Raw genomic sequence first — 56,871 nt, 5'->3', positions numbered from 1 at the left:
GGCGCCGGGATCGGTGACGCGTCCCTGTTCCGCGCCCACCCGAACGTTCGCGGCCACGGTCAGCGACGGGAAAACCGCCAGTTGCTGGAAGGTGCGGGCGATGCCGAGCCGTGTGCGCGCGTGAGCGGCCAGCCGTGTGACGTCCCGCCCGCCGAGCAGTACCTGCCCGTGGGAGGGGCGGTGTGTCCCGGCGAGGCAGTGGAAGAGCGTGCTCTTCCCGGCGCCGTTGGGTCCCACGACGGCGGTGATCCGCCCGTGGGGGACGTCGAGGTCGACGCCGTCGAGGGCGGTGAAGCCGTCGTAGCGGGCGTGGAGGTGGTGGGCGCTGAGGAGGGGAGAGGGCGGGGGAGCGGTGCGGGTGAGCGAGCGAGTCGACGGGGCCACGGGTCGGGGTCGGGTCGCGGTCGAACCCGACGTGATCCTGGGCCGATCCCCGCGGACCTGCGTCGGCCGCAGCCGCTCGCGCATCCGCGCCCCCAACGGCGTCAACACCGCCCCCCGCCGCAACCGCAGCCGTCCCGCCGCCGTCCGCAGCGCCTCGTACGGCCCGCCGGGGAAGCGCCCGACCAGCACCGCCAGCACCCCGATCAGCGCCGCCGCCACCCCGCCCCGGGCGCCCGCGTCCAGGCCCACCAGCAACGCCGCCGCGGCCAGGGCGCCCAGAGTGCTGTCGGCGCCCAGCACGACGACCGCGGCGAACCAGAGCAGGCCGCGGACGGGGTCGTAGGCGCCGGGGTCGAAGGCGCGCAGGCCCATGCCGAGCAGGCCGCCGCCCAGGGCCGCCAGAGCGGCGCCCGCGACGAAGGCGAGGAGCTTCAGGGACGGAACCCGGACGCCCGCCGCCGAGGCGCCCGCCTCGTGGTCACGCATGGCCGCGAGGGCACGGCCCGTCCGGCCCCTGCGCAGGGCGTGCGTCGCCAGCAGTGCGGCCGCCAGCAGGAACAGTTCCAGGACGTAGTACGCGCGGTCGCCGTCGAAACCGGCCGGGCGGCCCAGCGACAGCCCGGAGACGGCGTACGGCTGGGCGAAGACGAAGCGGCTCACCCCGACGCCCACCGCGAAGGTCGCGAGCGCGAGGGCCAGGCCTCGGCGACTGATCGCCGGCCAGCCCGTCAACAGGCCCAAGGGAGCCACCAGAACGACCGCCACGGCCAGCGCGGCCAGTTCGGGGAGTCGGGGCAGCCCCGGGAAGCGTCCGGCCGCCAGCAGGGCCGTGAAGAGCGCACCCAGGCCCGCGTACGCCGCCTGCCCCAGGGAGATCTGGCCGCCGCGGCCCGTCACCACCACCAGGGACAGCAGCACGACGCCCAGCGCCGGCACCTGGACCGCCGTATGCAGGTCCGAGCCCGCGAAGCCGAGGGGCAGCAGGAACAGCACGGCGGCCACGATCCAGGCGCCCGGCGGCGTCGGCACGCGCGCGGTGGCCGTGCGCGGCAACGCGTCGCGCGTGCCGATGCGGGGGAGCGCCAGCGCCGCGACCAGCAGGGCCACGACGAAGAGGTTGGCGCCGACCGCCTGGAGCAGCGGCTCGGCCCAGCCCGACGGGTGCAGTCTCGTCAGCTGGCTCTGCGCCACCCCGATGCCCAGCGCCACCACCACGGCCACCGGCAGACTGCGCATCCGCGCGGCCACCGCGACCGCCACCACCTCCATGACCAGCAGCGGCAGACCGTAAGGGTCCAGGCGCACGTACGGCGCCAGCAGCACCCCCGTCAGACCCGCCGTGAACGAGCCGAACGCCCAGCCCGCCGCGGCCACCCGGTCGGCGTCGATCCCGCCGAGCACGGCGAGCTGCCGGTCGTCCACCACGGCCCGCAGCTCCCGCCCGAAGCGCGTCCAGCGGATCACCGTACCGACCCCCACGGCCAGTACGAGAACCACCGCCAGCTGCCCCCACGGGTCCGCCGACACCAGCTCCGGAGCGTCGTCCCGAGCGCCCTGTCCCCACACCAGGGCGGCCCCGCCCACCAGCAGTACGAACACGCCGATGGACGCGACCAGGGTCTGTGCCGGGTCACTCCCCAGCACCGACAACGGCCGGAAGACGAAACGTTCCAACACCATGCCCAGGCCGGGCGCCAGTACCAGCAGCGTGACCGCCGCCCCCGCCCACAGGGGCCAGCCCCACTCGACCACGCACTGCCGCAGCACATACGCGCACACCATCGCGATCGCGCCGTGCGCGAAGTTGAGCACGCCGGTCGCGCGGTACGTGACGATCAGGCCGATCCCGGTGAGGGCGGCGGCCCCGCCGACCGACAGACCGGCGAGCGTGAGGTCGTACGTCAGGGAGGACATCAGTCGGTTTCTTCGGCGGGCTCGCAGATGGGGCAGGGGCCCAGTTCGCCGCTCGCCACCAGCTTGGAGTCCACCGGCACGGCCTCCACCTTCCCCGAGACCAGCGGGCAGTCCGCGCGGTGCCACAGCGTGCCGCCGGGCACCATCAGGAGGTCCCCGCTGACCGCCAGGGGCGCGGACGCGGACTGCCCGGGTGCCGCCCCTGCGTCGGCGGGCTCGGCGGCCACCAGGAGGCCGTACAGCTCCTCCACGCGGGCGGCGGCCAGTGCGTTGCGGCCGTGGGTGAGGAGGACCGCCCCCGCGATGATCAGCGAGGCTCCGGGGGCCGTGCAGGAGGCGAGGTAGGGCAGCTGGCGTTCGGCGAAACGCTCGCCCGAGACGCCGTACCAGCCGATGACACACAGCACCGCGCCCGCGGCGAGCGCGGCCCAGCCGGCCCACAGGACGGGGTGCACGGTCCGCAGTCGGGCTGTCCGCATCTCTGGCTCCCACACGTCATGTGTCCGGCTGCCTGTTCAAGTCCGCCGATGGCTTGCACTATGCCTCCTGCAAGCTGACCCTGAAAGCACCGGGCGCCCATGGCCCGGACCGACACCCGGTGGTGAGCCAGATGGTTCTCGGGAGCGACCTCAGGCGGGGGAACGGACGGCGGACACGCGGCTCCAGGGGTACGGCGCTGGCGGCCACCCTGGTCCTTCTCCTCGCCCCGGCCCTCGCAGCCTGCAGTGACGACAGCGGCGGCGGGAGTGACAGCACTCCCCCCACCCCCTCGGTCGAGCAGACGGAGCAGACGACGAGCGCACCGGCGGCGACCGCGCCCGCCGACCCCGTCGCGGCGGAGAAGGAGATCAAGGAGAACTGGCAGAAGTTCTTCGACCCGAAGACCGCCCTCAAGGACAAGCAGGCCGTCCTGGAGAACGGCGACAAGATGTCCGCGGTTCTCGCGGGCTTCAGCGGCGACGCGCGCGGGGGGCAGGTGGAGGCCGAGGTCACCAAGGTCGCGTTCACCTCGCCGACCGCGGCGGACGTGACGTACACGCTGACCCTGAAGGGTGCCACGGCGCTGCCGGACGCCTCCGGGACCGCGGTCGAGGAGGACGGCACCTGGAAGGTGTCGGTCAACACCCTGTGCGCGCTGGTCCAGCTGAGCGGCAATGCTTCGCAGTCGCCGGCCGCGGGCTGCTGAGGCCGTCGCGGCCGTGCTGCTGCTCGCGCTGGGCACGGCCTGCGGCAGCCGCCTCCCGGAGAGCGACTTCGAGCACGGCGACCGGACGTCGGCGCCCGCGCAGAGGGACGGCGCCCCTCTCCGCGTCGGCATCATCACCAGCGCCACCAGCCCGGTCGGCGGCAACGCCTTCACCGGCCCCCGCGACGGCGCCAAGGCGTACTTCGACCGCCTCAACGCGCGCGGGGGCATCGACGGCCGCCCGGTCGAGGTGCGGCTGTGCGACGACGGCGGCAGCGGCGTCGGCAACAACACCTGTGTGCACAAGCTGATCGACGAGGACGAGGTCGTCGCCCTGGTCGCCACCACCGCCCTCGACTACGCGGGCGCCTCCCGCGTCGCACACGCGCGCGTGCCCGACATCGGGGGCCAGCCCATCGGCGCCGCCTACGACACCTGGCCGCACCTGTACGGCATCTACGGCAGCCTCGCGCCCCGCAACGGCTCGACCGGCTGGGACGGCAAGCAGTACGGCGGCACGGAGGTCTACCGCTACTTCAAGCGCGAGCACGGCGCCCGTACGGCCGCCGTCGTCTCCTACAACCAGGCCGCGTCCGCCGCCTACGCCTCGCTGGTCGAGCGAGGGCTGAAGGCCGAGGGCTACAAGGTGGTCACCGAGCAGGTCGACTTCGCGCTGCCCAACTTCCGTGCCGTGGCGGCCGACTTGAAGGAGCAGGGTGCCGACCTCGTGTTCGACGCCATCGACAGTCACGGCAACGCCCGGCTGTGCGAGGCGATGGACGAGGCAGGCGTCGAGGTCACCGCAAAGGTCACGAACGTGCAGAACTGGACGTCCACCGTCCCCGACGACTACAAGGACGCTCCGCGCTGCCGCAACGCCCTGTGGGCGACCGCGTCCAGCCGCAACCACGAGGACACCGGCCATGAGGCGGTGCGGGAGTTCCGGGACGCCACCAAGGGGTTGAAGACGCACTCCCAGTGGCAGTTGGAGGGCTGGGCGGCCGCGATGTGGTTCACGGACGCGGCACGGTCCTGCCCGGAAACCGGCGTCACGCGCGCGTGCGTGGACGCCTTCATGAACCGCAGCGAGGCGTACACCGCGGACGGGTTGCTCGTCCCGGTCGTGTTCGCGCGGCACGCCGAACCGCCGAAGACCCGCAGGACCTGTCTGTCGGTGGCCCGCTGGGAGGACGGCCGGGGATGGGTCTCCCAAGGGGACATGAACAGCACCTGCTTCGACGTACCACAGCTGTCGTATCGGCCCTGACGGCAAGGGCACACGGTCGTTCAGGCAACCAGACGGCGCTGTCGGCGGTCTAACCGGGCAGCACAGATCCAAGGGAGGATCCCCGTCGCATGACGATGCCCGCTCCGCGGGTCGCACCGCTGCGCGCCGACTGCGTCGCCGACTCCGCGGGCGGACTGACGTTCGACGTCGCCGCGAGCGGGGCGACCGACGTGGCGCACCTGGTGCTGCGCCGGCGCGACGGGGACGAGGAGGTCGGTCTCCCGCTCAGCCCGGCCGCGGACGGCCGGCTGCGGGCCGCCCTGCCCAGCACCGTCGCCCTCCCCGAGGGCCGCTGGGACGCCTACGCCTGCGTGTCCGGGCGGGAGCCGCAGCGCCTCGCCCCCGGCGCAACCGACCTGCGCTCGCTCGCCGCCCGCACCCCCAGCGGCTCCCGCGGCCACGTCGCCGTCCGTATCCCCTACGCCACCCGGCAGGGCAACCTCACGGTCCGCAGCTGGCTGCGCGCCCCGCACGCCGAGGCGGGCGAACTGCGCCTCGGCGGCGCCGGGTTGACCGTGCGGGGGCGGGTGTACGGCACGGGCTTCGCCCCGGACGCGTACGCCGAACTGCGCGGCCGGCACGGCCCGGACCCCGCCCGGCGCACCGAAGTGGCCGTCGACCGGACGGAGTTCGGTTTCTCCGTGGCGTACGCGCTTCTGGAGCCCGGCATCTGGGACCTGTGGCTCAGGCCCGGCGGGGAGGCCGGGCCGCGGGTACGGATCGCCCGGCTGCTCGACGACGTAGCCGACAAGAAGCCCGTGTTCACCTATCCACGCGCGCGCGTGCAGACACCGGACGGGCCGGTGGAGGCGGGACCGTACTACACACGGGACAACGACCTGTCGGTGTCCGTGACCCGAACCAGCGCCTGAAGCCCATTGCGGACAGTGGCTGTCCGCGATCGCTGGCAGACTCGGCCCCATGTTGGAGACCTCGGCACGTCTGCTGCGCCTGCTCTCGCTCCTGCAGGCCCACCGCGAATGGTCCGGCGCCGACCTGGCCGACCGTCTCGGCGTCACCCCGCGCACGGTCCGCCGGGACGTGGACCGGCTGCGCGAGCTGGGCTACCCCGTCAACGCCAGCCCCGGCACCGGCGGCGGCTACCAGCTGGGCGCGGGCGCCGAGCTGCCGCCGTTGCTCCTGGACGACGACGAGGCCGTGGCGGTGGCCGTGGGGCTGCGCACGGCCGCCGGACAGGGCATCGACGGCATCGGCGAGACCTCGGTGCGGGCCCTCGCCAAGCTGGAGCAGGTCCTGCCGGGCCCGCTGCGCCGCCGGGTGAGCGCCCTGAACGCCTTCACCGTGCCGATGCTGCGCGGCCCGCTGCCCTCGTCCGTCGACCCCGGGGTCCTCACCGAGCTCGCCAACCTCTGCCGGGACACCGAGCGGCTGCGCTTCGAGTACCGCGACCGCCCCCACTCTCGAACAACCTCGAGCGGGGGGACCCCCATCGGCGCCCCCACCCGCCGCAGCGTCGAACCGCACCGCCTGGTGTGCAGCGAGCGCCGCTGGTACCTGGTCGCCTGGGACCTCGACCGCGACGACTGGCGTACGTTCCGCGTCGACCGCATCACGCCCAAGCCGCCGCACGGCCCGCGCTTCGAGCCGCGCAGGCCGCCTGCCGACGACCTCGCCGCGTACGTCTCCAAGGGCGTCTCCACGCGCGCGTACGCCTCACACGCGGTCATCCGGCTGCTCGTGCCCCTGGAGGAGGCCGCGGAGCGCATCTCACCCTCCGCCGGCACTCTGGAAGCCTCCGGCAAGGACAGCTGCATCCTGCGCACCGGAGCCGCGAGCCTCGACGTGATGGTGATCCACGTGATGATGCTGGGCTTCGAGTTCGAGGTACTGGAACCGGCCGAGCTGACCGAGGCGATCAGGACGGCTCGCGACCGGCTTGCTCGCTCTTTGGCTCGGGCTGGGGAATCTGGGCCGCGTACTCGGGATGGTGCAGATCGAACGCCGGGGACTCGGAGCGGACCCGGGGCAGCGTGTTGAAGTTGTGCCGGGGCGGCGGGCAGGAGGTCGCCCACTCCAGGGAGCGGCCGAAGCCCCAGGGATCGTCGACGTCGACCTTCTTGCCGTACTTGGCGGTCTTCCAGACGTTGTAGAGGAACGGCAGCGTGGAGATGCCGAGCAGGAACGCGCCGATCGTCGAGAGGGTGTTGAGCGCGGTGAATCCGTCGGCGGCGAGATAGTCGGCATACCGGCGGGGCATGCCCTCCGCGCCCAGCCAGTGCTGCACCAGGAACGTGGTGTGGAAGCCCACGAACAGCGTCCAGAACTGGATCTTGCCGAGCCTCTCGTCGAGCATCTTGCCGGTGAACTTCGGCCACCAGAAGTAGAAGCCGGCGAAGGTCGCGAAGACGACCGTGCCGAAGACGACGTAGTGGAAGTGCGCGACCACGAAGTACGAGTCCGTGACGTGGAAGTCCATAGGCGGCGACGCCAGGATCACCCCGGTCAGGCCGCCGAACAGGAACGACACCAGGAAGCCGGTCGCCCACAGCATCGGCGTCTCGAAGGACAGCGAGCCCTTGAGCATGGTGCCGGTCCAGTTGAAGAACTTCACGCCGGTCGGCACCGCGATCAGGAAGCTCATGAGCGAGAAGTACGGCAGCAACACCGCGCCAGTGGCGAACATGTGGTGCGCCCACACCACCATCGACAGACCGGTGATCGACATCGTGGCCGCGACCAGCGTCAGATAGCCGAACATCGGTTTGCGGCTGAAGACCGGGATGATCTCCGTGATGATGCCGAAGAACGGCAGCGCGATGATGTACACCTCGGGATGCCCGAAGAACCAGAACAGGTGCTGCCACAGGAGCGCACCGCCGTTGGCCGCGTCGAAGACCTGCGAGCCGAAACGCCGGTCCGCCTCCAGGACCAGCAGGGCCGCCGCGAGCACCGGGAACGCCATCAGGATCAGGATCGACGTGAAGAGCGTGTTCCAGACGAAGATCGGCATCCGGAACATCGTCATGCCCGGGGCGCGCATCCCGATGATCGTGGTGACGAAGTTGACCGCGCCGAGGATCGTGCCGAAACCGGCCAGGGCAAGGCCCATGATCCACAGGTCGGCGCCGATGCCGGGGGAGCGCACGGAGCCGTTGAGCGGCGCGTAGGCGAACCAGCCGAACGCGGGCGGACCGGACGGCACGAGCAGCGAGCCGAGCACGATCAGGCCGCCGAAGAGGAACAGCCAGTACGACAGCATGTTCAGCCGCGGAAACGCGACGTCGGGCGCGCCGATCTGCAACGGCATCAGCTCGTTGGCGAAGCCCGCGAAGCTCGGGGTCGCGAACAGCAGCAGCATGATCGTGCCGTGCATCGTGAAGAGCTGGTTGAACTGCTGGTTGTCCACGATCTGCAGACCGGGCCGGGCGAGTTCGGCGCGCATCAGCAGCGCCATCACACCGGCGATCAGAAAGAACGCGAACGACGTGATCAGGTAGAGATGGCCGATCTTCTTGTGGTCGGTGGTGGTCAGCCAGTCGACGACCAGCCGGCCGTGCGGCTCGGTCCGCACGGGTCGTGGCGTCGCCTGCACGGTCTGCGTCCCCATCGCTCGCTCGCCCCTTCGCTCGCCCTGCCCCGGGCCCGCTGAAGCCCGCGCCACGCGGACCCGCGAGCTCACGCCATGATGCTCGCGCCGTCACGTGCTCCGACAGGGGGCATGCGGGGGTTATGTGCCGGAACCGTGTATTTCCTATGTGGTGTCGGCACTCGCGGGCCCCCGCGGAATCGGGGCGGGGAAAGGGGTCGGGAACGGTACTCCCGGAACTTTCCGCCGGTCTTTTCTTGCAGCCCTTGCGACACGCGGGAATTGCGTTCGATTACCTGCGGAAGGGCTAGAAAACCGCTCGTACGTGTGACGGCCCGGTGCGGCAGCGGCTATGTCGCGACGGGCGATACGGGTGTCGTGATTCTGTGACAGAAGCGTGACAGGAGAGGGACGTGTGACGCTGGGTGCGGGTCCCGGACTTCCCCGGCCGTCGGACAGGGCCTAGCGTGGCCGTATGGCACCCATTCCGACTCCTCCCGCTGAACCCCAGGACAGCCCGGACGCCTATGTCGGCCTGGACGCCGACGGGGCCGAACGGCTCGCGCGTGAGCGGGGGTGGTCGACGGTGCGCTCGCTGCCGCCGGGGGCGATCATCACCATGGAGTACCGCGTGGGTCGGCTCAACTTCGAGGTGAAGGACGGGCGGGTGGCCCGGGCCTGGAAGGGCTGAACGGGCTGGAAGGGCTGAATCAACGACGACGGCGACGGCCCCGGCTCCTCGGAAGGAGCCGGGGCCGTCGCCGTGCGGGCTGGGATGGTCCGTGCGGGGTGGGACGGTGCGTACCGGCCCCGCACCGCGTCGGGTCAGCCGCCTGTCAGGGGACGGGCCGTCGAGGTCGTACCACGCACGATGCGGTCCGTCTGGGGCGGCCGGCGGCTGCCGACCGGGGTGACCGGTGTGCGTTCCGAGCGGGCCGTGTGCGGGCCCGGTGCCAGGTAGACGGGCGCGCGGGGCGCCGCGGCGCGGGCCGCGGTCTCGTTCTGGGAGGCCGGGCGAGGCTTGAGCCGCACGGGGGTCTCGACGGGCGACAGGGGCGCCGGTGCCGTCATGCCGTCGCGGGCGCGCCAGCGGTCGCGCAGGTCGAAGATCCCGACCTCGGCACGGGCGATCAGCGGCTCGAACCACGGCAGCGCCAGCAGGACCAGCAGGCCTGCGACCCAGCCGAGGAGCACGTCGCTCAGCCAGTGCGTACCGAGGTAGACCGTGGCCATGCCGACGCCGAGCGAGGTCACCGCGGACACGGCGGACAGCCAGCGGCGGGCCCTCGGGGTGGAGGCCAGATAAGCCAGGATTCCCCAGGTCACCACGGCATTGGCGGTGTGGCCGCTGGGAAATATATCGCCGCCCAGGCCCATCTCGTTCGAGCCGATCGCGGTCGCGTAGTGCGGCCCGAGTCTGCCCATGCCGATCTTGGCGGCGCCGACCGTGATGTTCAGCAGCAGCAGCGAGGCGCCCAGGGTCAGCAGCGGGCGCAGCGTGTGCTGCCGCCAGGAACGCCAGCCCAGCCAGGCCGCGACCATCACCGCGGTCGGGCCGCGCTGGCCGAGCACCACGTAGTAGTCGACGAACCAGTGGATCCCGGCCCACTGCTGGTAGGGGCGGAAGAACATGACCTGCCAGTCGAGACGGACCAGCCAGGAGGTGATCACGACGAGCCACACGATCGCCAGGTAGAAGGCCAGGGTTCCGGCGAGCAGCGCGACCCGGTGACGGCTCATCTTCGGCACGTCGATGTGGGCCGGCCGCTCCGGCTCCCGGTCCAGCCTCGCGAACACCCGGTCCAGACGGGTGAGGTTTAGTTCGGTACGCACTCAATCGACGTTACAGCGAGTGAGCTCTGTTCCCGGGCGATTCCACGGCTTTGTGATGACGATGTGATGTGGGATTCCTCTCAGAGGGAGGTTTATTTCCAACGATTCCGTAATGTCGGCAGCCGGTGTCCTTCAATTCCTTTGATCGTTCTGGGGTTGCGGTTTTATCCCGCTTATGAATTCGTTCACCGAATCATGGGGTGGAATTATCCGGGCGCTCATCACGGCCCGGAGCCGATCACGGCGGACCGGAGCCGTTCAGCCAGAACGCCCCGTACAGGGCCGACACCACGGCGACCGTGCCGAGCACCAGGGCTGACCTGGGCGCACGCAGCCGGGCCGACGCCAGGGCGAGCGGCAGCAGCAGGGGGAAGGCCGGCATCAGCAGGCGGGGTTTCGAGCCGAAGTAGCTCGACGCGCACAGGGCGAGGGCGGTGACGACACCCGCGTACACCAGGAGCGGGAGCGGTTGGCGCTGCCGCACACAGACGACGTACAGCCAGACGACCAGTCCGACCCCGACGATCAGTCCCACGCCCGCCAGGGCCGACGGAAACGACGTGAACTTGTCGGCGACGAAGCGGGCGAAGGCCTGGCCGCCGTCGAAGCCGTTGCGCCAGCCGGCCTGGACGTCGAGGTAGCCGAGCGGGCCCTTGCCGGTGTGATGGCCGACCCACAGGACGTAGCCGGCGGCGCCGAGGGGGGCGAGGAGCATGCCGAGGGCGCGGCGGGCGCCGGGAGCGCGTTCTTCGGCGGGTGCGCCGTCCGGTCGCGCCGGGCTTCGGTCCCGCACGAACGAGGCAATGGCCGCCGCCCACACCGCCGCGACGACGGCGAGGCCCACCGGGCGGGTCAGGCCCGCCAGCAGGGCCAGGGTGCCGGCCGTCACCCAGCGGCCGGTCACGACCGCGTACAGCGACCAGGCGGCCAGGGCCGTGAACAGTGACTCGCTGTACGCCATCGACTGCACGACCCCGACGGGGAGGACGGCCCACAGCAGCACCGCGCAGACGCCCGCCCGGCGGCCGTGGACGTGATCGGTCACCGCGAAGATCCCCCAGGCCGCCGCAACCGAGGCGAGCAGGGCGACGACGAAGCCCGCGTCGGCGTACGACAGCGGGGTCGCCGCGGCGAGCAGCCGTTCCAGCCACGGCAGCAGCGGGAAGAACGCGAGGTTCGAGTGCACGTCGCCGTTCGGCAGGCGCACCTCGTAGCCGTACCCCAGCTCGGCGACCCTCGTGTACCAGAGGGCGTCCCAGCGGGCCGTCAGCAGCGTGTACGCGCTCTTGTCGCGCGCCGCGCTCCACAGGGCCAGCGCGAGCAGCCCCAGGCCGCGTACGGCCGCGTACCCGAGGAGGGCCGGGGCCGCCCGGCGCAGGCTCGGGGTGCCGGGCGGAGCCGCGCGCGTTCCAAGATCGGTCACGGGCTCGATTATCGACGGCGCACGGAACCGGGCGGCCGGCCGGGGCGTGGTCGCAGGCAGGGAAAGTGGTGTACGCCACACGCTTTCCGTGCAACCTCTGAGAGGTCCGCCACTTGGTACCGGCGCGGACTCGCGTACGCTGACGTGTCACTCGCCATCGTTGCGCGGGCCGGAGACCACCGCTCCTCTCCGGCCGAGTCACGGGGAGCCCCCACCCCGTGAGCCCGCCGAATGCGAGGGAACATCTGGGAGGTACGTACATGTCCGGGACGACCACGGCCGCCGCTGTGCTGCGCCGTCGGGCGGCCGGGGCCGGTGCCAACCGCTGGGTCGTCCTCGTCGTCCTCTGTGCCAGCCTGCTCCTGGTCGCCCTCGACGCGACCGTGCTGCACGTGGCGGTCCCCGCCGTCACCGAGGACCTCAAGCCCGGCGCGATAGAGCTGCTCTGGATCGTCGACGTCTACCCGCTCGTCTGCGCCTCGCTGCTGATCCTCTTCGGCACGCTCGGCGACCGTGTCGGCCGCAGGCGGGTTCTGTTGCTGGGATACGGACTTTTCGGCGTCGCCTCGGCCATGGCCGCCCTCGCCGACACCGCGCAGGTGCTGATCGTGGCGCGGGCGCTGCTCGGCGTCGGCGGCGCGATGATCATGCCCGCGACGCTGTCGATCCTCCGCCAGGTCTTCCCGGACCGGCAGGAGCGGGCGCTCGCCATCGGCATCTGGAGTGCGGTGGCGGCGGTCGGCGCGGCGGTCGGTCCGCTGCTCGGCGGCTTCCTCCTGGAGCACTTCTGGTGGGGCTCCGTGTTCCTCGTCAACATCCCGTTGATGCTGGTCAGTCTGCCGATCGGGCGGTTGCTGCTGCCCGAGTCGAAGGGCGACGGGCGCGGGCCCTGGGACGTGGTCGGCGCGCTGACGGCCGCGGCCGGACTGTTCTGCCTGGTGCTGGGTGTGAAGCGGCTCGGGGGCGGGGAGCTGGGCCCGTTCACGGTGGTGCCGCTGGTGGTGGGAGCCGGACTGATCGTTCTTTTCGTACGGCGTCAGCGGCGCCGGGCGCATCCGCTGGTGGACCTGCGGATGTTCGCGCGGCCCGCGTTCAGCACGTCGGTGGGCTGCATCGTGCTGGCGATGCTCGCGCTGGTCGGCCTCGAGCTGATCGCGGCGCAGTATCTGCAGCTGGTGCTGGGGCTGTCCCCGCTGGAGACGGGTCTACGGCTGCTGCCGCTGACCATCGCCGCCATGGCGGCGGGGCTGGCGGGTGCCCGGATGCTACGGCGGTTCGGGCCGCGGCGGATGGTGAGCTGCGGTTTCTGTCTGACGGCGGTGGCTGTTGTGCTGCTGACGGCGATGGGCGGCGAGGACAACACGGGCCTGATGCTGTTCGGGTTCGTGCTGCTGGGCTTCGGCCTGGAGACGACGCTGTTCGGGGCGTACGAGTCGATGCTGAGCGAGGCTCCGCCGGAGCAGGCGGGTGGGGCGGCGGCGATCGGGGAGACCTCGTACCAGCTGGGTGCCGGCATAGGTATCGCGCTGCTCGGCAGTGTGATGAACGCGGCGTACGCGCCCGGGGTGTCGTCCGTGCCGGGTGTTCCGGCGTCGGCTTCGGCGTCGGCGGGGCATTCGCTGGGCGAGGCGTACGAGGTGGCCGGGCGGCTCGGGGGGTCGGCCGGGGTGGCCCTGCGTCGGACGGCTCGCGACTGTTTCGTGCACGGGCTGCATGTGACGTTGCTGGTGAGTGCGGGGTTGTTGCTGCTGGGGGCGGTGATGGCATTGAGGTTGCCGCGGGTGATGCAGTGCGGGGAGGTCGAGGCCGGGGCTGTGGAGGTACCTGCGCCTCGGGAGGTCGCGGAGTCCCGCGTCTCCGCCTGACGCAGGACGTCTCCCACCCACGCACCGCCCGTGACTGCCGGTCGAGAGGTGAGCTCTCCGGTGGGGGTGGACCGCCGTCGGCGGCTGTGGGTCTCCGGTCGGTACGGCGGGCCGGCGCCGTCGTCGCGGGCGGTGTGTGGGTGGGAGAGCGCCTGGACGTGCGGGACAGTGCGTCGTAACGTCAGCCTCGGAATCGTAACTAGCGGTGCTAGTTTTGAGAGGACGTGCTCATGGCTTCGTTCGACCCCGCCGACCCCCTCGGTATCGACGACCTGCTGGAGCCGGAGGACCTCGCCGTCAGGGAAACCGTGCGGGCGTGGGCCGGTGACCGGGTGTTGCCGTATGTCGCCGAGTGGTACGAGAGCGGGGAGTTGCCCGGGATCCGGGAGCTCGCCCGGGAACTCGGCGGAATCGGGGCGCTCGGAATGTCGCTCGAGGGGTACGGGTGTGCCGGTGCGAGCGCCGTGCAGTACGGGCTGGCCTGTCTGGAGCTGGAGGCCGCCGATTCCGGGATCCGGTCGCTGGTGTCGGTGCAGGGGTCCCTTGCCATGTATGCCATTCATCGGTTCGGGAGCGAAGAGCAGAAGCAGAGCTGGCTCCCGCGCATGGCCGCCGGTGACGTCATCGGGTGCTTCGGGCTGACCGAGCCGGACCACGGGTCCGACCCCGCCTCCATGCGGACGTACGCCAAGCGCGACGGTGGCGACTGGGTGCTCAACGGCCGGAAGATGTGGATCACCAACGGGTCCGTCGCCGGGGTGGCCGTGGTGTGGGCGCAGACCGAGGACGGAATCCGGGGGTTCGTCGTCCCGACCGGCAGTCCCGGGTTCTCCGCCCCGGAGATCAAGCACAAGTGGTCGCTGCGCGCCTCCGTCACCAGCGAGCTCGTGCTCGACGACGTACGGCTGCCCGCCGATGCCGTGCTGCCGGAGGTGGCAGGGCTCAAGGGTCCGCTCAGCTGTCTGTCCCACGCCCGTTACGGCATCGTCTGGGGGGCCATGGGCGCGGCCCGCACCTGCTTCGAGGCCGCGGTCGACTACGCGAAGACGCGGGAGCAGTTCGGGCGGCCGATCGGCGGGTTCCAGCTGACCCAGGCCAAGCTCGCCGACATGGCGGTCGAGCTGCACAAGGGGATTCTGCTCGCCCATCACCTCGGGCGGCGCATGGACGCCGGCCGCCTGCGTCCCGAGCAGGTCAGCTTCGGCAAGCTCAACAACGTCCGCGAGGCCATCGACATCTGCCGTACGGCCCGGACCATCCTCGGTGCCAACGGGATCTCGCTCGAATACCCCGTGATGCGGCACGCGACGAACCTCGAGTCGGTGCTCACCTACGAGGGCACCGTCGAGATGCACCAGCTCGTGCTGGGCAAGGCGCTCACCGGGCTCGACGCCTTCCGCTGATTCCCCCGAGCAGCGGCAGGGCCGGTGAGCGGCCCTGCCTCAGCTCTGGTTGAAGAAGCCGTCCGTGCGGTGCGCGGCCGGGTCGCCGTTCACGATCTCCGTGTTGGAGGGGGTCAGCAGGAACACCCGGGTGGACACGCGCTCGATCGAACCGCGCAGGCCGAAGATCAGCCCGGCCGCGAAGTCGACGACGCGCTTGGCGTCGGCGGCCTCCATGGCCGTGAGGTTCATGATGACCGGGACGCCTTCGCGGAACAGTTCGCCGATGGCACGGGCGTCCCGGAAGCTGTCCGGGGTGACCGTGCCGATCCGGCGGCCCTTCTCCTCGGCGACGTCGGACGCCACCTTTACTCGCGGGTCCGTGACCCAGGCATCCCCGGGCTGCTCGGTCCCTTCGGAGTAGTCGTCGTCGTAGTAACGCTCGTCATCGTTGTCGTCGACGAGGCCAAGCCAGGCACTTGCCTTGCGTACCGATCCCATGGACGCCTCCTCTCACAGCGGTCTTTCTTGCTTTCCGCATCCCTATGGTCATCCATGATGCGGACGTCGCGCCAAGTGGATAGACGCCGCGCGGGGGGTTTGTGACGGTACTGGTGCACAGCGAATCCGTCGAGAGTCCAAGTGTCCCAAGGGTCGTTTCGCAAACGGCTGCTGACTGTGAGTGAAATATGATTCTTCACGGCGTATGGGTGATGGGGGGTGCGTACGGGTGAACGCGGCGGTCGGTACGATGCCGCAGCTCACCGCAGTTCAACGCCACACGCACCACGGGGGATCATCGTGTTCGGAATCGTCAGGCCCTGCCGTCACCGGCTCGGAGAGAGTCTCAAAACCCAGTGGATGGCGCATTTGTGCGGGCTGTGCCTCGCGCTGCGCAAGGACCACGGGCAGTTCGCCAGGGTCGTGACGAACTACGACGGCTTGCTGATATCGGTTCTGACGGAGGCTCAGGCCGAGAAGGGCGATGGCGGGCGGCGTACGGCGGGACCCTGTCCGCTGCGCGGGATGCGTAGCGCTTCCGTCGCGCACGGTGAGGGGGCACGGCTCGCGGCCGCCGTCTCCCTGGTGCTCGCCTCGGCCAAGGTGCGCGACCATGTCGCCGACGGGGACGGGCTGCTGGCCCGCAAGCCGGTGGCGCTCGCGGCGCGCCGGGTTGCCGCGAGTTGGGGCCGGGCCGGGGAGCAGACCGGCTCGGACGTCGGGTTCGACACCGCCCTGCTCGTGGACGCCGTGGACCGGCAGGTCGGCATCGAGGCGCTCGCCGGGCCGGGAACGCCCCTTCTCACGGTCACCGAACCGACCGAGACCGCCACCGCCGCCGCCTTCGCCCACACCGCGGTCCTGGCCGGACGGCCGGGCAACGCCGAACCGCTCGCCGAGGCCGGGCGCCTCTTCGGGCGGCTCGCACATCTCCTGGACGCCGTGGAGGACAGGGAAGCTGACGCCGCGTCGGGTGCCTGGAACCCGCTCACCGCGACCGGGACACCCCTCACGGAGGCCCGGCGGCTCGCCGACGACGCCGTGCACGGGATACGGCTCGCGCTGCGGGAGGCCGACCTCACCGACCCGAAGCTGGCACACCGGCTGCTCGTGCACGAGCTTCGCACCTCCGTTGACCGGGCCTTCGGCACCGCCTCCTGCGCGCACGGGCCCGCGCCGTCGGGAGCGATGCCGTCCGGACCGTACGCCCCGCCCGGCGGTCCGGGAGCCCCGCTGCCCCCGGAGCCGCCCCACCGCGACCGGCGCGGGCTGCTCGCCGGGTGCGCGGTGTGGATGGGGCTCGCCTGCACCTGCCAGATGTGCTGCGGGGAGTTCGACGACCCGTGGAGCCGGCAGCGCCGGGAAGGGCTGTGCGCCAACGCCGACTGCAGCGGATGCGGTGACTGTTGCAACTGCTGCGACTGCTGCGGGAACTGCTGCGGGAACTGCTGCGGCGACGGCTGCGACTGCGATGGCTGCGACGGGTGCGACTGCGGCTGCAGTTGCTGAGCCGCTCGGTCAGTCCTTGAGCTCAGGCGGTGAGATCTCCGACTTGGTGATCGCCGAGCCCGTCGTGCCCCACTTCTTGAGGATCTTTTCGTACGTCCCGTCCGCGATGAGCCTGTTCACCGCGGCCTGGAAGGCGGGGGCGAGCTTCGTGCCCTTCTTGAAGGCGAAGCCGACGTCCAGGCGGTGGAACTCGTTGAGGAACTTCACCCCCTCCTGGTGGGCGACCGCGTAGCGCAGGCCGTTGATCGTGGACATCACGATGTCGCTGCGGCCCTGCTGTAGCGAGGACCAGATCGCGCCCTGCTCGTTGTAGGTCTGCACCTTGTACGCCTTCTTGCCGCCGTCGGTGCACAGGTGCTTGTTGTCCTCCAGCGAGGCCTCGAAAGTGGTGCCCGCGCCGGTCGCGATGTTCAGACCGCACAGCTGTTTCAGGTCGGTGACCTTGGACAGCTTGCTGTCCTTGCGGGTGGCGAAGCCCTGGCCGTCGTTGATGTAGGTGACGAAGTCGATGGTCTTGCGGCGCTCGTCGGTCACGCCGAAGTTGCCGACGCCGAGGTCGTACTTGCCGCTGTCGAGGGCCGGCAGGATCGCCTCGAAGCCCGCCTGCTCGGTCCTGAGTCTGATGCCGAGGACCTTGGCGACGGCGTTCGCGAAGTCGACGTCCTGGCCGGCCGGCGTTTTCCCGTCGTCCAGGATCGACGTGCCGGGCGGCTGGCCGGAGACGCTGACGGCGATCGTGAGGCTCCGGGCACCTGAGGGCAGCAGCTCGGCGGCCGCCTCGTCCTTCTTGACGGCGGAGACGACGTCCGTGGTCGGGATCTTGTCGGACTGGGCTGAGGTGCTGACGGTGTCGTCCGCGCCCGAGCCGCACGCGGTGAGGAGCAGGGTCGCTGCGGTGATCAGGATGAAGGGGGTGAATAGGTTGTTTCGGGCACGCGTGGGCGTACGCATGGTGTGGCGGTCTCCTGGGAGCGGGAAGCGCAGGGGGAGGGGAAGGCGCGCGTGTGAAGGCGAAAGGGGGAGAACGCGAAAGCGCCCCGCTGGATCAACAGCTCAGGGCGCGCAGTGGGTCAGCTCAACAGGAAGAGGACCACACTCGACCGAAGTCGATGTGGGAGCGCTTGACCAGCCACTGCTGTGGATGCATGGGCCAAGTGGAACAGGCATCCGGTTGGGCGTCAACCGACTTGAGACGTACGGCTCACTGTCCGGACAGCCTTGACAGTGAGGGGAAACGCACCCGTAGTCTCGAAGGGCGGCCCTGCTGAGGGGCTCGGCCGCAAGCGTGTGAAGGCACCCGCCCGAGTTCTGCCGACTCGATGCCACGGAGCCTTCGCATGTCCTCCGACACCCTCGCCAAAGCCCCCGCCGCACCGGACGTCCCGGAGCACGCGGACTCCCTGCGGATCGTCCCGCAGCGCCGGTTCGGCCAGTGGACGGCCGCCGTCGCCGTACTGGTGCTGCTGGCGCTCGCCGTCAACTCCGTTCTGCGCAACAAGGCGTTCCAGTGGGACGTCGTCGCCGACCACTTCACCTCGGACGCGGTGCTGCGCGGCCTGTGGCTCACCCTGTGGCTGACCGTGGTCGTGATGGTGCTCGGCTTCGCGCTGGGCACGCTGCTCGCCGCGTTCCGGCTGTCGGCCAACCCCGTTCTCAGAAGCATCAGTTGGGGATACGTCTGGCTGTTCCGGTCGATCCCGATCCTGGTTCAGCTGCTGCTGTGGTTCAACATCGGGGCGCTGTACCCGCAGATCCTCGGTGTGAAGACGGTCGACCTGCTGGGCCCGGTCACCGTCGCGATCATCGGCCTCACCCTGCACGAGGCCGCGTACGCCGCCGAGGTCGTCCGCGGCGGCATCCTCTCCGTGGACCGCGGGCAGATCGAGGCCGCACAGGCGCTCGGTCTGAGCCGGTGGCGCCGCCGGCGGCGGATCGTGCTCCCGCAGGCGATGCGCTCCATCGTGCCGCCCGCCGGGAACATGCTGATCGGCACCCTCAAGGGCACCTCCATCGTCAGCGTCATCGCCGTGCAGGACCTGCTCTACTCGGTGCAGCTCGTCTACCACCGCACCTACCAGGTCATCCCGCTGCTGATGGTGGCCACGGTCTGGTACACCGTCGTCACCTCGGTGCTCAGCGTCGGCCAGTACTACGTGGAGAGGCACTACGAGCGGGGTTCGGGCTCGGGGAGCACCCGATGAGGCCCTCGCTCGTGATCGTCGGCGCCGGGCCGCGGGGGACCGGTCTGATCGAGCGGATCGCCGCCAACGCGCCCGAGCTGTACGCCGGTCCGGGGCTCGACATCCACCTGGTCGACCCGCATCCGCCGGGCGCCGGACGCATCTGGCGCCCGGCCCAGTCGCCGCTGCTGTGGATGAACTCGCACGCCGAGGACGTCACCATGTTCACCGACGGGACGGTCGACATGGCCGGGCCGGTGCGGCCCGGGCCCACGCTGCACGAGTGGGCCGGCATCGACGGCCGCACCTTCGCGGACCGGCGGCTGCAGGGCGCGTATCTGAGCTGGGTGCACGAGCGGGCGGTGGCCGCGCTGCCGCCGGGCGTCGTCGTCCACCACCATCCACGCCGTGCCCTGCGGGTCGGCGGGCCGTCCGAGGGGCGCCAGCAGGTGTGGCTGGAGGGCCGGGCCCGGCCGCTCCTCGCCGACCTCGTCGTGCTCGCACTCGGTCACCTCGACGCCGAACCGGACGACGAGCAAGGCGAGTTGACGGCGTACGCCCGCGAGCACGGCCTCGTCCACCTCCCGCCGGACTTCACCGCCGACAGCGACCTGTCCCCGCTCGCGCCCGGCGAACCCGTCCTCGTCCGCGGCTTCGGGCTCGCCTTCGTCGACCTGATGGTGCTGCTCACCGAGGGCCGGGGCGGGCGGTACGTCGGGGACACGTACGTGCCCTCGGGCAAGGAGCCGGTGCTGTACGTCGGTTCGCGGCGCGGAGTGCCGTACCACTCGAAGATCGGTTACGCCTGGACCGGCGAACGGCCGCCGCTGCCCAGGTTCTTCGGGCCCGCCGAAGTGGACGGGCTGCTCGCCCGGCCGGGGGGCTTCGACTTCCGGCGGGACGTGTGGCCGTTGGTGGAGAAGGAGCTGGGCTTCGCGCACTACCACCGGCTGTTCACGGTCCACCCCGAGCGGACCGCCGTGGGCTGGAGCGTCTTCGAGGAGAAGTACGCGGCCGTCGACGACCCGGCCGGACGGGCGGCTCTCGTAGCCGCCGCCGTGCCCGATCCCGCCGACCGGCTCGACCTCGCCGCGCTCGACCGCCCGCTGGAGGGGGTGCGGTACGGGTCGTACGAAGAGCTCCAGAAGGGGGTGCGCAGTTATGTCGAGGCTGACCTGAGCCGCCGTCATGATCCTTCGCACAGCCACGACTTGGCGGTTTTCCTCGGACTGCTGTCGGTCTACGGCCAGTTGATCCGGCTCGGGGGCATCGGGCCCTGGTGGCACGGGTTCTTCAGCTATCTGGCCTCCGGGCCGCCCGGACCCCGGCTGCGGCAGCTGCTCGCCCTGTCCCGCGCTGGTGTGGTGCGGTTCCTCGGCGCCGGCATGACTGTCACCGCCGAGGGCGGGGTGTTCCGGGCGTCGAGCGCCACCGTGCCGGACTCCGTCGTCGAGGCCCGGGCGCTGGTCGAGGCGCGGCTGCCCGAGCCGACCCTCGCGCGGGCCCGCGACCCGCTGCTGCGTCAGCTGCACGCCGACGGGGTGGCCGAGACGCCGGACGGGCTGCTCCGGGTGGACCCGGCCGACGGGCGGATCCTCGACCGGACCGGCCGCCCGCATCCCCGGCGCTTCGCCCTCGGTCCGCACACCGACGGCCGTACCCCCGGCGCGTTCACCCGGCCGCGTACCGGCGGGCCCGCGTTCCGGCAGAACGACGCGACGGCCCGGGCCGCGCTGGCGTTCCTGACCGCGCTCTGGGGACGTGCGGCCGCATGAGACACCCACGCCTACCCGAAGGATCCCCGCGATGACCGTCATGGTCGACATCAGGTCCGTCCACAAGAGCTTCGGCTCCCAGGAAGTACTCAAGGGCATCGACCTCGCCGTGCGCGCGGGCGAGGTCACCGTGATCCTCGGCCCGTCCGGCTCCGGCAAGTCGACGCTGCTGCGCACCATCAACCACCTGGAGAAGGTGGACCGGGGCGCGATCAGCGTGGACGGGGCGCTGGTCGGCTACCGGCGCTCCGGCAACAGGCTGTACGAGCTGCGCGAGCGCGAAGTGCTGAGGCAGCGCACGCGGATCGGCTTCGTCTTCCAGAACTTCAACCTCTTCCCGCACCTCACCGTGCTGGACAACATCGTCGAAGCGCCGGTGTCCGCGCTGAAGCGGCCCCGCAAGGACGCCGTCGAGGCCGCGCGCCGACTGCTCGACCGGGTGGGGCTCGCCGAGAAGGCCGACGCCTACCCCCGGCATCTCTCCGGCGGACAGCAGCAGCGAGTGGCCATCGCCCGGGCGCTCGCGCTGGAGCCCAGGCTCCTCCTCTTCGACGAACCGACCTCCGCGCTCGACCCCGAGCTGGTCGGTGAAGTCCTCGACGTCATCAAGGACCTGGCCCACCAGGGCACCACGATGATCGTCGTCACGCACGAGATCGGGTTCGCCCGCGAGGTCGCCGACACGGTGGTGTTCATGGACGACGGGCGGATCGTCGAGCAGGGCGCGCCCGGTGACGTCCTGGACCGACCACGGCACGACCGCACGCGCGCCTTTCTCTCCAAGGTGCTCTGAGCCCACCGGTTCCGAGCAGAAAGGGTTCCCCCACCATGACCTCATCGCACGGCCGGCGCCTGTTGCACCTGGCCGCCGCCGTCGACCAGCAGACGGTGTACGACGCCGACTCCTACGTCGCACCGGCGCGGCTCGCCGAACGCGGCGGCCTCGACTTCGTGACCCTGGACGACACCTTCGCCCGCCCGGGCCCCGACGCGCTCTCCGTCCTGTCCCGGGTGGCGCCCGCCACCAGCAGGGTCGGCCTGGTGCCCACCGTCACGACCACGCACACCGAGCCCTTCCACGTCCAGGCGGCCGTCGCGACCCTCGACTGGGTCAGCCGCGGCCGGGCCGGCTGGCGGCTCGACGTGTCGACCACCGAGGGCGAGGCCCGCCTCTTCGGCCGGCGGAACGCGGCCCCGGCCGACGCGCTGTGGCAGGAGGCCGGCGAAGTCGCCGACGTGGCCGCCAAGTTGTGGGACAGCTGGGAGGACGACGCCGAGATACGGGACGTGGCGACCGGCCGTTTCATCGACCGGGACAAACTGCACCACGTCGACTTCACCGGCTCCGCCTTCTCGGTCAAGGGCCCCTCGATCGTGCCGAGACCCCCGCAGGGCCACCCCGTGCGCGTGGTCGACGCCACCGAGGGGCATACCCGGCGGACCGCCGCCCGGTACGCCGACGTGGCGCTCGTACGGGCAGTGGGCCCCGCGCAGCTCGCTGCCGTACGGGACCAACTGCGGGCATCCGCCTCGGCGTTCGGCCGGGACCCCGACGACCTGCGGGTCCTCGCGAGTCTCGTCGTCGACCTCGGTGGCGGCGAGTACGCGGCCGAGCCGGGCCACGGCGGGGGCGGCCCTCGGCAGAGCCCCCGGGGCCCGCTCTACCGGGGCGGCCCCGTCGACCTCGCCGAGCTGATCACCGCCTGGTACACGGACGGCGTCGCCGACGGCTTCCACCTCACGCCCGCCGAACCCCGCCGTGACCTGGAGCGGCTCGTCAACGGCACGGTGGCGTTGCTGCAACACCGGGGACTGTTCCGCACGTTCTACCCGGGCAGCACGCTCAGGGAGCACCTCGGGCTCGCCCGGCCCGCCAACCAGTACGCGGTGGCAGGGGGAGCGTCATGACCGGACGAAGTTCTTCGAGGAAGCGGATCCATCTGGCCGCGCACTTTCCCGGCGTCAACAACACCACCGTCTGGGCCGATCCCCGCTCCCGGTCCCAGATCGAGTTCTCCTCCTTCGAGCACCTCGCGCGCACCGCGGAACGCGGCCTGTTCGACTTCTTCTTTCTCGCCGAAGGGCTGCGGCTGCGTGAACACAAGGGCCGTATACACGACTTGGATGTCGTCGGGCGTCCCGAGTCGCTCACCGTGCTCAACGCCCTCGCCGGCGTGACCGACCGGCTCGGACTCGCCGCCACGGTCAACGCCACCTTCAACGAACCGTGCGAACTCGCCCGCAGGCTGGCCACGTTGGACCACCTCAGCGGCGGGCGGGCCGCCTGGAACGTGGTGACCTCCTCCGACGCCTTCACCGGCGAGAACTTCCGGCGCGGGGGCTACCTCGACCGGGCCGACCGCTATACCCGGGCTGCCGAGTTCGTCGCCACCGCATGGGAGTTGTGGGACTCCTGGACCCCGGACGGAGTCTCCCGGCCCTTCGCGCACCGGGGCCGGCACTTCGACATCGCGGGCGAGTTCGGCGTCCCGCGCTCGCCGCAGGGGCACCCGGTCGTCATCCAGGCGGGGGACTCGGAAGAGGGGCGGGAGTTCGCCGCTGCCACGGCCGACGTGATCTTCACGCGGCACGGGACCCTGGAGGCCGGACGTGCCTTCTACGCCGACGTCAAGAAGCGCCTGGAGAAGTACGGCCGTACGCCCGACGACCTGAAGATCATGCCCGGCGTCACCGTCGTCCTCGGCGACACCGCGGCCGAGGCGCAGGAGCGGGCGGCCGGAATCCGGCGGCAGCAGGTGTCCCCGCAGAACGCCCTTCTCACGCTGGAGCAGATCTGGGGCGTGGACCTGTCGTCGTACGACCCGGACGGGCCGCTGCCCGAGATCGACCCGGTTCCGGAGTCGGCCATCACCCAGGGTCGGACCCGGCGCGGGGACACGGTGGCGATCGCCGAGAAATGGCGGGCACTGTCGAAGGAGAAGGGACTGTCCATCCGGCAGACCGTGATCGAGGCCGGCGGCCGGCAGTCGTTCATCGGCACTCCGGAGGCGGTCGCGGCCGAACTCGAGACGTTCGTGCGGCGGGACGCCGCCGACGGCTTCATTCTCGTCCCGCACCTCACTCCGGGCGGACTCGACGAGTTCGTGGACCGGGTGGTGCCGCTGCTCCAGGAGCGCGGCGCGTTCCGTACGGCATACGAGGGCGCCACCCTGCGCTCACACCTCGGGCTGTCCGAGCAGGTGTGGAAGGGCTGATCACCCGACGACGGCCGCATCCGGCGCGTGGAAGCGGTGCCACGAACACCGCGTCGAGAGGGCGCCAGGTCCTACGACCCTCCGGACGGGCGACATCCGGACATCGCCGGGTCAGGGGCCGCCGAGGGGGACGCGGCCGTCCTCACGGCCGTCGGCGGGCGCGGTCTCACCCACGATCGCGTTGGCCGGTGCCGGGACGCCGCACGCGGTTCACGACGGTCGGCCTCAACCTGCTCTGAGAAGCGGTCATCTCGCGTAGACCATAAAGATCGTTTAAAGCTTGACGGCCGAAAGGCGCCCTTGCGCCTACCGTCCGTTCGGCCGAATACTCCCCCACAGCGCTTGTCAGGGGCACGGCGTGTTCGGAATCCGGGCACCCGGCACCTCTGGCTGCGCCTCACGGGCCCGACCCCACGAGGGCCCCCGACTTCCCATGTGGAGGAACGAAAAGTGAGGATCAAGCGCACCACCCCCCGCAGCGGCATTACGAGACGGACCCGGCTGATCGCCGTAACCGCCGGCCTCGCCGCTGCCGCCGCGATCGCGGTCCCCAGCGCGAACGCGTCCGACGCCCCCACCACTTTCAGCGCCACCGCCCTCAAGAGCGCCAGCAGTTCGGTGCTCAAGGCCGACGTCCCGGGCACCGCCTGGGCCGTCGACAGCAAGACCAACCGTGTCGTCGTCACCGTCGACAGCACGGTCTCCCAGGCCGAGATCGCGGAGATCAAGGAGCAGGCCGGCAGCAACGCCGACGCGCTCACGATCAAGCGCACGGCGGGCAAGTTCCAGAAGTACATCGCAGGCGGCGACGCCATCTATGCGAGTAGCTGGCGCTGTTCCCTCGGCTTCAACGTCCGTGACAGCTCGGGCAACTACTACTTCCTGACCGCCGGTCACTGCACCGACGGCGCGGGCACCTGGTGGTCCAACTCGGGCCACACCACGACGCTCGGCACCACCTCGGGCTCCAGCTTCCCGACGAACGACTACGGCATCGTCCGGTACACCAACACGTCGGTCACCAAGTCGGGCACCGCAGGCAACACGGACATCACGAGTGCGGCCACCCCGAGTGTCGGCACCACGGTCACCCGTGACGGCTCGACCACCGGCATCCACAGCGGCCGGGTCACCGCCCTCAACGCGACCGTCAACTACGGCGGCGGCGACATCGTCTACGGCATGATCCAGACCACGGTCTGCGCCGAGCCCGGCGACTCCGGCGGTTCGCTGTACGGCACCAACGGCGTCGCCTACGGTCTCACCTCCGGCGGCAGCGGCAACTGCACCTCCGGCGGTACGACGTTCTTCCAGCCGGTCGTGGAGGCCCTGAACGCCTATGGCGTGAGCGTCTTCTAGTACCTGGACCGTCCGGCCCCAGGAACACCGGCAACATCTGCAGCCAGCAGCAGGCGAGCCCCCGCACGCAACTGTCGTGCGGGGGCTCGCCCTTGTTCGCGTACCGGGGTTACCGTCAACACACAGGCGGTCACGTCGGACCCTGGGGGCCGTGATGGTCGAGGAGCTGGTGGCGGCGGGAGTGACGCTCGCGTCCGCCGGAGCGGTGTACGTGATGGCGGCGGCACGGGTCGTCAAACAGTACGAACGGGGTGTGGTCTTCCGGCTCGGCAAGCTCCGGCCGGAGGTGCGCGAACCGGGCTTCACCATGATCCTTCCGGGCATCGACAAGCTCCGGAAGGTCAACATGCAGATCGTGACGATGCCGGTGCCCGGGCAGGAGGGCATCACCCGGGACAACGTCACGGTGCGGGTCGACGCCGTCGTCTACTTCAAGGTGACCGCGCCGGCCGAGGCGGTCGTCCGGGTGGAGGACTACCGGTTCGCGGTCGCCCAGATGGCGCAGACCTCGCTGAGGTCCATCATCGGCAAGAGCGAGCTGGACGACCTGCTCTCCAACCGCGAAAAGCTCAACGAGGGGCTGGAGTTGATGATCGACAGCCCTGCCGTGGAGTGGGGCGTCACCATCGACCGGGTCGAGATCAAGGACGTTTCGCTGCCGGAGACCATGAAGCGGTCCATGGCCCGCCAGGCGGAGGCCGACCGTGAGCGGCGGGCCCGGGTCATCAACGCCGACGCGGAACTGCAGGCGTCGAAGAAGCTCGCCGAGGCCGCCAAGGAGATGTCCGAGCAGCCCGCAGCGCTGCAACTGCGGCTGCTGCAGACGGTGGTGGCGGTCGCCGCCGAGAAGAACTCGACGCTGGTGCTGCCGTTCCCGGTGGAGCTGCTGCGGTTCCTGGAGAGGGCGCAGCAAGGGCCTCCCGTGGCGCAGCAACCCGTGCAACCCGTGGCGCAGCAACCGGAACCGGTGCAACCCGTGGTGCAGCAACCGGTGCAACCCGTGGTGCAGCAACCGGTGCAGGAGCAACTCTCGTCCGTCGAGCCCCGGCCGAACTCCGATGCGCAAGGGTCGATTTCAAGACAGGACTAGACCTCACGGGCTGATGAAGGTTACTCGCACGTAGTGTTTGCAGCGTGAAGGGCCTGGGGTGACCGTGGACAGTCAAAACCGAAAGGGGCGTGCAATCGCGTTCTACGCGCGTCCGGAAGTCGACCTTGTGCGCCCCCTGTGGGGTTCGGAAGAGTGGGCGCTCGTCAACCAGCCTTCCGGTCCGCGAGATCCCCACAACCTCCGGGCCGACCCCCCACAGGAGGACGCGAGTTGAAGCACCGACGCATACCCAGGCGGCGGGCCGCCGTGACAGGTGCGGGCATCGCCGCACTGGTCGCCGCGGGAGTCACCTTCCAGACTGCGAACGCCAGCGAGCCTGCGAACACCCCTGAGCCCCAGGTCCTTTCGGTCCTGGCGGCCGGAAAGCTCGCCTCGACGCTCGGTCAGGACCTCGGCACCGACGCCGCAGGCACGTTCTACGACGCGAAGACCAAGAGCCTCGTGGTCAACGTGCTCGACGAGGCCGCGGCCAAGACCGTCGAACAGGCCGGCGCCCAGGCCAGAATCGTCGAGAACTCCCTCGCCGAGCTGAAGAGCGCCCGCAGCACCCTCACTCAGGACGCCACCATCCCCGGCACCTCCTGGGCGACCGACCCGACGACCAACAAGGTCGTGGTCACCGCCGACCGCACGGTCTCCGAGGCCGAGCTGGCCAAGCTGACCAAGGTCGTCAAGGGACTCGGCACCACGGCCGAACTCCAGCGCACGAAGGGTGAGTTCAAGCCCTTCATCGCGGGCGGCGACGCCATCACCGGAGGCGGCGGGCGCTGCTCGCTCGGCTTCAACGTGGTCAAGGGTGGCGAGCCGTTCTTCCTCACCGCCGGGCACTGCACCGAGTCCATCTCCACCTGGTCGGACTCCAGCGGCACCGAGATCGGCACCAACGAGGACTCCAGCTTCCCGGACAACGACTACGGCCTGGTCAAGTACACCGCCGACGTGGACCACCCGAGCGAGGTGGACCTGTACGACGGCTCCGCCCAGCAGATCACCGGCGCGGCCGAGGCCACCGTGGGCATGAAGGTCACCCGCAGCGGCTCGACCACCCAGGTGCACGACGGCACCGTCACGGGTCTGGACGCCACGGTGAACTACGGCAACGGCGACATCGTCAACGGCCTGATCCAGACCGACGTCTGCGCCGAACCCGGCGACAGCGGCGGCTCGCTCTTCTCGGGCAGCAGCGCGATCGGTCTCACCTCCGGCGGCAGCGGCGACTGCACCTCGGGCGGCGAGACCTTCTTCCAGCCGGTGACGGAGGCGCTGTCCGCGACCGGCACCGAGATCGGCTGACCTGCCGGCACACGTCCGCGAAGTCCCGCCCCGCGCGCGAGGGGCGGGACTTCCGCGTCGTACGAGTCGGCCTACGCGGCCTGCGCGGCCTACGCCGGCTGCCTCTTCCGTCGCAGCCGCCGGCAGCGTGATCACGATCCCCGCGAGCGTCCACGCCGACAGGGCCAGCAATGAGACGGTCGTGTCGTTGCCCTCGAAGCAGGCGATCGAGCGTGCCCTCCAGGTGCCGGCGCCCGGCGGCAGCGCCGGGCCGACGGCGTTCCAGAACGGCGGCAGCATCGGCAGCGGGAAGGCGCCGCCCGCGCTCGGGTTGCCCGCGATCACCGCGAGCAGGATCGCGAGGCCGATACCGACGATCCCGAAGACGCCCTGGAGGGCGAGCGTCGCGGCGCCGACCGCGAAGGTGACCAGGGCGCCGAGTCCCCACAGGGCCACCACGCTGCCGGGCAGGGCGCCCAGGACCGGACCGGCGATGACCGCGCCGCCGAGGCCGCCGACGACCGACGCCGGCGCCATCGCGGCCGGCCGGATCACCGCGCGGCGCGGGTTGGCGGCCATCTGTGCGCGTCGATCCTGGCGATCAGCACCGGCGCCCGGCCCGTTGGAAGGGCGCGTCATCCGCCTGCGGCGTCCTCGGCCTCCCAGCGCAGCAGGTCGCCCGGCTGGCACTTGAGAACCTCGCAGAGGGCGGCGAGCGTCGCGAAGCGCACCGCCTTGGCGCGGCCGTTCTTGAGTACCGCCAGGTTGGCGGGCGTGATCCCTACGCGGTCCGCGAGCTCGCCCACGGACATCTTCCGCCTGGCCAGCATCACGTCGATGTCGACGGCGATCGGCATCAGATCACCTCGTCCAACTCGGCCTGCATCTGCGTCGCTTCGACATCGCGCGCGACGGCCTGGGCGAGCAGCATCCGCAGCACGAGCACGATGAGCGCGACCCCCAGGATGGCCACGCCGACCCCGCCCATGATGACGGTGACGCCCGGGTCGTCCCGCTGGCCCGGCGCATTGATGGCCGTGACCGTGAACCACACGAGGGCAGCCGCCACGATCGCGCCGATCACGCCGTCCACGTACCGGAAGGCGGCGTGGGAGAACACGGTTCCGCGTCGCACCATCGTCACCAGCCGCCATACGCAGACCAGGGCGACCTGGACCGACACCATGCCCAGGATCGTGATCACGCGCAGCGGGGTCAGCGGGAGCGACCCGTCCTCCGGGTCGCTCCCGCTGACCAACACCCACACCATCAATGCCTGTACGAACACGGTGCCGGCAAGTACCACCGCGAGCACGGCGCGCAGTGCACGCACTGTCAGCTTTCCCACGGCTCATCCTTCCATCGAGTTGCGATGGGAATCTATCGAAATTCGATAGGTGAAACAAGGGCCGGGACGGAGGGCGGCGGCACGTTCGCGCGGTGGCGGGACGCCGCCGTCTCTCATGGCGCGGCTGTCGCGCGAACCGTCTTGATCTTGTCGAAGTCGACTCGGGGTCTTCGCCGACGAGCGTGAGCATCCGCCACCTGTCGCGAACGGTCACATGTGGGGTGTTTGTGCAGGTGGGACGGGCTCGAACGGATGTCGCACACGCATTCGAAAATTGGTCTATGGTGGGGGTGAGGTAGCTGGGAACAGATGTTCGAGAGCCGGTTCGGGCTCACGAGTGCGGGAGGTGCGTGTGCCGGGTTTCACGCATCTGCACACCGTCTCTGGGTTCTCCCTGCGGTACGGAGCCTCACACCCGGAGCGCCTGGCCGAGCGCGCCTCCGGGCGGGACATGGACGCCCTCGCCCTCACCGACCGCGACACCGTCGCCGGCACGGTCCGCTTCGCCAAGGCCTGCGCGAAGGAAGGGGTCCGCCCGCTGTTCGGCGTGGACCTCGCGGTGGAGGTGCCTGGGGGTGCAGGGCGGGAGCGCCGCCGCACCCCCGTACGCGGAGGTGCCTTCATCGACGAGTCGACACCCCGCGTCACCTTCCTCGCCCGGGACGGCGCCCGCGGCTGGGCCGACCTGTGCCGGCTCGTCACGGCGTCGCATGTGGGGGAGGGCACGCCCCTGCTGCCCTGGGCCGACAACAAGGCGGACGGCCTGACCGTCCTGCTCGGCCCCGCCTCCGACGTCGGCCGCGCCCTCGCCGCGGGTCGCCCCGACCGCGCCGCCAAGCTGCTCGCCCCCTGGCGGGAGATCTACGGCGACGCCCTGCGTCTCGAAGCCGTCTGGCACGGCCGCAAGGGCACAGGGCCCGGCTCCCTGCGGCTTGCCGCCCGTACCGTCGGCTTCGCCGCCGAGCAGCGGATCCGGCCCGTGCTCAGCAACGCCGTCCGGTACGCCGACCCCGGCCTCGGCCCGGTCGCCGACGTCCTGGACGCCGCCCGCCGCCTGGTCCCCGTGGACGTGACGAAGGAACTGGACTCCGGCGAGGCCTGGCTCAAGGACGCGCCCGCCATGCTCGGGGTGGCGGAACGGGTCGTCGAGGCCGCCGGCTACCGTCGCGACACCGCCCACCGCCTGCTGGAACAGACCCGGGTGACGGCCGCCGAGTGCCTGGTCGACCCCGAGGACGACCTCGGCATCGGCACCGTCCACTTCCCCGAGCCGCACCTGGTCGGCGCGGGCCGCCGCACCGCGCAGCGGGCACTGGCCTCGCGGGCGGCGGCGGGGATGATGCTGAAGGGCTACTCCGGGAAGCGCGCGTACTGGGAGCGGATGCACCGGGAACTGGACATCATCGCCCACCACGGCTTCGCCTCCTACTTCCTGACGGTCGCTCAAGTGGTGGACGACGTACGGGAGATGGGCATCCGGGTCGCCGCCCGCGGCTCCGGCGCGGGTTCCCTCGTCAACCACCTCCTCGGCATCGCGCACGCCGACCCGGTCGCGCACGGGCTGCTGATGGAGAGGTTCCTGTCCAAGGAACGGATCGTCCTGCCGGACATCGACATCGACGTGGAGTCCGCGCGCCGCCTGGAGGTCTACCGCGCGATCATCGGCCGGTTCGGTGCCGAGCGGGTCGCGGCGGTCGCGATGCCGGAGACCTACCGGGTGCGGCATGCGATCCGGGACGTCGGCGCGGCCCTGTCCATGGACCCGGCCGACATCGACCGCATCGCCAAGTCCTTTCCGCACATCCGCGCCCGCGACGCCCGCGCGGCACTGGAGGAACTGCCCGAGCTCAGACAACTGGCGGGGGAGCTTCAGCGGGAAGGGGAGCGGTACGGGAAGCTCTGGGAACTGGTCGAGTCCCTCGACGCCCTCCCGCGCGGAGTCGCCATGCACCCCTGCGGAGTGCTCCTCTCCGACGCCTCCCTGCTCTCCCGTACGCCGGTGATGCCGACCAGCGGCGAGGGGTTCCCCATGTCCCAGTTCGACAAGGACGACGTCGAGGACCTCGGGCTGCTCAAGCTGGACGTGCTCGGGGTGCGGATGCAGTCGGCGATGGCGCACGCGGTCGCGGAGGTGGAGCGGGCGACGGGGGACCGGATCGACCTGGACGCCGTGCGGGGCGGCGACCCGGCGACGTACCGACTCATCCGTTCCGCCGAGACGTTGGGCTGCTTCCAGATCGAGTCGCCGGGGCAGCGGGACCTGGTGGGGCGGCTGCAGCCGGCCACCTTCCACGACCTCGTCGTCGACATCTCGCTCTTCCGGCCCGGTCCGGTCGCCGCCGACATGGTGCGGCCGTTCATCGAGGCGCGGCACGGGCGGGCGCCGGTCCGTTACCCGCACCGGGATCTGGAAGGGCCGTTGAAGGAGACGTACGGAGTCGTCGTCTTCCACGAGCAGATCATCGACATCGTCGCCATCATGACCGGGTGCGGGCGCGGCGAGGCGGACCGGGTGCGGCGCGGGCTGTCCGACCCGGAGTCGCAGGGGCGGATCAGGATCTGGTTCGCGCAGCACGCGGCGGCCAAGGGCTACGACGCAGAAACGATTCAGCGTACCTGGGAGATCGTCGAGGCCTTCGGGTCGTACGGCTTCTGCAAGGCGCACGCGGTCGCCTTCGCCGTGCCGACGTACCAGTCGGCGTGGCTGAAGGCGCACCACCCGGCCGCCTTCTATGCCGGGTTGCTCACGCACGACCCCGGGATGTACCCCAAGCGGCTGCTGCTGGCGGACGCGCGGCGGCGCGGGGTGCCGATCCTGCCGTTGGACGTGAACAAGTCGGCGGTCGCCCACTGTATCGAACTGGTGTCTGAATCCAAGGTGTGGGGGCTGCGGTTGGCCCTCTCCGACGTGCACGGCATCAGCGAGGCCGAGGCGGCGCGGGTGGCGGACGGGCAGCCGTACGCCTCGCTGCTCGACTTCTGGGACCGGGCCCGTCCGAGTCGACCGCTCGCCGGGCGGCTCGCGCAGGTCGGCGCGTTGGATGCCTTCGGCGCCAACCGCCGTGATCTGCAACTGCACTTGACCGAGCTGCACCGAGGTGCGCGCGGCGGTCGTGGGGACCAACTCCCGCTGTCCGGAGGGCGGAAGACCGCACCGGCCGGGCTGCCCGATCTCTCCTCGGCGGAGAAGCTGAGTGCCGAGCTGGGTGTGCTGTCCATGGACGCCTCGCGCAATCTGATGGACGACCACCGGGCGTTCCTCGACGAGCTGGGCGTGGTGTCGGCGCGGCGGCTGCGGGAGGCGCGGCACGGGGAGACGGTGCTGGTCGCGGGCGCCAAGGCGGCCACCCAGACGCCGCCGATCCGGTCCGGCAAGCGGGTCATCTTCTCCACCCTGGACGACGGCACCGGCCTGGTCGACCTCGCCTTCTTCGACGACTCCCACGACGCCTGCGCCCACACCGTCTTCCACTCCTGGCTGCTGCTGGTGCGTGGGGTGGTGCAGCGGCGCGGTCCGCGCAGCCTCAGCGTGGTGGGCGCCGCCGCCTGGAACCTCGCCGAACTGGTCGAACTGCGCGCCGAGGGCGGGCTCGACGTGGTGGCGGCACGGCTGGCGGAGCCCATGCCGGAAGGGGGCGGGGATTCGACGGAGGGCAGGCGAATCCAGATGCCCACCGGATACGAACTGCATCCGTGGGCCGATCTGCGCCCGGCGGGCGAAGAGCCCGCGAAGGTACGGAAGTTGTGGCATCAGAGTCCGGGGAGTGCGGGATGACCATCCTCTGCGTACGTTTCCAGCTGCCGCCGATGTGTGAGGCGGCTCTGCCGGGGCTGCTCGGGTTGCTCGAGGAGTTCACGCCCGTCGTCGAGGCGCTGCCGCCGGACGGGGCGCTGGCCGATCTGCGGGGCGCCGAACGGTACTTCGGGCGCAGTGCGGTGGAGCTGGCGTCGGTGATCCGGGTCCGGGCGCTCGCCCTGTACGGCGTCGACTGCGTGATCGGCGCCGGGCCGGGCCCGATGCTGGCCCGCATCGCACTGCGCGACGCCGGGCCGGGGGTGACCTGCGCGGTGTCCGAGGACGCCGCCATGGAGTTCCTCGCCGGCAAGCCCGTCGCCGCGCTCCCCGGCGTCGGCGCCGCGACCGCCCGCACCCTGGGCGAGTACGGCCTCGACACCCTCGGCCTGGTCGCCGCCGCGCCCCTGTCCACGCTCCAGCGCCTGGTCGGTGCGAAGGCCGGCCGCGAACTGCGCGAGAAGGCGAACGGCATCGACCGCGGCCGGGTCGTACCGAACGCCGTCTCCCGTTCGCTGGCCGCCGAACGCCCCTTCGACCGCGACGAGTTGGACGCCGACCGGCATCGCCGCGCACTGCTCTCGGCCGCCGAGGAACTGGGCGCCCGACTGCGCGCCCTCGACAAGGTCTGCGGCACCCTGACCCTCGTCGTACGCTACGCCGACCGCTCCTCGACGACCCGCACCCGCACCCTCAAGGAACCGACCGCGCACTCCGCCGCGCTGACGAAGGCGGCCTACGGCATGTACGAGGCCCTCGGTCTCCAGCGCGCCCGGGTCCGCTCGGTCACCCTGCGCGCCGAGGCCCTCGGCCCCGCCGAACAGGCCTCCTACCAGCTTGCCTTCGACCCCGTGGACGAGAAGCTCCGCCGGATCGAGGAGGTCGCGGACCGCGTGCGAGCGAAGTTCGGGCCGCGGGCGGTGATGCCGGGGTCGCTGGCGGCATAAGGGTCAGTTGGCCCACGGGGGTGTGATCCGGGTGCCGTCGGCCAGCTCCGCCTCCAGGCCGATGGAGGTGGTGACCCAGGAGGTGGCGACCTCGGTCGTCGGGTTCTCGACGGCGAGCGTCGACCCGGGGTTGATGATCACCGTGTCGCCCGCGGTGACGTGGTGGGTGTGGCCGTCGAGGGTCATCAGCAGTTCGCCGCCGAGTACATGGAAGATCTCCTCCCGGTTGACGGTGTGTGCGGGCGCCTTGGTCCCCGCCGGGATCTCGCCCCGCCAGGCGCACAGCTCCTTGCTGCCGGTGAGGGGCGTGGCGTGCGAGACGAAACGGGCGCCGTGGATCTCGTGGGTGACGGCATCGGACGGACGGATGACGGGCAATGGACTCTCCAATTCCGGATGGTCAAGCGACTTGACTACCTTCCTCATGGTCAAGCAGCTTGACCAATTCGTCAAGGGTGTTTCAATGCCTCCGTGGAGAACTCCGAAGCCATGGCCCTGTCCGCCGCGCTGCTCGCCGTCGCCGGTGAACTCACTCAGCGCATCAATGAGGGCGTCCTCGCCCGCGGCTTCGAGGGGATCAGGCCCGCGCACGGTTTCGCGTTCGCCCGGCTCGCCCCGGGCGGGGCGACGGTCACCGATCTCGCGGCCCACCTCGGGGTGACCAAGCAGGCCGCGAGCCAGCTGGTCGACGAGATCGTGCGCAAGGGCTACGCCGAGCGTCGGCCGCATCCCGGCGACGCCAGGGCCCGGCTGATCGTGCTGACCGGGCGGGGGTGGGCCTGCACCCGTGCGGCGGAGGAGGCGGCCGCGGAGGCCGTGGGGGCGTGGGTGGCGCTGCTCGGTGAGAGGGAAGTGCGCGCGCTGGGCGGCCAATTGGGGCGCATTGCACCCTATGGTCCCATCAAGCCAGTGTGGTGATGGTTCGTCCGTGCATTATCAGCGACTGCAGTGGTCGATGGTTACCACTGGAAGTTTTTACTGACGCGTAACTTCACAAGTGCACTACTCGTCCGTAACTTGACGAGTGAACAGCATCCTCGTGATCCGGATCACAGGGCGTAGAGCCGTCGCAACTCCCTTGAGCCGCAAGGAGATCACACGATGCTGCCCTGGAATCGAGTGCTCAGACCCCTGGCCGCGCTGCTGCTGGCCGCCGCGGTCGCCGTCGTCCCCGCCACCACCGCGCAGGCGGCCGATGCCTCCGGCAGCGGTTGGAACGACTACTCCTGCAAGCCGTCCGCCGCCCATCCCCGCCCCGTCGTCCTCGTACACGGAACCTTCGCCAACTCCGTCGACAACTGGCTTGGCCTCGCGCCGTATCTGAAGGACCGCGGTTACTGCGTCTTCTCGCTCGACTACGGCCAGCTGCCGGGCCTCCCGCTCATCCACGCCCTCGGCCCGGTCGACAAGTCGGCGGAGCAGCTGAAGGCCTACGTCGACAAGGTGCTCGCCGCGACCGGCGCCGCCGAGACCGACCTCGTCGGCCACTCGCAGGGCGGCATGATGCCCCGCTACTACCTGAAGTTCCTCGGCGGAGCCGCCAAGGTGAACGCCCTCGTCGGCATCGCGCCCAGCAACCACGGCACCACGCTCTCCGGCTTCACCAACCTCCTGCCGTACTTCCCCGGCATCGGGGACCTGCTCACCGCCAACACCCCCGCCCTCGCCGACCAGGCCGCCGGCTCCGCCTTCCTCACCAAGCTCAACGAGGGGGGCGACACCGTGCCCGGCGTCCGGTACACGGTCCTCGCCACCAAATACGACGAGGTGGTCACGCCGTACCAGAGCCAGTTCCTCAGCGGGCCGGGCGTGCGCAACGTCCTGCTCCAGGACCTGTGCCCGGTCGACCTGTCCGAGCACGCGCTGATCGGTCTGGTCGACCGGATCGCCTTCCACGAGGTGGCCAACGCCCTTGACCCGGCGCACGCCACCCCGACCACCTGCGCGTCGGCGGTCGGCTGAGTGCTGCCGGGGCCTGTCCGGCCTGAGCCGCCGGTCAGGCCCCGGAACCCTTGGATCAGCGACCGGTCCGGCCACCGCTCGCCGCACGCCGGCGGACCGCGGCGAACAGGACCGCAGAGCCGAGCGCCAGCGTCGCCGCGCCGCCCACGGCGACGTACGGGGTGCTGCTGTCGCCGCCGGTCTCGGCGAGGTTCTCGGTGGTGCCGGCCGCCTTCGCCTCGTCGGGCACGGAGCTCTCGGTCTGCGTGACCGGCTGCGCTTCCGGCGCCGCCGACGTGCCGGCGTCCTGGTCACCGTGGCCGTGGTGTTCGACCGTCGACTGGTCGCCGCCGTCCTCGATCTGCTCCTCGGAGGGGGCGGAGGCGGTCGGGACGGGCGACGCGCTGCTCGTCGTACCGCTGTCGCTGCCACCGCTGTCGCTGTTGCCGCTCCCGCCGCCGAATGCCACGTCCGAGCAGGAGTAGAACGCCTCCGGGCTGTCCGAGCGCTGCCAGATCGCGTACAGCAGCTGCTTGCCGGAGCGCTCGGGGAGGGTGCCGGAGAAGGTGTAGAAGCTGCCGGACGCGGCCGGGTCGGTGACCGTCGCCACCGGGTCGGCCAGGTCCAGGTCGTCCCAGGCGAGCGGCTGCGTCGGGTCGTAACCGGCCTTGGTGATGTACACCTTGAAGGTCCCCTTGTGCGGGGCGGTCACGCGGTACTTGAAGGTGTACGACCCACTGCTCACGCTCGTCGCCGGCCAGTCGGCGCGGGCCAGGTCGAGCCCCTTGAACTCGTCGTTGTTCGCGCTGCACAGCTTGCCGTCCGGGATCAGCGTCCGGTGCTGTCCGTCCGCGTTGCCGATGCGGATGCCGTTCCAGTCGTACAGCGCCTGCGTGCCCCCGGCCGCGACCGCCGCCCTGCACGCGTCCGACGCCGGGCTCTCGGGGCCCTCCGCGTAACACTGCGAGATCCTGCTGACCGGGTCGCCCATGGATCCGTGCGCGGACGCGGGGGCGGCGGACAGCACGGTCAGGGCCAGCGGAGACAGACCGAGGGCGGCGACGGTGGCGGCCTTGCGGCGTGCGGGCATGGGGGATCTCCTCGGAACCGGAACTGATGCGTGCCGGATCAAAGAAACCGTGAGAACGCCTGCTGGAGGCGGCTGGTGGCGATCTTTATGGCCGCCTTAAGGGAGTGCTGAGACTGAGATCAGGTAGATAGCGTGCGCGTCATGACGAACGAGGAGATCCGGCCCGCGACGACAGCCGACGTACCCGCCGTGAAAGCCGTCACCGACGCCGCGTACCACCACTACATCGAGCGCATCGGGGTGGTGCCGCAGCCCATGGAGGCGGACCACGCGGCGAACGTGGCCGAGGGGAAGGTGTTCGTGGCGGGGGAGCCCGTGCTCGGTCTGGTGGTGGTCGAGGAATGCGAGGACCACCTGTACCTCGACAACATCGCCGTCCACCCCGACGCGCACGGCAGGGGCGTGGGGGGACGGCTGCTGCGTTTCGTGGAGGCACACGCGCGTGCGCTGCGTCTCCCCGAGGTCAGGCTCTACACGAACGCCATGATGTGGGAGAACCAGGAGATCTACCCGAAGTACGGGTACGAGGTCGTGGAGCGGCGCGTCGACGGGCCGTACGACCGCATTCACTACCGCAAGCGGCTGGACTGAGGGAGCTTGGGCTCCTCACCCGTCCGGCCACCAGGTGCGTGCGATGTCCTTTCGGACCTCCGGGCGTCCCGCGGGGCGCTCGTCGGCCTCCTCGCGGACCTGGCGGGAGTCCGTCTTCCTCAGGGGCTTCTGCACGGTCACACGGCGCATGGCTGCCTCCTCCAAGGTCTACCGGGTTCCGCGTTCTCACGGAGGTAGACCCGTTCAGGGAGAGTTCCTCATCGGTTGCCGTTCTGTCAGTGGCCGTTGTCACGATTCGACTGTCAGTGGCGGGTGTCACTCTTGGGCGCATGACGAACGAGAGTGACGGCACGACTTCGGCGGGTGTCGACTGGGACGCGCAGGCCGCCGCCTTCGACGACGAGCCCGACCACGGCCTGCGCGACCCGAAGGTGCGCCACGCCTGGGCCGGACGGCTGCGCGACTGGCTGCCTGGGCGCGCCTGTGACGTCCTCGACCTCGGCTGCGGCACCGGCAGCCTGTCGCTCCTCGCGGCCGAGCAGGGACACCGTGTCACCGGCGTGGACAGCTCCCCGGCCATGGTCGACCTCGCGCGCGCCAAGCTGGCCGGCCGTGACGCCGTGTTCCTCGTCGGTGACGCGACGGAACCGCCCGTGGGGGAGGAGCGCTTCGACGCCGTGCTCGTACGGCACGTGCTGTGGGCGCTGCCCGACCCCGGCCGCGCCCTGCGGCACTGGCGGGAGCTGCTGCGTCCCGGCGGCCGGCTGGTGCTGGTCGAGGGCGTGTGGGGGACGGTCAGCCCGGTGGGCATACCCGCCGACCGGCTCACCGCCCTCCTCGCCCCGCTCGCCGGGCAGGTGCGCGTGGACCGGCTGTCGGGCGACGCGCTGCTGTGGGGGAAGGAGGTGGAGGACGAGCGGTACGCGGTGGTGGCGGTGGTCGGCTGAGGGCGGGTCACGCGAGGAGCGCGTCGAAACCGCCCGCGCGCGCCAGCGCCTCCAGCTCGTCGAGGGCGGCCACCGCGGCGGCCGCCGCCCCCGGATCCCGCTCCGCGAGACCGCTCTCGGCGAACTCGTCCTCGTCCAGGCGCAGGACGTCCGTGCCGTCGGCCGACAGCCACAGGTCCAGGTCGAGATCTTCCACGACGAGTTCGGCGCCGGACCGCGTGGCCGGTCGGGTGACGTCGCAGTACCAGCCCTTCAGCGCGCCCGTGGAGTCGCGGACCTCCTTCACCGCGTACCAGCGGTCCCGCCAGTAGTACTCGGTGAAGACGTCGCCGGGCTCGAAGCGGACGAAGCCGAAGTCGCGGACGCCCTCGCCGGCCCAGGGGGCGCGGACGGCGAGCCGCGTGCCGTCGTCGCCGAGGAGTTCGGCCTCGTAACGGATCTTCGTACGGCCCGCCTTGACCAGGACGACCTCCAGGAGGACCGAGGACTCAGCTGAATTCGCGGACATACCGCACCTCCGTCGCGCAGATCTCGTACCCGAACCACTTGTTGATCGCGATCATCGGGCCGTTGCCGGTGTCGTTGCCGGTGAACGCCTCCGTGAGCCCGGCGGCGCGGGCGCGGTGCAGGGAGTCGTTCTTGGCGAGTTTGGCCAGGCCCCGGCCGCGGAAGGCGCGGGCGGTGCCGGTCATGACGGTGCCGTAGCGGGTGCCGCCGTCCGTGCGGGCCATGCTGAAGGCGGCGGGACGGCCGTCGGCCACGGCGACCGAGGTCAGCTCGGGGCTGAAGAGAGGGTGCTGCCAGGTCTCCGTCAGCCAGGCCCCGTAGTCGGTGAACTCGTAGGCGATGTCGCTCGGTTCGTCCGACATCGTCTCCGAGTCCAGCTCGAACAGCGGGCGCGGGTCGGCCGCGAAGTCGGCTCCGGTGCGCAGCTCGACGCCCGGCGGAAGCGGCCGGAGCGGCGGCAGGCCGCCGCCCGCCAGGTCCAGGCGGAGGAAGTGCGCGGAGCGGCTTTCGCGGTAGCCGTGCCGCTCGGCGAAGGCGCGGTTGCCCGGCTCGTCCAGGACCCAGGCGAAGAGCTTGGTCGCACCCCGGTCGGCCAGGTGCTGCTCGGCGGCGCGGACCAGCAGCGAGCCGGCACCGCGGCGCGTCCGCCCGGGGTGCACGTACACGTTGACGTAGCCCAGGCCGGGCTCCGGGCTGTCGTGGACGAGCCCGACCTGGGCCGTGCCGATCACCTCGCCGTCCATCTCCGCGACCAGGGGCCGGTAGTGGGCCTCGGGGCGGGTGTGCGCGAGGTCGTGGGCGAGGGAGTCCGGGGTGACGAGGAAGAAGGGAAGCGCGAGGTGGCGGACGCGGGCGAAGCCCTCGAAGTCTGCCCGGACCTCGGGGGCGAGGTCGCGCACGATCACAGTCATGTAGGCGCACGCTACGGGGGAGATGCACCGCGGTGCCTCTCATTTTCGGGCGGGTGCGGGACAATCACCCCGTGACCTTGAAGATCCACATCGATGAGAGCGCCCCTCCGTACGAGCAGGTGCGGGCGCAGATCTCCGAGCAGGCGCGGTCGGGAGTGCTGCCGGTCGGGTACCGGCTGCCCACCGTGCGCGGGCTGGCCGAGTCGCTCGGGCTCGCCGCGAACACGGTCGCCAAGGCGTACCGGGCGCTGGAGGCGGACGGGGTGATCGAGACGCGGGGGCGCAACGGAACGTACGTCGCTGCCGCGGGCTCGGCGGCGGAGCGGGAAGCCGCGCTGGCTGCACAGGCGTACGTCGAGCGGGTCCGGCGGCTCGGGTTGGACGAGAATGCGGCGCTTGTCGCGGTGCGGGATGCCCTGCGCGCGGCTTACGGGGAGGGCTGAGCAGGGTCCGGTACTGCCGGAGTACGCCGTCGCGGCTGAGCGCCGCTCGGCGCAGGCGGATCGGGAACGTCAGGCCCGCTCCAGGTGCTCCGGCACCCGGGTGGCGTCCAAGCCCTCCGACCGCGCCGCCCGTGCGAAGGTCATCGCGTCCTCCACCGCCGCCCCCGTCGGGTCGTTGTTGAAGTACGCGTACACGTCCTGGCCGTCGGACCACGACCGCGCGATCCGCTCGGCCCAGGTCTTCAGGGACTGCCGGCCGTAGTGCGGCCAGGCGCGGGCGCGGCCGACATGGAAGCGGACGTAGCCCCAGTCGGTGGTGCGCCACAGCGGCGTCGCCGGACGGGACTGCACGTCGGCCCAGCACAGGGCGGCCCCCCGGGCCTCCAGCACCTCGCGCACCTCGCGCGTCCACCACGAGTCGTGGCGCGGTTCGACCGCGATCCGCGTGCCGGCCGGGAAGCAGGCCAGGCAGGCGTCCAGCAGCCCCGCATCGGCGCGCAGGGTCGGTGGCAGCTGGAGCAGGACCGGGCCCAGGCGGTCACCGAGGCCCGCCGCGTGGCTCATCAGCCGGTGCACCGGCTCCTCGGGGTCCCGCAGCCGCTTGATGTGGGTCAGGTAGCGGCTGGCCTTGACCGCGACGACGAAGTCCGGCGGGGTGCGCTCCCGCCAGGCCTCGAAGGTCTCCCGGGACGGCAACCGGTAGAAGGCGTTGTTGATCTCGACCGTCGCGAAGCGCGTCGCGTACTCCTCCAGCCACAGCCGGGTGGGACACCCGGCGGGGTAGAGGACGCCCCGCCAGTCCTTGTACTGCCACCCCGACGTGCCGACGAACAGGGTCATACCTTCATCAAAGCACTACAGGTACAGCCCCGCGTCCGCGTCCGTCCGCGGCTCCGGCAGTGACGTCGGCGAGGTGCCCCGGCGCAGCGCGTACAGCTCCGCCAGCGTCGCGCCCTCGCGGCCCACGCCCTCCTCGGTGCCGAGCCAGCCCACCGCCTCCCGGCGGGTCAGCGGACCCACCTCGATGCGGGCGAGACAGCGGCCGGGACGGACCACGGCCGGGTGGAGGCGCTCCAGGTCCTCGTTGGTGGTGACGCCGACCAGGACGTTGCGGCCCTGGCCGAGCAGGCCGTCGGTCAGGTTCAGCAGCCGCGACAGTGCCTGGCCCGCCGTGTGCTTCGCCTCCCCGCGGATCAGCTCGTCGCAGTCCTCGAGGAGGAGCAGCCGCCACCGCCCCTTCCCCGTGGCGTCCTCCTCGCCGATCGCGATGTCCATCAGATAGCCGACGTCGGAGAACAGCCGCTCCGGGTCCAGGACGCAGTCCACCTGGCACCAGTCCCGCCAGGAACGCGCCAGCGTCCGCAGCGCCGACGTCTTGCCGGTGCCCGGCGGGCCGTGCAGGAGGAGCAGACGGCCCGCGATGTCCTCCGGGGTCGTCTTCATCAGGCGGTCCATCGCGTCCGCCACCGGGCCGGTGTAGTTGTCCCGCACCTCGTCCCACGTGCCCGCGGAGATCTGCCGGGTGGTGCGGTGCGGGCCGCGCCTCGGGGAGACGTACCAGAAGCCCATGGTCACGTTCTCCGGCTGCGGTTCGGGCTCGTCCGCCGCGCCGTCGGTGGCCTGGCCGAGGACCTTCTCGGCCAGTTCGGGGCTGGTCGCCGTGACCGTGACGTCGGCGCCGCGGTTCCAGCGGGAGATCAGCAGCGTCCAGCCGTCGCCCTCGGCGAGGGTCGCGCTGCGGTCGTCGTCGCGGGCGACACGGAGCACGCGGGCGCCCGCCGGCAGGAGCGTCGCCCCGGACCGCACGCGGTCGATGTTGGCCGCGTGCGAGTACGGCTGCTCGCCCGTCGCGAAGCGGCCGAGGAACAGCGCGTCGACGACGTCGGACGGCGAGTCGCTGTCGTCGACGTTGAGCCGGATCGGCAGAGCGTCGTGTGGGTTTGCAGACATGCGGCCATGATCCGGCACCAAGGCGTCCGATGCACCGGATTTCCGCAGCCTGTCCCGGGTACTCCCACACCCGTGCGCACGCTCCGGTGTCCGTCGGCCGGCGTCCCGGGGTTGTCACACGGAAGGCGCAGCACAGCTGTGCGCCCGAGAGATCTGCCCCACGGGCAGCCATCCCGGCTACCGTTGCCCTCGATGGGACGTCATGGGTGGAATTCGGGGGTGGGGCGGTGGCGGCTCACCGCGCTGCTCGGCATCGGCGTGGCCGCCCTGGCCCTGGTGGTGACCCTCCTCAACACGCTTCCCGGCGGCTCGGGCGCCGAGGGCACCTCGCCCGACGGCGACAAGGTGCACGGCACGCCCACCGCCACGCCGGACGCGACACAGCCGGACGTGGGCTGGGGCTTCACCCACACCCAGTTCAGCGCCGACGAGGGCAGTGCCGCCGCCGTCGAGCGCGTCGAGGGGCGGCTGTCCGAGGACGGGGGCCTGCCGCAGATCCAGCACCTCATGGGGTGGGGCGCCGACAACCCCGAGCCGGTGAAGGGGCGTTACGACTTCGAGGCGATGGACCTCCGGGTCGACTTCATGCGCGCGTCCGGCGCCACGCCCGTGGTCACCCTGTGCTGCGCCCCCGACTGGATGAAGGGCGGCAAGGCAGGCGTCGACAACACCGACTGGAGCCAGGGCGCCCTGGAGACCGCCCCGGACCGCGAGCACTACCAGGACTTCGCGAACCTGGCCGCGACCGTCGCCAAGCGCTACCCGGACGTACGCCACTTCATCGTCTGGAACGAGTTCAAGGGCTTCTGGAACGACTCCGAGGCCCGCTGGGACTACGAGGGATACACCGAGTTCTACAACCTCGTCCACAACGCCCTGAAGAAGGTGAACAAGGACATCATGGTCGGCGGGCCGTACCTGGTCATGGACAGCCTCGACCCGAGGTCGGAAGACGCGTCCACGACCTTCAAGGGCCCCTGGGGCGCCATGGACCAGCGGGTCCTCGACGCCTTCGAGTACTGGAACAGGCACAAAGCGGGCGCCGAGTTCGTGGTCGTGGACGGGTCCAGTTACACCCAGGACGACGAGCTGCTGCCCGACGAGTTCGCGGCCACCGACAAGTTCACCGCGGTGGGCGACTGGGTGCGCGCGCGGACCGGCGATCTGCCGCTGTGGTGGGCCGAGTACTACGTCGAGCCGGCCGACGGCAACGACGAGCGCGAGGGCTGGTCCGAGACCCGTCGCGTCGCCGTCCAGGCCGCCGGGATGATCGCCATGGTCAAGGGCGGCGCCTCCTCCGGCTTCTACTGGAACCCGGAGAAGGAGAAGGGCACCGACTGCCCCGGCTGTCTGTGGACCCCGACCCACACCCGAAGCGGCGGCGAGAAGCTGCCCATGTACGACCTGGTGTCGCGCTTCAGCAGGGAGTTCCCGCCGGACACCGCCGCCAGGACGGTGTCGGTGGACTCGCCCGAGGTCCGGGCCCTGGCGACCGACAAGGTGGTCCTCGTCGTCAACACCCTCGACCGGTCGATCAGCACGAAGATCGACGGCAAGAAGGTCGAGATGCAGGCGTACGAGGTCAAGTGGCTCACCCGCTGAGCCACTTGACCGCCGCTTCCGTCACTTCATCTTGACCGCCGCTTCCGCCGCTTCCGTCACTTCATCGTCAGGAACCGCTGCACCAACGAGGCCAGCAGCACCGCCAGCAGCGGCAGTGAGAACCAGAAGCTGCTCTGCAGCCACCGCAGTTGCCGCACGCTCGGCCGCACCGCGACCCGTACGACCTCCCGGGCCGACAGCAGCACGATCAGCGCCAGCGCCGCCAGGGCCCCGACGACCGACCACGGTGTCCACGTCACCTGCGGTCCGATCGGACCGGGGTCCGCGGCCGGAACCTTGCCCTCGGGCTGCTTGGCCAGCGCGTACATCGTCACGTCCTCGTTGACGAAGACCTTCTTCAGTTCCTTCCGGGCGTCCAGGTTCTTGATCAGCCGCGGCTCCCAGCTGGCCGAATAGCCCACGTCCAGCTGGAGATAGACGACCTGACTGCGGTTGATCATCAGATACGAGTTCGGGCCCGCGTCCTTGAGCGCCTTCACCAGGCCGGACACCAGCACCGGGTCGGTCGGCGCCAGCGTGGGCACGTACTCGACCTTCTCCATGTCCTTCGAGCCCCACGGCAGCGACGGCGTCACCACGTTCACCGTGTCGTTGCTCAGCCACAGCAGACGTGCCGTCGGATCGTCGTGCGCGTACACGTAGTCCATGGCGGCGATCTCGCCGGTCAGGGTCCGCTCGAAGGGCTCGTTGCCCCAACGGGCCACCAGGAAGCCGCCGATGAGCATCAGGCCCGCCATCAACGCGGCCACCGGGGCGAGGCTCACCCGGTCCTTGTCGCGCTCCTTGGCCGTGACACCGGTGCGCGGGAACAGGGCGAGTCCGGCGAGCAGGGCGGCGCCCGGCAGGGCGAACATGAAGACGCGCAGGGCCATTTCGCCGCCGTACGACTGCATGCCGAAGCCCAGGAACGGCACGAAGGTGAGGACCAGCAGCGACCGCTCGCGGTACTTGTGCTCGCGCCGCCGGTACCAGCCGTAACAGGCGAAGGCCATCACACCGCCGGCAAGGAGCACACGCGCATAGAGGACGAGCTTGTGGGCCGAACTGCCGCCCTCGATACGGCCGGACACCGACGACGACACATTGCCGCCGACGCCGCCGACCCCGCCGAACAGGTCGTTGAAGTGCCCCGACCAGTACGGCTCGGCCATGAAGCCCACCCAGACGGCCACAAGGACGCCGAACAGTACGGGTAGCCCGCGCAGTTCGCTGCGGCCGACCAGGACGAGCACCGCCAGCACGCCCAGCATCACGAACGGGGTGAGCTGGTGGGCCGGGACGCTCGCCGCGAACAGGCCGATCACCACCAGCAGCAGCACGGCCCGCTGCCGCCGGTTCGTCGGCTCGACCTCGATCTCGCCGGGGCGCCGCCTGGTCCAGATCACGCCCGGTGCCCGGAACCAGACGAGCAGGATCGCCACGAAGACCAGGTAGAGGAGATAGGTGAAGCCCTGCGGGGAGAAGTAGTCCTGGCCGACCCACCCGCTGAGCACGAAGATCCAGATGCCCGTCCACTTGGCCCGCCAGCTCGCCCGCATCGAGCGCACGAGCAGGAACATCGGCGCCAGATAGAGCAGTTGGATGGTCAGTGGCCACCAGCGGATGATCTCCGTGAAGTCGTTGACCCCGCAGGCCTTCAACACGAACGCGGCGGCCGCGAAGAAGCCGGGCCAGCTCCAGCGCGCGTCCAGGTCGGGCACCGCGGACCCGGTCCGGTCGATGTAGTCGAGGAAGCCGAGGTGCTGCCAGGCCGTCGCGAACCTGGGCTCGGTCTCGATCACCGCGGGCAGCGCATGCAGCGAGATCACCGTCGCGAGCAGCGTGACGAGCAGCAGCCCCCGGTGCTCGCGGCCCAGCCACAGCAGCGAGGCGAAGACCACCACCAGCAGCGCGGCGCCCACCAGCGTGGCGGTCGGCAGCACGGAGATCAGCCCGAGCCCGCCCATCCGGTCCAGGTCGGCCTCGCCGAGCCGCAGCGCGGGCACCCAGTACAGCAGGAGCGCGGCGCTCAGCAGACAGCCGAGGACCACACCGACACGGGTGGGCAGCAGGCGCCCATGCCACGACAGCGGCTGCACGTCGGGCTCCGGTACCTCTTCGCGTACGGCGGTTTCCTCTCGTACGGACTCTTGTCCGGACTCTTGTACGACCTCTGGTACGCCCTCCTCCCGCTCCTCGAACGGCGCGTCCACCTCCGCCGCGGCGGGCCCCAACGACGCCTCGGAACCCGGTTCCCGCGCCTCGACCGGCAGCCCCAGCTCCCGCTTGAACGCCCAGGTCGGCCGATGGTCCTCGGGTACCGCGGGCGTGCCCGTGGGCGGGGTGCCGGGGCCCGGGCGTACGTCGGGCCGGCGTTCCAGGTGGTCGAAGTCGACGTGGACGCCGAGGGCGAGGGTGTCCTGGTCGAGCGCCCAGGCGGGCCCGCGCCTGTGCGGTGCCGGGGCGGGGACCTCGCGCGCCCCCAGGTCGGCGAGGTCCCCGTCGGGTGCGGCACTCTCGGGGACGTCACCCGACGCGCCCCGGACGATCTTGTACAGCTTGGGCGCGGCGAGCGCGACGATCACCGCGAGGGCCGAGATCTCCGCGACGCCCGCGCCGGTCAGGCCCATGCGGGGAAGCAACAGCAGCGTCAGACCGAGCACCAGGAGGCACAGCAGGCCCTGCAGCCAGGCGAGTCCGGCGGTGCGGCTCTGCGCGCGCAGTACCGCGAAGTACGTCTCCATGACGACCCGCAGGAGCCCGCCGACCGCGAACCAGCGCAACAGCGGCGTGGCCGCGTCCGCGTAACCCGCTCCGAAGACGCCGAGGATCCACGGCGCCCCGAAGAACAGCATCCCGGCCACCGGCAGCATGATCCGCGCCATCCGCTTCAGCGCGGCCCGGGTGTTGGAGGCCAGCCGACGCGGCTCGTGCGAGCCCTCGACGGTCAGCGAGGCGCCCATGTTGATGGCGAGCAGGTTGACCGTGCCGCCGATGGTGGCGGTGATGTAGAAGTACGCGTTGTCCTCGGAGCTGACCTGCGAGGCGATGATCACCGGGATCAGGTAGACCACGGCGAGCGAGAACAGCGAGCCGGTGTAGTCGCCGGCCAGGAACCGCCCGATCTCCTTCCACGTGGGCGGGTGCGCGTGCTCAGCGGTCGCCTTCACCTGCCGGGGCACCAGCCGCCGGAACACCAGCCAGCCCAGCGGCAGCACGGAGAACGCGATCGCCGCGACCCACGACACGAACACACCGCTCGTGGGGATGGCCACCGCGAACGCGACCAGCAGTCCCAGCTTCACCGCCGAGAACACGGTGTTGCCGACCGGCACCCACAGCGCGCTGCGCAGTCCGGTCAGTACCCCGTCCTGGAGCGTGAGCACGTTCCACGCGACGATGGCCACCACGAAGCCGAGCCCGTTGACCGGCCCGTTCAGGAAGCGGTACGACGGCCCCCACATGTCCAGGGTCAGCAGGAAGACGCCCGCGGCCAGCGCCACGACCACCGAACTGCCCGCGTACGTACGGAAGATCAGCCGCCCGGTGGCCCGGCCCGCGACCGGTATGAAGCGGGCCAGCGCCCCGGTCAGGGTGACCGCGGTCAGACCCGCGAGGAGTTTCATCGCGGCGATCGCGGCGGAGCCCTGGCCGACGGCCGCCTCCGAGTAGTAGCGCGCCGCGGCCAGCCAGAACCCGAGGCCGAGCACCGCGGAGATGCCGGTGTTGAGCATCAGGGCGTAGGCGTTGCGGAACAGCTGACTGCCCCCCGGCGACCGGCCCAGGCCGGGCAGACGGAGCCGGCGCCCCGACTGCTCGGGCGCCCCGGTCGCGGGCGAGGTGTCCTCGGTCGTGGTCGTGGTCGTGTCAGACACGGGAACGGATGGCCTTCCGGCGGACCTGACGTGCTCTGCGGACCAGGGCGTACCCCTTGGTGAGGGCACGGTCCCCTGCGAAGTTCCGGGCGATCGCACGGCCCTCGACGAGCCGCTCGAACTCCTCGATGCCCGTGCTGCGGCGCACGGTGACGCGTTGCAGGGCGTACGGCCCCTGGCGGCGGCGCGCGAGGCTGTTGCCGACGGCGAGCGCCTGGCCGTACCCCGTCTCGCGCACCGCCTGACGGACCCGGCGGCTGGAGTAGCCGTACGGGTAGGCGAAGGAGGCCGGGACGGTGCCGAGTTCGTCGGTGACGATCTCCTTGCAGTGGATCAGCTCGTGGCGCAGCGTGGCGTCGTCGAGCTGGTCCAGCTGCGGGTGGGTGTGGCTGTGCCCGCCGATCTCGACGTCCGCCGCGGCGAGTTCGCGGACCTGGTCCCAGTCGAGCATGGTGTCGAGGCTGCGGCCGGTGTCGTGCGGGCCGCGGATCCAGCCGGTGGAGACGAAGAGCGTGGCCGCGAAGCCGTGCTTGGCGAGGACGGGCAGGGCATGCCGGTGCACGCCCTCGTAGCCGTCGTCGAAGGTGATCAGGACGGGCCGTGCGGGCAGCGGGCGGCCGGCGCGCCAACGGGCGGCGAGATCGGCGGTGGTGACCGGGGCCAGGCCCAGGTCACCGATCAGGGCCATCTGGGCAGCGAAGTCGTCGGGCGTGACCGACAGTTCGCGGGTGGCCTCGTTCGGGTCGGTGGCGATCGCGTGGTACATGAGGATCGGCACGGGTGCCTCAGTCATGTCTTCCCCCCTCGCTGTCCGACAGCGGAGCCACCGAGAAGGTTGCCCCGCCCCGGCGTGCCCGGACACTTCCCACCACGTACCCGCCCGCCGCCGTGAGCACCCCGGCCACGATCGCGCCCGCCCGGCCCGCGCCCCCCGGCCGGGCCAGCAGGGCGTCCCGCAGCCCGCGCGCCACCCCGGCCGGCAGCACCCGGGTGGTGTACCGGCGCTCCGACTCCAGCCCCTTGTCGGCGCCCACGCTCCGCGCCACCAGGGCCTTCGACAGGCCCTCGGCGTACGCGCGCGTGCGGAAGTACCCGAAGTGCTCGCGCGCCTCGGGCACCCGGTGGTGGATCACCGCCCGGTCGTCGATCAGCAGAACCGCGTCGGGCCGGGCCCGGGTGAGGCGGATGCACAGCTCCGTTTCCTCGCAGCCCAGCGGCCGTTTGTCGCCGTCGCGTCCGATGCCGGTGGCGAAGCCGCCCGCCGCGTCGAAGGCGCTGCGCCGGAAGGACGCGTTGCCGCCGAGCACGTTGCGCACCTTCACCAGGCCGGGCGGCAGCCCCCGGTACGTGCAGCCCACCACCCAGTCGAACTCCTCGGGAAACCAGGCAGGCCGGCGCCCCGACGCCCAGATGGGCACCGTACGGCCGCCGACGGCCATCACCCGCGGATCGGCGTACGCCTCGGCGAAGTGCCGCAGCCAGTCCCGCTCGGCGACGGCGTCGTCGTCCAGGAAGGCGACGACCTCGCCGCGTGAGGCGGCGATGCCGGTGTTGCGGCCGGCGGACAGGCCGCGGGGGCCCGCGTTGGCGAGCACCCGCACGACCGTGCCTTCTCCGGACTCCTCGTACTCCTTGTACTCCTTCGTGAGCCGGTCCAGGAGCGCCGCGTTGTGGTCGACGACCAGCAGCGTCTCCAGGGCCGGCCGGGACTGCGTCCGCACCGAGGAGACCGCCGCGAGGATGTCCTCCCAGCGGTCCTCGGTGTAGACGCAGATCACGACGGAGATGTCGGGACCGCTCAAGACACCTCTCCCCGGACCGAGTCGAGCATCGGGGAGTCGTGCCTACGGCTGCGCAGCGCACGCCGGTTGGAGCGCTCCCGCAGGATCACCTTGAGCACCCTGATCCCGTCCCGCACGGCCCGCAGGTTGCTGGTGCCGTGGATGCGGAGGTACTCGTGGCTCGGTATCTCCTGCACCTTGAGCCCCGCCTTGACCACCCGGATGTTCATCAGGGTCTCGACCTCGAAACCGGTGCAGTCGAGGTCGATCTTGTCGAGGCAGTGCCGCCAGAACGCGTTGTAGCCGTAGCAGAGATCCGTGTAGCGGGCGCCGAACTTGCGGTTCACGGTGGTGCACAGCGCCCAGTTGCCGAGCTTGCGGATGAAGGTCATGTCATCGGTGCCGCCGCCGTTGGCGAAGCGGGACCCCTTGGCGAAGTCCGCGCCCGAGACGAGGGCGGAGACGTACGACACGATCTCGTTGCCGTCGGCCGAGCCGTCCGCGTCGACCATCACGATGATGTCGCCGGTGCAGGCGTTGAACCCGGTGATCAGGGCGTCGCCCTTGCCCTTGCCGCGCTGTTCGACGACCTTGACGTCCGGCCACAGCTCCCGGGCGACTTCGACGGTGTTGTCGGTGGAGTTGCCGTCCACCAGGACCACTTCATGGATCCAGTCCGGAAGGGTCTTGAAGACGTAGGGGAGATTCTCCGCCTCATTCATGGCGGGAATCACCACGCTCACCGGCGGCGCTATGGCCAGGTGAGAGGAGATCGGTCGGTAATGGCTGGCTACCAAGGCATCCTGGCCTGTTGTGGCCGGGCGCAGATCGAAGCTCATGAGTCTGGTCCCTCTCGTCCGGTGGACCGCCCGCCCCTGGGCGGCCCGGCTCTGTGTCCGGTTCGAAAGGGGGGTTTCTCACGCACGGCATCACGGAATCGATCTCCGCACCTGCCGGGTGAGCTGGCAAAACTGGACGGCCCCCGAAAACGGCTGCCGACCGCGCGGCACGACTCGGTCACAAGTGCGGTCACCGAGCACGGCACCCCCCTACCGCGCCCCGCGCCGGGCCATCGCGGTCCTTGAGCCCTCCCCTAGAGCCGCGTGGTGATGGACCGATGCGGGTGAGATGTACGACGGTATTGACGATTGAACCCCTATGGCAAGACCTGGAACGAGGCCTCACGTTTTTGTTGGTTTGACCGTTACGAACGGGACGAACGGATCTTTCCCGCCCGCTTGAGCAGTTTGTCGGCCGGTTCGAACAACTCCGGCCGGGAAACCACCACATTGCGCAGTGCCCGCACCGGGGCGCGGCGGACGCGATGTCCGACCGCGACCGGGTGACGCCGGGTCACCCATCCCTCGGACACCCGCAGCTCACGGGTCTTGAGGGAGTCCTTGTATTCCTTCTGGCCCCGGCCCAGGTCGAGATAGGCGATGCCGTCGGCGGCGGCCGCCTCGGCCATCCGCAGATGCAGCACCAGGCCGGGGGAGTACTTCGAGAACGCCGGGTCGTACGCCGGGAACCAGCACGCGAGCACCCGCTCGGTGCGCAGCCCGAAGTGCGCGGCGATCGGCTTGCCGCCCGCGTACAGCACGGACAGGATCCCCGCGAACGACTCGGAGCGCGTGTGGAACAGATGCTGTACGAGCCGGGTGATCCAGTCGTGTGCGAAGCGGTCGCTGCGCCCGGTCCTGCGGTACTGCGCGGACTTCCAGTTCATCAGGGTGCGCAGGGCGGCCGGGTCGCGTTCGTCGTGCACGTACGTCACCTCGCCCGCGTCCCGGCCGAGCTTGCGCTCCTTGGCCAGTGTGGTGCGGGTGAACTTCGGCGACTGTGCGCGCAGTTGGGTCAGATAGGCCTCGTAGCCCTGGTCCACGTCCACGACCGGGGACGGGAAGGAGCCACAGGCCCCGGCCTCGAATGCCCGCTGGCCCTCCACCAGGTGGTCGAACTCCCACAGGGCGAGCCCGCATGCCCGCAACAGCTCCCGGGCGTCCCAGGCGAACCCGGGCCGGTGCACCACGCCCTGCGCGTCGGAGATGCCGAGCCCGATCGCCCGGCCGACGCCGGTGGCGGTCCGCTGGTACGGGAAGTACGCGGCGGGCTCGCCGGCCTCCCGTGCCACCGCGATCCGTACCCCGCGTCGATACCGCCCCACCGCGAGCGCGAACTCGGGGGACAGGAAAGGGTTCGCCAGTTCCGGCGAACCGAGCAGATGGGCCTTGGACTGCATCGCCGTCCAGGCCGTCCGGTCGGCCGCACTCAGCTCGCCGGGACGGTACACGCTGATGTCCACGTCAGATGCCCTGCCTTGTCGTCGTACGGCCACGCAGCCGTCGTAGCAGAACCAGCAGGAGAAGAACGCAGCTGATCGCGGTCACGGCCACGATCCCGCCGCGCACCGACCAGCTGTGCAGGGCCAGCATGCCCTGGGCCACCAGCATGTTGACCACGACCGAGCCCGCGAGCGCGGCGATGGTCCGGCCGAACGGGTCGAGGCCGCGCAGCGCGGCGGCGACAGCCGCGGCGGGTGCCGCGAGCAGGAAGAACAGCGTGAGCGGGCCGCGCAGGGGTGAGTCCGAGCCGGCGAGTGCGAGGACCGCGCCGAATCCCCCGACGGCCGTCGCGGCGCCCGCGAGCAGCGGCGCCAGGTCCCTCCCCGGCCCTGGTCGCGCCCCCTCGGCGCCGTCCGCCGACGCTGTTGAAGATGTCTTGCCGCGTATGGTCTGCATTGGCGACTTTGCCCCCTGAAGCGCCGGATGCCGGGCTTCAATGTCGCTCAGTCGCGCGGGGGCCGTCAAGATGCGGAAGTCGGCCGCGGCGGTGGTTTGCCGACTTGGTACATACGTTCCCCGGAGGCGGCCGGCGCCTCCGGGGAACGGCCTTTCAGGTCAGGCGAGTTGCTGTCGCGGTGCTCACGGCACGATCTTCAGCAGACGGTTCGGGGAACCGGTGCCCGCGCTGGTGACCTTGCCGGTGGTCGAGCCGTTGACGAGGGCCGTGGCGACCTGGGCCGGGGTGGACGAGGTGTGGCCCGCCAGGTAGACCGCGGCCGCGCCCGCGACGTGCGGTGTCGCCATCGACGTACCGGAGATGGTGTTCGTCGCCGTGTCGCTGGTGTACCAGCCCGCCGTGATGGAGGAACCGGGGGCGAAGATGTCCAGGACCGAGCCGTAGTTCGAGTAGCTGGCCTTGGCGTCGGTGCTGGTGGTGGCGCCGACCGTGATCGCCGAGGCGACGCGGGCCGGGGAGTACGAGGAGGCGTTGGCGCTGCTGTTGCCGGCCGCGACGGCGTAGGTCACACCGCTCGCGATGGAGTTGGCGACCGCGGTGTCCAGCGTGGTGGAGGCGCCGCCGCCGAGCGACATGTTGGCGACCGAGGGACCGGAGTGGTTGTCGGTCACCCAGTTGATGCCGGCGATCACGCCCGCGGTGGTGCCGGAGCCGGCGTTGTCGAGCACACGGACCGCCACGATCTTCGCCTTCTTGGCGACGCCGTAGGTCGAGCCCGCGATGGTGGTGGCCACATGGGTGCCGTGGCCGTTGCCGTCGGAGGCGGTGGTGTCGCCGTCGACCGCGTCGTAGCCGTACGAGGCACGGCCGCTGATCTGGGAGTGGGTGATCCGCACGCCGGTGTCGATGACGTACGCCGTCACACCGCTGCCGCCGGTGTCCGGGTAGGTGTAGGTGCCGGAGAGCGGGAGCGAGGTCTGGTCGATGCGGTCCAGGCCCCAGGGCGCGCTGGACTGCGTGGTGTCGGTGAGCCGGACGCGCTGGTTCTGCTCGACGACGGCCACCGAGGGGTCGGCCGCGAGTCTCTTGGCCTCGGCGGTGGAGAGGGTGGCGGTGTAGCCGTTCAGTGCGGCGCCGAACGTCTTCTTGACCGAGCCGCCGTACTCCTTGATCAGGCTCTTGCCTTCGCTCGAGGACGCCTTGAAGCCGGCGTCCTTCTTGAGCGTGACGATGTAGCTGTCCTTGATCGCCGTGGGGGAGCCGGCGGCCAGGACCTTGCCCTCGGCCGGGGCGGCCTGGGCGGGGAGGGCGGTGAGTCCGCCCACGAGGGCGGCGGTCGCCAGGCTGGTCGCCGCGGCGAGCCGGAGCTTCTTGCTACGCAGTTGTGCCATTACGAGGGAGTCCTCCTCATAGGCGACGCGTGCCTGGGTGGGGCGCGCGTCTGTGGGGGGTGCGCGTGTCGTCGCGCGCACGGCCGTGGAGCGTCGCGTTCCGTCCCATGGCTGAGTAAAGAATCAGTGGTCTACGGGTGTAGATCAAGGGACTTGAGGCTCTGTCACATGCTTGTCATGCACGCGCAATCGAATGTGTCATGAGCGCGCCCGGAAAGTCTTGGCATGGACACTTCCCGTCAATGCGCGTAGTTGGTACGACGGTTGTGGCAGAGATCCTGCTAAGGGAGGTTCCATGAGACGTTCCCGATTTGCCGCATACGTCGGCTCGCTCCTCCTCGCCGTCGGCACCGCCCTCACCGGGGCCACGACCGCGCAGGCATCCCAACTCGCCGCCCCCGGCGGCTATGTGGCCCTCGGCGACTCCTACTCCTCCGGGGTCGGCGCGGGCAGCTACATCTCCGCGAGCGGCGACTGCAAGCGCAGCACGAAGGCCTATCCGTACCTCTGGGCCGCCGCCCATTCACCCTCGTCGTTCGACTTCACCGCTTGCTCGGGCGCCCGAACGGGTGATGTTCTGGCGAGTCAGCTCACCCCGCTCAGCGCCACCACCGCCCTGGTCTCGATCAGCGTCGGCGGCAACGACGCCGGTTTCGCCGACGTCATGACGACCTGTGTGCTCCAGTCCGACAGTTCCTGCCTGTCCCGGATCAACACCGCGAAGGCGTACGTCGACTCGACGCTGCCCGGCAAACTCGACGGCGTCTACTCGGCGATCCGGTCCAAGGCACCCAACGCCCGTGTGGTCGTGCTCGGTTACCCCCGTTTCTACAAGCTCGGCACCACCTGCGTCGGCCTCTCCGAGACCAAGCGGAAGGCGATCAACGACGCGGCCGACTACCTCGACACCGCCATCGCCAAGCGGGCCGCGAACCACCGCTACGTCTTCGGCGACGTCCGCACCACCTTCACCGGCCACGAGCTCTGCTCCGGCAGTTCCTGGCTGCACAGCCTCAACTGGCTGAACGTCGGCGAGTCGTACCACCCGACGGCGGCCGGCCAGTCCGGCGGCTATCTGCCGGTGTTCAACGGCCTGGCCTGACCGTCACGAGGAAGGCGAAGCGGAGGCCCCGCCCGACGGGGTCTCCGTCACGCAGGTCACCGAGAACGGCACCGAGTTGGACGTCGTCTCGACCGGGGAGCGGACCTCGACACTGATCTCGTTCTCCAGGCTGCCGTTCTCGTCGTTCGTCGTCACGAACGCCGTGTCCTGCCGCGTCCGGCCGCCGCCCTCCGGGAACGAGAGGGTCTTCCACCCCTGATCCATGATCTGGCCGTCCTTGGACACCCAGCGGTAGGTGACCTCCGACGGCAGGGTGCCCACCGTGAGCGTCGCCGTGAAGGCGGGCGCTTGGCCCTGCGGGGGCGGGCAGGTGCCGGTGTACTGCGTGTGCGCGCCGGTCAGCGTGACCTTCACCGACGGAGACGGGGCCGCGGTCGTGGGGCTGCTGCTGGGGCTCGCGCTCGGGCTCGGGGAGCGGCTCGGCTCTTCCGTGTCACTCGGGTCGGGGTCGCTCACCGACGGCGAACTCACGCCGGGCGTCTCGCTCTTGGGGCCTCCGGCCTCTTTGTCGTCGTCACGGTTCAGCAGTGCGTACGTCAGTCCGGCGATCGCCAGCGCCAGGGCGGCGAGGCCGGCGATCAGGACGACGGCGGCGCGGCGGTTGCGGTGGGGCTGTGCGGCCGCGGTGGTCGTGCCGGGTTGTGTCCAAGGGGGCGGGGCCGGTGCCGTCGGCGGTGGCTGGTCGCGCGTCGACGGGTGGGGCGGCTGCTGGTGTGCGGCGATCGTCGGTGCGTAGGGGGCGGTCTGTGCGGCGTCCGCGCCGAGTGTGCCTCCCCCGGAGGGGGTACCCCCGGCGCCGATCACCCGCAGGTCCTGCTCCGCCCGGTCGGCGGACAGCCGCTCCGCCGGGTCCTTGCGCAGCAGCCCCTCGATCACGGGGGCGAGCGGACCGGCCCGGTGCGGTGGCGGCAGCTCCTCGTCGACGATCGCGCGCAGGGTGCTGAGCGGAGTGGTCTGCCGGAAGGGGGAGGTGCCCTCGACCGCCGCGTACAGCAGCACGCCGAGCGACCACAGGTCCGACTCCGGGCCGGGCGTGCGGCCCAGCGCCCGCTCCGGCGCCAGGAACTCGGGCGAGCCGATGACCTCGCCGGTCATCGTCAGCGCGGAACTGCCCTCGACCATGGCGATGCCGAAGTCGGTGAGCACCACACGTCCGTCGTTCGACAGCAGGACGTTGGCCGGCTTCACGTCCCGGTGCAGCACCCCGGCCTCGTGCGCGGCCCGCAGCGCGGACAGCACCTCCGCGCCGACGTGCGCGGCACGCTGCGGGGAGAGCGGGCCCTCGGCCTCCAGGAGCTCGGCCAGCGAGATGCCGCGGACCAGCTCCATGACGATCCAGGGACGGTGGTCCTGGGTGGCCACGTCGTACACCGTCACCACGTTGTGGCTGGAGATCCGGGCCGCCGCCCACGCCTCCCGCTCCAGCCGTGCGTACATCCGCTCGATGTCCGCGCCGGGCAGACCGGAGGGTGCGCGCACCTCCTTGACGGCGACCTCGCGGTTGAGCAACTCGTCGCGGGCGCGCCACACCGTTCCCATGCCGCCCTCGCCGAGCGGCGACAGGAGACGGTAGCGGCCCGCGATCAGACGTTCACTGCCCGGTTCTTCGGACACGTGCGCCCCCTCTTCGCATCCGCGAGATTTCTCCACAAAAGTAGCTCAGCCGAGTGCGGATGCCGCCCCCTTGAGCACCAGTCCGGCCCCAAGAGCCACGACGACGAGCGCGGACCCCAAGGGTGCGGTCCGGCGTACCAGGGCCGTCAGCGGGCCGCTCGCCCAGCGCGGGCGTTTGTCCAGCACCCGGGTCACTCCAGTACCCAGTTTGACGACGGCGAAGCCGGCCGCGGTGAGGGTGAGGGCGAGCCCGACACCGTACGCGACGACGAGCAGCAGCCCGAACCAGGCCTGACCGAGCGCCGCCGCGCCGACGAGTACGACGACGGCGGACGGACTGGGCACGAGGCCGCCGGCGAAGCCGAGGAGGATCGTGCCGCGGAGGGTGGGGGCGGTGGCGTGGGTGTGGGTGAAGCCGCCGTGGGTGTGTTCGACGGTGTGGGGGCGGGCGTGGGGGTGTCCGCCGTCGTGGTCCTGGCTGCCTTCGTGGTCGTGGTCGTGGTCGTGGTCGTGGTCATGGTCGTGGTCGTGGTGGGGATGGGGGTGGGGGTGCGGGTGTTCGTGAGTGCGGCC

At 71.0% G+C, this 56,871-nt stretch carries 48 protein-coding genes and 3 pseudogenes (1 of these 51 only partly in view); 25 read left to right on the top strand and 26 right to left on the bottom strand.

Annotated features, from left to right (window positions below; all coding sequences use genetic code 11):
* Together ADK57_RS19060 and ADK57_RS19055 are read right to left on the bottom strand one after the other, a co-directional pair.
* Positions 1-2,298: the 5' portion of an ABC transporter permease subunit gene (locus ADK57_RS19060; RefSeq protein WP_053750678.1), read on the bottom strand. The gene continues 360 nt to the left of window position 1, outside the view; the window shows 2,298 of its 2,658 coding nt (coding positions 1-2,298); it begins with the start codon at positions 2,296-2,298; its stop codon lies off the left edge, out of view.
* Positions 2,298-2,777, bottom strand: a complete 480-nt coding sequence (locus ADK57_RS19055) for a hypothetical protein (protein WP_053750677.1) — start codon at positions 2,775-2,777, stop codon at positions 2,298-2,300. The genes ADK57_RS19060 and ADK57_RS19055 overlap by 1 nt, the downstream gene beginning before the upstream one ends.
* A 131-nt stretch (positions 2,778-2,908) precedes the next feature.
* Between ADK57_RS19055 and ADK57_RS19050 the strand changes: the two genes are divergently transcribed.
* The 4 genes from ADK57_RS19050 to ADK57_RS47600 all read left to right on the top strand — a co-directional run bounded on the left by ADK57_RS19050 (position 2,909) and on the right by ADK57_RS47600 (position 6,770).
* The gene (locus ADK57_RS19050; protein ID WP_053750676.1) at positions 2,909-3,484 is read left to right on the top strand and encodes a hypothetical protein; all 576 of its coding nucleotides are present in this window, start codon (positions 2,909-2,911) and stop codon (positions 3,482-3,484) included.
* Positions 3,453-4,751: an ABC transporter substrate-binding protein gene (locus tag ADK57_RS19045; RefSeq protein WP_053750675.1), complete on the top strand. Its 1,299-nt coding sequence runs from the start codon at positions 3,453-3,455 to the stop codon at positions 4,749-4,751. Before ADK57_RS19050 ends, ADK57_RS19045 begins: the two co-directional genes overlap by 32 nt.
* 89 nt (positions 4,752-4,840) lie before the next feature.
* Positions 4,841-5,644, top strand: coding sequence for a hypothetical protein (locus tag ADK57_RS19040; protein WP_053750674.1), 804 nt, complete (start codon positions 4,841-4,843; stop codon positions 5,642-5,644).
* A 49-nt stretch (positions 5,645-5,693) separates the two neighbouring features.
* Complete coding sequence (locus ADK57_RS47600; protein WP_078973208.1) at positions 5,694-6,770, top strand: helix-turn-helix transcriptional regulator; 1,077 nt, start codon at positions 5,694-5,696, stop codon at positions 6,768-6,770.
* A 40-nt stretch (positions 6,771-6,810) separates the two neighbouring features.
* On the opposite strand, the pseudogene ctaD reads toward ADK57_RS47600, so the two are convergent.
* Positions 6,811-8,340: pseudogene (ctaD, locus tag ADK57_RS19030) on the bottom strand (cytochrome c oxidase subunit I); the annotation flags it as partial.
* Between the two features lie 454 nt (positions 8,341-8,794).
* On the opposite strand from ctaD, the gene ADK57_RS19025 reads away from it, so the two are divergent.
* Entirely contained in the window at positions 8,795-9,010 is a 216-nt protein-coding gene (locus ADK57_RS19025) for an I78 family peptidase inhibitor (RefSeq protein ID WP_053750671.1), read from the top strand.
* 134 nt (positions 9,011-9,144) lie between these two features.
* On the opposite strand, the gene ADK57_RS19020 is transcribed toward ADK57_RS19025, so the two are convergent.
* Together ADK57_RS19020 and ADK57_RS19015 are read right to left on the bottom strand one after the other, a co-directional pair.
* The gene (locus ADK57_RS19020) at positions 9,145-10,152 is read right to left on the bottom strand and encodes a phosphatase PAP2 family protein (RefSeq protein ID WP_053750670.1); all 1,008 of its coding nucleotides are present in this window, start codon (positions 10,150-10,152) and stop codon (positions 9,145-9,147) included.
* Positions 10,153-10,390: 238 nt separating this feature from the next.
* Complete coding sequence (locus ADK57_RS19015; protein WP_053750669.1) at positions 10,391-11,575, bottom strand: mannosyltransferase family protein; 1,185 nt, start codon at positions 11,573-11,575, stop codon at positions 10,391-10,393.
* A 260-nt stretch (positions 11,576-11,835) separates the two neighbouring features.
* On the opposite strand from ADK57_RS19015, the gene ADK57_RS19010 reads away from it, so the two are divergent.
* Both ADK57_RS19010 and ADK57_RS19005 read left to right on the top strand, forming a co-directional pair.
* Positions 11,836-13,440, top strand: coding sequence for an MFS transporter (locus tag ADK57_RS19010; protein ID WP_053750668.1), 1,605 nt, complete (start codon positions 11,836-11,838; stop codon positions 13,438-13,440).
* 230 nt (positions 13,441-13,670) lie between these two features.
* On the top strand, positions 13,671-14,843 hold the full coding sequence (locus ADK57_RS19005; RefSeq protein ID WP_053750667.1) for an acyl-CoA dehydrogenase family protein: 1,173 nt from the start codon (positions 13,671-13,673) through the stop codon (positions 14,841-14,843).
* 39 nt (positions 14,844-14,882) lie between these two features.
* On the opposite strand, the gene ADK57_RS19000 is transcribed toward ADK57_RS19005, so the two are convergent.
* Positions 14,883-15,323 carry a cell division protein SepF gene (locus ADK57_RS19000; RefSeq protein ID WP_053750666.1) on the bottom strand — a complete coding sequence of 147 codons (441 nt, stop codon included), beginning with the start codon at positions 15,321-15,323 and terminating at the stop codon, positions 14,883-14,885.
* A gap of 300 nt (positions 15,324-15,623) precedes the next feature.
* Here ADK57_RS19000 and ADK57_RS18995 point away from each other — a divergent pair, with 300 nt between their 5' ends.
* A complete protein-coding gene (locus ADK57_RS18995; RefSeq protein ID WP_199830619.1) occupies positions 15,624-16,832 on the top strand; it encodes a DUF5685 family protein in 1,209 nt (402 codons plus the stop codon).
* A 9-nt stretch (positions 16,833-16,841) separates the two neighbouring features.
* Here the strand turns inward: ADK57_RS18995 and ADK57_RS18990 are convergent, their stop codons facing one another.
* Positions 16,842-17,783, bottom strand: coding sequence for an ABC transporter substrate-binding protein (locus tag ADK57_RS18990; protein ID WP_053750664.1), 942 nt, complete (start codon positions 17,781-17,783; stop codon positions 16,842-16,844).
* Positions 17,784-18,169: 386 nt separating this feature from the next.
* On the opposite strand from ADK57_RS18990, the gene ADK57_RS18985 reads away from it, so the two are divergent.
* The 8 genes from ADK57_RS18985 to ADK57_RS18950 all read left to right on the top strand — a co-directional run bounded on the left by ADK57_RS18985 (position 18,170) and on the right by ADK57_RS18950 (position 27,765).
* Positions 18,170-19,033, top strand: a complete 864-nt coding sequence (locus ADK57_RS18985) for an amino acid ABC transporter permease (protein WP_053750663.1) — start codon at positions 18,170-18,172, stop codon at positions 19,031-19,033.
* Positions 19,030-20,787: an FAD/NAD(P)-binding protein gene (locus ADK57_RS18980; RefSeq protein WP_053750662.1), complete on the top strand. Its 1,758-nt coding sequence runs from the start codon at positions 19,030-19,032 to the stop codon at positions 20,785-20,787. The genes ADK57_RS18985 and ADK57_RS18980 overlap by 4 nt, the downstream gene beginning before the upstream one ends.
* Before the next feature lie 31 nt (positions 20,788-20,818).
* On the top strand, positions 20,819-21,580 hold the full coding sequence (locus tag ADK57_RS18975) for an amino acid ABC transporter ATP-binding protein (RefSeq protein ID WP_053750661.1): 762 nt from the start codon (positions 20,819-20,821) through the stop codon (positions 21,578-21,580).
* Positions 21,581-21,615: 35 nt separating this feature from the next.
* Positions 21,616-22,695 carry an LLM class flavin-dependent oxidoreductase gene (locus ADK57_RS18970; protein WP_053750660.1) on the top strand — a complete coding sequence of 360 codons (1,080 nt, stop codon included), beginning with the start codon at positions 21,616-21,618 and terminating at the stop codon, positions 22,693-22,695.
* Positions 22,692-24,002, top strand: coding sequence for an NtaA/DmoA family FMN-dependent monooxygenase (locus tag ADK57_RS18965; protein WP_053750659.1), 1,311 nt, complete (start codon positions 22,692-22,694; stop codon positions 24,000-24,002). Before ADK57_RS18970 ends, ADK57_RS18965 begins: the two co-directional genes overlap by 4 nt.
* A 450-nt stretch (positions 24,003-24,452) precedes the next feature.
* Positions 24,453-25,361 carry a S1 family peptidase gene (locus ADK57_RS18960; protein WP_053750658.1) on the top strand — a complete coding sequence of 303 codons (909 nt, stop codon included), beginning with the start codon at positions 24,453-24,455 and terminating at the stop codon, positions 25,359-25,361.
* A 154-nt stretch (positions 25,362-25,515) separates the two neighbouring features.
* Positions 25,516-26,451 (top strand): slipin family protein, encoded by a 936-nt coding sequence (locus ADK57_RS18955; RefSeq protein WP_053750657.1) that lies wholly within the window; start codon positions 25,516-25,518, stop codon positions 26,449-26,451.
* A gap of 231 nt (positions 26,452-26,682) precedes the next feature.
* Positions 26,683-27,765, top strand: coding sequence for a S1 family peptidase (locus ADK57_RS18950; RefSeq protein WP_053750656.1), 1,083 nt, complete (start codon positions 26,683-26,685; stop codon positions 27,763-27,765).
* Positions 27,766-27,879: 114 nt separating this feature from the next.
* On the opposite strand, the pseudogene ADK57_RS51300 reads toward ADK57_RS18950, so the two are convergent.
* From ADK57_RS51300 to ADK57_RS18940, 3 genes and pseudogenes are all read right to left on the bottom strand, one after another.
* Positions 27,880-28,317 (bottom strand): annotated as a pseudogene (locus ADK57_RS51300) (DUF3533 domain-containing protein); the annotation flags it as partial.
* Between the two features lie 62 nt (positions 28,318-28,379).
* Positions 28,380-28,601 (bottom strand): helix-turn-helix domain-containing protein, encoded by a 222-nt coding sequence (locus tag ADK57_RS18945; RefSeq protein WP_010981499.1) that lies wholly within the window; start codon positions 28,599-28,601, stop codon positions 28,380-28,382.
* Positions 28,601-29,092 carry a DUF2975 domain-containing protein gene (locus tag ADK57_RS18940; protein WP_053750655.1) on the bottom strand — a complete coding sequence of 164 codons (492 nt, stop codon included), beginning with the start codon at positions 29,090-29,092 and terminating at the stop codon, positions 28,601-28,603. Before ADK57_RS18940 ends, ADK57_RS18945 begins: the two co-directional genes overlap by 1 nt.
* Before the next feature lie 352 nt (positions 29,093-29,444).
* Between ADK57_RS18940 and ADK57_RS18935 the strand changes: the two genes are divergently transcribed.
* Positions 29,445-32,867 carry a DNA polymerase III subunit alpha gene (locus tag ADK57_RS18935; protein ID WP_053750654.1) on the top strand — a complete coding sequence of 1,141 codons (3,423 nt, stop codon included), beginning with the start codon at positions 29,445-29,447 and terminating at the stop codon, positions 32,865-32,867.
* On the top strand, positions 32,864-33,832 hold the full coding sequence (locus ADK57_RS18930) for a DNA polymerase Y family protein (RefSeq protein ID WP_053750653.1): 969 nt from the start codon (positions 32,864-32,866) through the stop codon (positions 33,830-33,832). Before ADK57_RS18935 ends, ADK57_RS18930 begins: the two co-directional genes overlap by 4 nt.
* Before the next feature lie 3 nt (positions 33,833-33,835).
* Here ADK57_RS18930 and ADK57_RS18925 read toward each other — a convergent pair whose 3' ends face one another.
* Entirely contained in the window at positions 33,836-34,210 is a 375-nt protein-coding gene (locus tag ADK57_RS18925; RefSeq protein WP_053750652.1) for a cupin domain-containing protein, read from the bottom strand.
* 93 nt (positions 34,211-34,303) lie between these two features.
* Here ADK57_RS18925 and ADK57_RS18920 point away from each other — a divergent pair, with 93 nt between their 5' ends.
* Positions 34,304-34,750, top strand: a complete 447-nt coding sequence (locus ADK57_RS18920) for a MarR family winged helix-turn-helix transcriptional regulator (RefSeq protein WP_053750651.1) — start codon at positions 34,304-34,306, stop codon at positions 34,748-34,750.
* Positions 34,751-34,933: 183 nt separating this feature from the next.
* Positions 34,934-35,794 carry an esterase/lipase family protein gene (locus tag ADK57_RS18915; RefSeq protein ID WP_053750650.1) on the top strand — a complete coding sequence of 287 codons (861 nt, stop codon included), beginning with the start codon at positions 34,934-34,936 and terminating at the stop codon, positions 35,792-35,794.
* 55 nt (positions 35,795-35,849) lie between these two features.
* On the opposite strand, the gene ADK57_RS18910 is transcribed toward ADK57_RS18915, so the two are convergent.
* Complete coding sequence (locus ADK57_RS18910) at positions 35,850-36,863, bottom strand: lytic polysaccharide monooxygenase (protein ID WP_053750649.1); 1,014 nt, start codon at positions 36,861-36,863, stop codon at positions 35,850-35,852.
* Positions 36,864-37,004: 141 nt separating this feature from the next.
* Between ADK57_RS18910 and ADK57_RS18905 the strand changes: the two genes are divergently transcribed.
* Positions 37,005-37,454, top strand: coding sequence for a GNAT family N-acetyltransferase (locus ADK57_RS18905; RefSeq protein ID WP_053750724.1), 450 nt, complete (start codon positions 37,005-37,007; stop codon positions 37,452-37,454).
* A gap of 15 nt (positions 37,455-37,469) precedes the next feature.
* On the opposite strand, the gene ADK57_RS52005 is transcribed toward ADK57_RS18905, so the two are convergent.
* Complete coding sequence (locus ADK57_RS52005; protein ID WP_107091586.1) at positions 37,470-37,604, bottom strand: hypothetical protein; 135 nt, start codon at positions 37,602-37,604, stop codon at positions 37,470-37,472.
* A 140-nt stretch (positions 37,605-37,744) separates the two neighbouring features.
* On the opposite strand from ADK57_RS52005, the gene ADK57_RS18900 reads away from it, so the two are divergent.
* Entirely contained in the window at positions 37,745-38,362 is a 618-nt protein-coding gene (locus ADK57_RS18900; protein ID WP_053750648.1) for a class I SAM-dependent methyltransferase, read from the top strand.
* A 7-nt stretch (positions 38,363-38,369) separates the two neighbouring features.
* Here the strand turns inward: ADK57_RS18900 and ADK57_RS18895 are convergent, their stop codons facing one another.
* Positions 38,370-38,870 (bottom strand): DUF402 domain-containing protein, encoded by a 501-nt coding sequence (locus tag ADK57_RS18895; RefSeq protein WP_053750647.1) that lies wholly within the window; start codon positions 38,868-38,870, stop codon positions 38,370-38,372.
* On the bottom strand, positions 38,851-39,780 hold the full coding sequence (locus tag ADK57_RS18890) for a GNAT family N-acetyltransferase (protein ID WP_053750646.1): 930 nt from the start codon (positions 39,778-39,780) through the stop codon (positions 38,851-38,853). Before ADK57_RS18890 ends, ADK57_RS18895 begins: the two co-directional genes overlap by 20 nt.
* Before the next feature lie 71 nt (positions 39,781-39,851).
* On the opposite strand from ADK57_RS18890, the gene ADK57_RS18885 reads away from it, so the two are divergent.
* Entirely contained in the window at positions 39,852-40,223 is a 372-nt protein-coding gene (locus tag ADK57_RS18885; protein WP_053750723.1) for a GntR family transcriptional regulator, read from the top strand.
* A gap of 69 nt (positions 40,224-40,292) precedes the next feature.
* On the opposite strand, the gene ADK57_RS18880 is transcribed toward ADK57_RS18885, so the two are convergent.
* Positions 40,293-41,063 (bottom strand): DUF72 domain-containing protein, encoded by a 771-nt coding sequence (locus tag ADK57_RS18880; RefSeq protein ID WP_053750645.1) that lies wholly within the window; start codon positions 41,061-41,063, stop codon positions 40,293-40,295.
* A 15-nt stretch (positions 41,064-41,078) separates the two neighbouring features.
* Positions 41,079-42,173, bottom strand: coding sequence for a DUF5925 domain-containing protein (locus tag ADK57_RS18875; RefSeq protein ID WP_053750644.1), 1,095 nt, complete (start codon positions 42,171-42,173; stop codon positions 41,079-41,081).
* Positions 42,174-42,365: 192 nt separating this feature from the next.
* Here ADK57_RS18875 and ADK57_RS18870 point away from each other — a divergent pair, with 192 nt between their 5' ends.
* Entirely contained in the window at positions 42,366-43,775 is a 1,410-nt protein-coding gene (locus ADK57_RS18870) for a GH39 family glycosyl hydrolase (protein WP_053750643.1), read from the top strand.
* Positions 43,776-43,831: 56 nt separating this feature from the next.
* Here ADK57_RS18870 and ADK57_RS18865 read toward each other — a convergent pair whose 3' ends face one another.
* The 7 genes from ADK57_RS18865 to ADK57_RS18835 all read right to left on the bottom strand — a co-directional run bounded on the left by ADK57_RS18865 (position 43,832) and on the right by ADK57_RS18835 (position 53,561).
* Positions 43,832-47,650 carry a lipopolysaccharide biosynthesis protein gene (locus ADK57_RS18865; protein WP_053750642.1) on the bottom strand — a complete coding sequence of 1,273 codons (3,819 nt, stop codon included), beginning with the start codon at positions 47,648-47,650 and terminating at the stop codon, positions 43,832-43,834.
* On the bottom strand, positions 47,643-48,443 hold the full coding sequence (locus ADK57_RS18860; RefSeq protein ID WP_053750641.1) for a polysaccharide deacetylase family protein: 801 nt from the start codon (positions 48,441-48,443) through the stop codon (positions 47,643-47,645). Before ADK57_RS18860 ends, ADK57_RS18865 begins: the two co-directional genes overlap by 8 nt.
* Complete coding sequence (locus ADK57_RS18855; protein ID WP_053750640.1) at positions 48,436-49,452, bottom strand: glycosyltransferase family 2 protein; 1,017 nt, start codon at positions 49,450-49,452, stop codon at positions 48,436-48,438. Before ADK57_RS18855 ends, ADK57_RS18860 begins: the two co-directional genes overlap by 8 nt.
* Complete coding sequence (locus ADK57_RS18850) at positions 49,449-50,270, bottom strand: glycosyltransferase family 2 protein (RefSeq protein ID WP_053750639.1); 822 nt, start codon at positions 50,268-50,270, stop codon at positions 49,449-49,451. The genes ADK57_RS18855 and ADK57_RS18850 overlap by 4 nt, the downstream gene beginning before the upstream one ends.
* 365 nt (positions 50,271-50,635) lie before the next feature.
* A complete protein-coding gene (locus ADK57_RS18845; protein ID WP_053750638.1) occupies positions 50,636-51,733 on the bottom strand; it encodes a GNAT family N-acetyltransferase in 1,098 nt (365 codons plus the stop codon).
* A gap of 1 nt (position 51,734) precedes the next feature.
* Complete coding sequence (locus tag ADK57_RS18840) at positions 51,735-52,169, bottom strand: hypothetical protein (protein ID WP_234390293.1); 435 nt, start codon at positions 52,167-52,169, stop codon at positions 51,735-51,737.
* A 183-nt stretch (positions 52,170-52,352) separates the two neighbouring features.
* On the bottom strand, positions 52,353-53,561 hold the full coding sequence (locus ADK57_RS18835; RefSeq protein WP_053750637.1) for a S8 family peptidase: 1,209 nt from the start codon (positions 53,559-53,561) through the stop codon (positions 52,353-52,355).
* Positions 53,562-53,856: 295 nt separating this feature from the next.
* Between ADK57_RS18835 and ADK57_RS18830 the strand changes: the two genes are divergently transcribed.
* Positions 53,857-54,663, top strand: coding sequence for an SGNH/GDSL hydrolase family protein (locus ADK57_RS18830; protein ID WP_053750636.1), 807 nt, complete (start codon positions 53,857-53,859; stop codon positions 54,661-54,663).
* 3 nt (positions 54,664-54,666) lie between these two features.
* On the opposite strand, the gene ADK57_RS18825 is transcribed toward ADK57_RS18830, so the two are convergent.
* The gene (locus ADK57_RS18825) at positions 54,667-56,298 is read right to left on the bottom strand and encodes a serine/threonine-protein kinase (protein ID WP_053750635.1); all 1,632 of its coding nucleotides are present in this window, start codon (positions 56,296-56,298) and stop codon (positions 54,667-54,669) included.
* Between the two features lie 45 nt (positions 56,299-56,343).
* Positions 56,344-56,871 (bottom strand): annotated as a pseudogene (locus ADK57_RS18820) (nickel transporter); the annotation flags it as partial.

Origin of the sequence: Streptomyces sp. MMG1533 (assembly GCF_001279775.1) — a bacterium.
Classification (GTDB): domain Bacteria; phylum Actinomycetota; class Actinomycetes; order Streptomycetales; family Streptomycetaceae; genus Streptomyces.
Note: the sequence above shows the minus strand (reverse complement) of the source record. Positions and strands in the feature narration are given on the sequence as shown.

Excerpts from the sequence above, each read along its gene's own strand:
- ADK57_RS19055 (WP_053750677.1), bottom strand. The coding sequence starts at position 2,777 with ATGCGGACAGCCCGACTGCGGACCGTGCACCCCGTCCTGTGGGCCGGC.
- ADK57_RS19050 (WP_053750676.1), top strand. The coding sequence starts at position 2,909 with ATGGTTCTCGGGAGCGACCTCAGGCGGGGGAACGGACGGCGGACACGC.
- ADK57_RS19045 (WP_053750675.1), top strand. The coding sequence starts at position 3,453 with ATGCTTCGCAGTCGCCGGCCGCGGGCTGCTGAGGCCGTCGCGGCCGTG.
- ADK57_RS19040 (WP_053750674.1), top strand. The coding sequence starts at position 4,841 with ATGACGATGCCCGCTCCGCGGGTCGCACCGCTGCGCGCCGACTGCGTC.
- ADK57_RS47600 (WP_078973208.1), top strand. The coding sequence starts at position 5,694 with ATGTTGGAGACCTCGGCACGTCTGCTGCGCCTGCTCTCGCTCCTGCAG.
- ADK57_RS19025 (WP_053750671.1), top strand. The coding sequence starts at position 8,795 with ATGGCACCCATTCCGACTCCTCCCGCTGAACCCCAGGACAGCCCGGAC.
- ADK57_RS19010 (WP_053750668.1), top strand. The coding sequence starts at position 11,836 with ATGTCCGGGACGACCACGGCCGCCGCTGTGCTGCGCCGTCGGGCGGCC.
- ADK57_RS19005 (WP_053750667.1), top strand. The coding sequence starts at position 13,671 with ATGGCTTCGTTCGACCCCGCCGACCCCCTCGGTATCGACGACCTGCTG.
- ADK57_RS19000 (WP_053750666.1), bottom strand. The coding sequence starts at position 15,323 with ATGGGATCGGTACGCAAGGCAAGTGCCTGGCTTGGCCTCGTCGACGAC.
- ADK57_RS18990 (WP_053750664.1), bottom strand. The coding sequence starts at position 17,783 with ATGCGTACGCCCACGCGTGCCCGAAACAACCTATTCACCCCCTTCATC.
- ADK57_RS18985 (WP_053750663.1), top strand. The coding sequence starts at position 18,170 with ATGTCCTCCGACACCCTCGCCAAAGCCCCCGCCGCACCGGACGTCCCG.
- ADK57_RS18980 (WP_053750662.1), top strand. The coding sequence starts at position 19,030 with ATGAGGCCCTCGCTCGTGATCGTCGGCGCCGGGCCGCGGGGGACCGGT.
- ADK57_RS18975 (WP_053750661.1), top strand. The coding sequence starts at position 20,819 with ATGACCGTCATGGTCGACATCAGGTCCGTCCACAAGAGCTTCGGCTCC.
- ADK57_RS18970 (WP_053750660.1), top strand. The coding sequence starts at position 21,616 with ATGACCTCATCGCACGGCCGGCGCCTGTTGCACCTGGCCGCCGCCGTC.
- ADK57_RS18965 (WP_053750659.1), top strand. The coding sequence starts at position 22,692 with ATGACCGGACGAAGTTCTTCGAGGAAGCGGATCCATCTGGCCGCGCAC.
- ADK57_RS18955 (WP_053750657.1), top strand. The coding sequence starts at position 25,516 with ATGGTCGAGGAGCTGGTGGCGGCGGGAGTGACGCTCGCGTCCGCCGGA.
- ADK57_RS18945 (WP_010981499.1), bottom strand. The coding sequence starts at position 28,601 with ATGCCGATCGCCGTCGACATCGACGTGATGCTGGCCAGGCGGAAGATG.
- ADK57_RS18930 (WP_053750653.1), top strand. The coding sequence starts at position 32,864 with ATGACCATCCTCTGCGTACGTTTCCAGCTGCCGCCGATGTGTGAGGCG.
- ADK57_RS18915 (WP_053750650.1), top strand. The coding sequence starts at position 34,934 with ATGCTGCCCTGGAATCGAGTGCTCAGACCCCTGGCCGCGCTGCTGCTG.
- ADK57_RS18910 (WP_053750649.1), bottom strand. The coding sequence starts at position 36,863 with ATGCCCGCACGCCGCAAGGCCGCCACCGTCGCCGCCCTCGGTCTGTCT.
- ADK57_RS18905 (WP_053750724.1), top strand. The coding sequence starts at position 37,005 with ATGACGAACGAGGAGATCCGGCCCGCGACGACAGCCGACGTACCCGCC.
- ADK57_RS52005 (WP_107091586.1), bottom strand. The coding sequence starts at position 37,604 with ATGCGCCGTGTGACCGTGCAGAAGCCCCTGAGGAAGACGGACTCCCGC.
- ADK57_RS18900 (WP_053750648.1), top strand. The coding sequence starts at position 37,745 with ATGACGAACGAGAGTGACGGCACGACTTCGGCGGGTGTCGACTGGGAC.
- ADK57_RS18895 (WP_053750647.1), bottom strand. The coding sequence starts at position 38,870 with ATGTCCGCGAATTCAGCTGAGTCCTCGGTCCTCCTGGAGGTCGTCCTG.
- ADK57_RS18890 (WP_053750646.1), bottom strand. The coding sequence starts at position 39,780 with ATGACTGTGATCGTGCGCGACCTCGCCCCCGAGGTCCGGGCAGACTTC.
- ADK57_RS18880 (WP_053750645.1), bottom strand. The coding sequence starts at position 41,063 with ATGACCCTGTTCGTCGGCACGTCGGGGTGGCAGTACAAGGACTGGCGG.
- ADK57_RS18875 (WP_053750644.1), bottom strand. The coding sequence starts at position 42,173 with ATGTCTGCAAACCCACACGACGCTCTGCCGATCCGGCTCAACGTCGAC.
- ADK57_RS18870 (WP_053750643.1), top strand. The coding sequence starts at position 42,366 with ATGGGACGTCATGGGTGGAATTCGGGGGTGGGGCGGTGGCGGCTCACC.
- ADK57_RS18860 (WP_053750641.1), bottom strand. The coding sequence starts at position 48,443 with ATGACTGAGGCACCCGTGCCGATCCTCATGTACCACGCGATCGCCACC.
- ADK57_RS18850 (WP_053750639.1), bottom strand. The coding sequence starts at position 50,270 with ATGAGCTTCGATCTGCGCCCGGCCACAACAGGCCAGGATGCCTTGGTA.
- ADK57_RS18840 (WP_234390293.1), bottom strand. The coding sequence starts at position 52,169 with ATGCAGACCATACGCGGCAAGACATCTTCAACAGCGTCGGCGGACGGC.
- ADK57_RS18835 (WP_053750637.1), bottom strand. The coding sequence starts at position 53,561 with ATGGCACAACTGCGTAGCAAGAAGCTCCGGCTCGCCGCGGCGACCAGC.
- ADK57_RS18830 (WP_053750636.1), top strand. The coding sequence starts at position 53,857 with ATGAGACGTTCCCGATTTGCCGCATACGTCGGCTCGCTCCTCCTCGCC.